The organism is Streptomyces sp. NRRL B-24484 (assembly GCF_000717715.1).
GTDB lineage: Bacteria > Actinomycetota > Actinomycetes > Streptomycetales > Streptomycetaceae > Kitasatospora.
The window spans coordinates 1-57,671 of sequence record NZ_JOAI01000038.1; the positions used below are offsets into that span (position 1 = coordinate 1).

46 protein-coding genes and 1 pseudogene are annotated in these 57,671 nt (G+C 75.2%); 30 read left to right on the forward strand and 17 right to left on the reverse strand.

Annotated features, from left to right (window positions below; all coding sequences use genetic code 11):
* Positions 1 to 46: 46 nt before the first annotated feature.
* A pseudogene (locus IE98_RS43260) lies at positions 47 to 1,505 on the reverse strand (APC family permease).
* Positions 1,506 to 1,677: 172 nt separating this feature from the next.
* On the opposite strand from IE98_RS43260, the gene IE98_RS0129005 reads away from it, so the two are divergent.
* Entirely contained in the window at positions 1,678 to 2,391 is a 714-nt protein-coding gene (locus IE98_RS0129005; protein WP_030273990.1) for a TetR/AcrR family transcriptional regulator, read from the forward strand.
* Positions 2,392 to 2,422: 31 nt separating this feature from the next.
* Here IE98_RS0129005 and IE98_RS0129010 read toward each other — a convergent pair whose 3' ends face one another.
* Genes IE98_RS0129010 through IE98_RS0129020 form a run of 3 tightly spaced genes read right to left on the reverse strand, consistent with a single transcriptional unit; the run spans position 2,423 to position 4,828 of the window.
* Positions 2,423 to 3,190 (reverse strand): alpha/beta fold hydrolase, encoded by a 768-nt coding sequence (locus IE98_RS0129010; RefSeq protein WP_030273992.1) that lies wholly within the window; start codon positions 3,188 to 3,190, stop codon positions 2,423 to 2,425.
* Positions 3,191 to 3,246: 56 nt separating this feature from the next.
* Positions 3,247 to 4,224: a hypothetical protein gene (locus tag IE98_RS0129015; RefSeq protein ID WP_234443721.1), complete on the reverse strand. Its 978-nt coding sequence runs from the start codon at positions 4,222 to 4,224 to the stop codon at positions 3,247 to 3,249.
* Positions 4,217 to 4,828 (reverse strand): PadR family transcriptional regulator, encoded by a 612-nt coding sequence (locus tag IE98_RS0129020; RefSeq protein WP_030273996.1) that lies wholly within the window; start codon positions 4,826 to 4,828, stop codon positions 4,217 to 4,219. Before IE98_RS0129020 ends, IE98_RS0129015 begins: the two co-directional genes overlap by 8 nt.
* Before the next feature lie 123 nt (positions 4,829 to 4,951).
* Here IE98_RS0129020 and ligA point away from each other — a divergent pair, with 123 nt between their 5' ends.
* The 3 genes from ligA (at position 4,952) to IE98_RS0129040 (ending at position 8,571) form a co-directional block, all read left to right on the forward strand.
* A complete protein-coding gene (gene ligA, locus IE98_RS0129025; RefSeq protein ID WP_030273998.1) occupies positions 4,952 to 6,988 on the forward strand; it encodes an NAD-dependent DNA ligase LigA in 2,037 nt (678 codons plus the stop codon).
* Between the two features lie 555 nt (positions 6,989 to 7,543).
* Positions 7,544 to 8,209: a LuxR C-terminal-related transcriptional regulator gene (locus IE98_RS0129035; RefSeq protein ID WP_043175404.1), complete on the forward strand. Its 666-nt coding sequence runs from the start codon at positions 7,544 to 7,546 to the stop codon at positions 8,207 to 8,209.
* Positions 8,206 to 8,571: a VOC family protein gene (locus IE98_RS0129040; RefSeq protein WP_030274001.1), complete on the forward strand. Its 366-nt coding sequence runs from the start codon at positions 8,206 to 8,208 to the stop codon at positions 8,569 to 8,571. The genes IE98_RS0129035 and IE98_RS0129040 overlap by 4 nt, the downstream gene beginning before the upstream one ends.
* A 7-nt stretch (positions 8,572 to 8,578) precedes the next feature.
* Here IE98_RS0129040 and IE98_RS0129045 read toward each other — a convergent pair whose 3' ends face one another.
* The 6 genes from IE98_RS0129045 to IE98_RS0129070 form a co-directional block, all read right to left on the reverse strand.
* A complete protein-coding gene (locus tag IE98_RS0129045; RefSeq protein ID WP_030274003.1) occupies positions 8,579 to 9,868 on the reverse strand; it encodes an MFS transporter in 1,290 nt (429 codons plus the stop codon).
* Between the two features lie 82 nt (positions 9,869 to 9,950).
* Complete coding sequence (locus IE98_RS0129050) at positions 9,951 to 13,250, reverse strand: non-ribosomal peptide synthetase (protein WP_052391105.1); 3,300 nt, start codon at positions 13,248 to 13,250, stop codon at positions 9,951 to 9,953.
* A 37-nt stretch (positions 13,251 to 13,287) separates the two neighbouring features.
* On the reverse strand, positions 13,288 to 14,091 hold the full coding sequence (locus IE98_RS0129055; protein WP_030274007.1) for a class I SAM-dependent methyltransferase: 804 nt from the start codon (positions 14,089 to 14,091) through the stop codon (positions 13,288 to 13,290).
* Entirely contained in the window at positions 14,088 to 17,618 is a 3,531-nt protein-coding gene (locus tag IE98_RS0129060; protein WP_052391106.1) for a non-ribosomal peptide synthetase, read from the reverse strand. Before IE98_RS0129060 ends, IE98_RS0129055 begins: the two co-directional genes overlap by 4 nt.
* Positions 17,619 to 17,859: 241 nt before the next feature.
* Positions 17,860 to 18,801 (reverse strand): alpha/beta fold hydrolase, encoded by a 942-nt coding sequence (locus IE98_RS0129065; RefSeq protein ID WP_159401108.1) that lies wholly within the window; start codon positions 18,799 to 18,801, stop codon positions 17,860 to 17,862.
* Between the two features lie 53 nt (positions 18,802 to 18,854).
* Positions 18,855 to 19,610 (reverse strand): sulfotransferase family protein, encoded by a 756-nt coding sequence (locus IE98_RS0129070; protein WP_030274013.1) that lies wholly within the window; start codon positions 19,608 to 19,610, stop codon positions 18,855 to 18,857.
* Positions 19,611 to 19,940: 330 nt separating this feature from the next.
* Between IE98_RS0129070 and IE98_RS0129075 the strand changes: the two genes are divergently transcribed.
* From IE98_RS0129075 to IE98_RS45775, 12 genes are all read left to right on the forward strand, one after another.
* A complete protein-coding gene (locus IE98_RS0129075; RefSeq protein WP_234443722.1) occupies positions 19,941 to 20,594 on the forward strand; it encodes a hypothetical protein in 654 nt (217 codons plus the stop codon).
* Entirely contained in the window at positions 20,584 to 21,648 is a 1,065-nt protein-coding gene (locus IE98_RS0129080; RefSeq protein ID WP_078661387.1) for a BtrH N-terminal domain-containing protein, read from the forward strand. Before IE98_RS0129075 ends, IE98_RS0129080 begins: the two co-directional genes overlap by 11 nt.
* Positions 21,649 to 21,678: 30 nt before the next feature.
* On the forward strand, positions 21,679 to 23,019 hold the full coding sequence (locus tag IE98_RS0129085; RefSeq protein WP_234443723.1) for a DegT/DnrJ/EryC1/StrS family aminotransferase: 1,341 nt from the start codon (positions 21,679 to 21,681) through the stop codon (positions 23,017 to 23,019).
* Between the two features lie 80 nt (positions 23,020 to 23,099).
* Positions 23,100 to 23,963, forward strand: a complete 864-nt coding sequence (locus IE98_RS0129090; RefSeq protein ID WP_267882372.1) for a transketolase — start codon at positions 23,100 to 23,102, stop codon at positions 23,961 to 23,963.
* Positions 23,960 to 25,012: a transketolase family protein gene (locus IE98_RS0129095; RefSeq protein WP_078661389.1), complete on the forward strand. Its 1,053-nt coding sequence runs from the start codon at positions 23,960 to 23,962 to the stop codon at positions 25,010 to 25,012. Before IE98_RS0129090 ends, IE98_RS0129095 begins: the two co-directional genes overlap by 4 nt.
* A 48-nt stretch (positions 25,013 to 25,060) precedes the next feature.
* A complete protein-coding gene (locus IE98_RS0129100) occupies positions 25,061 to 25,240 on the forward strand; it encodes a lysine biosynthesis protein LysW (RefSeq protein ID WP_030274026.1) in 180 nt (59 codons plus the stop codon).
* On the forward strand, positions 25,237 to 26,106 hold the full coding sequence (gene lysX, locus IE98_RS0129105; RefSeq protein ID WP_030274028.1) for a lysine biosynthesis protein LysX: 870 nt from the start codon (positions 25,237 to 25,239) through the stop codon (positions 26,104 to 26,106). The genes IE98_RS0129100 and lysX overlap by 4 nt, the downstream gene beginning before the upstream one ends.
* A complete protein-coding gene (argC, locus tag IE98_RS0129110; RefSeq protein ID WP_030274030.1) occupies positions 26,103 to 27,134 on the forward strand; it encodes an N-acetyl-gamma-glutamyl-phosphate reductase in 1,032 nt (343 codons plus the stop codon). Before lysX ends, argC begins: the two co-directional genes overlap by 4 nt.
* Before the next feature lie 32 nt (positions 27,135 to 27,166).
* A complete protein-coding gene (locus tag IE98_RS0129115; protein ID WP_030274032.1) occupies positions 27,167 to 28,012 on the forward strand; it encodes a [LysW]-aminoadipate kinase in 846 nt (281 codons plus the stop codon).
* Positions 28,009 to 29,169: a M20/M25/M40 family metallo-hydrolase gene (locus IE98_RS0129120; RefSeq protein WP_078661391.1), complete on the forward strand. Its 1,161-nt coding sequence runs from the start codon at positions 28,009 to 28,011 to the stop codon at positions 29,167 to 29,169. Before IE98_RS0129115 ends, IE98_RS0129120 begins: the two co-directional genes overlap by 4 nt.
* Positions 29,166 to 32,498, forward strand: a complete 3,333-nt coding sequence (locus IE98_RS0129125) for a non-ribosomal peptide synthetase (RefSeq protein WP_052391108.1) — start codon at positions 29,166 to 29,168, stop codon at positions 32,496 to 32,498. Before IE98_RS0129120 ends, IE98_RS0129125 begins: the two co-directional genes overlap by 4 nt.
* Positions 32,499 to 32,545: 47 nt before the next feature.
* Positions 32,546 to 34,567, forward strand: a complete 2,022-nt coding sequence (locus IE98_RS45775) for an acyl-CoA dehydrogenase family protein (protein WP_063749023.1) — start codon at positions 32,546 to 32,548, stop codon at positions 34,565 to 34,567.
* Positions 34,568 to 34,604: 37 nt separating this feature from the next.
* Here the strand turns inward: IE98_RS45775 and IE98_RS0129135 are convergent, their stop codons facing one another.
* Positions 34,605 to 35,240 (reverse strand): hypothetical protein, encoded by a 636-nt coding sequence (locus IE98_RS0129135; protein ID WP_030274039.1) that lies wholly within the window; start codon positions 35,238 to 35,240, stop codon positions 34,605 to 34,607.
* A 310-nt stretch (positions 35,241 to 35,550) separates the two neighbouring features.
* Between IE98_RS0129135 and IE98_RS0129140 the strand changes: the two genes are divergently transcribed.
* A complete protein-coding gene (locus IE98_RS0129140) occupies positions 35,551 to 35,847 on the forward strand; it encodes a hypothetical protein (RefSeq protein ID WP_030274040.1) in 297 nt (98 codons plus the stop codon).
* A gap of 62 nt (positions 35,848 to 35,909) precedes the next feature.
* Here the strand turns inward: IE98_RS0129140 and IE98_RS0129145 are convergent, their stop codons facing one another.
* The gene (locus IE98_RS0129145) at positions 35,910 to 36,788 is read right to left on the reverse strand and encodes a hypothetical protein (RefSeq protein WP_030274041.1); all 879 of its coding nucleotides are present in this window, start codon (positions 36,786 to 36,788) and stop codon (positions 35,910 to 35,912) included.
* Positions 36,789 to 36,994: 206 nt separating this feature from the next.
* Here IE98_RS0129145 and IE98_RS0129150 point away from each other — a divergent pair, with 206 nt between their 5' ends.
* Together IE98_RS0129150 and IE98_RS0129155 are read left to right on the forward strand one after the other, a co-directional pair.
* The gene (locus IE98_RS0129150) at positions 36,995 to 38,209 is read left to right on the forward strand and encodes a serine hydrolase domain-containing protein (RefSeq protein ID WP_030274042.1); all 1,215 of its coding nucleotides are present in this window, start codon (positions 36,995 to 36,997) and stop codon (positions 38,207 to 38,209) included.
* 135 nt (positions 38,210 to 38,344) lie between these two features.
* A complete protein-coding gene (locus IE98_RS0129155) occupies positions 38,345 to 40,270 on the forward strand; it encodes a glycoside hydrolase family 5 protein (RefSeq protein ID WP_030274044.1) in 1,926 nt (641 codons plus the stop codon).
* A 698-nt stretch (positions 40,271 to 40,968) separates the two neighbouring features.
* On the opposite strand, the gene IE98_RS0129160 is transcribed toward IE98_RS0129155, so the two are convergent.
* Positions 40,969 to 41,988: a hypothetical protein gene (locus IE98_RS0129160; RefSeq protein ID WP_030274046.1), complete on the reverse strand. Its 1,020-nt coding sequence runs from the start codon at positions 41,986 to 41,988 to the stop codon at positions 40,969 to 40,971.
* A gap of 99 nt (positions 41,989 to 42,087) precedes the next feature.
* Here IE98_RS0129160 and IE98_RS0129165 point away from each other — a divergent pair, with 99 nt between their 5' ends.
* Positions 42,088 to 42,660: a chloramphenicol phosphotransferase CPT family protein gene (locus IE98_RS0129165; RefSeq protein ID WP_030274047.1), complete on the forward strand. Its 573-nt coding sequence runs from the start codon at positions 42,088 to 42,090 to the stop codon at positions 42,658 to 42,660.
* Positions 42,661 to 42,691: 31 nt separating this feature from the next.
* On the opposite strand, the gene IE98_RS0129170 is transcribed toward IE98_RS0129165, so the two are convergent.
* Positions 42,692 to 44,248, reverse strand: a complete 1,557-nt coding sequence (locus IE98_RS0129170) for a glycoside hydrolase family 10 protein (protein WP_052391109.1) — start codon at positions 44,246 to 44,248, stop codon at positions 42,692 to 42,694.
* A 193-nt stretch (positions 44,249 to 44,441) separates the two neighbouring features.
* On the opposite strand from IE98_RS0129170, the gene dacB reads away from it, so the two are divergent.
* From dacB to IE98_RS0129205, 7 genes are all read left to right on the forward strand, one after another.
* On the forward strand, positions 44,442 to 46,019 hold the full coding sequence (dacB, locus tag IE98_RS0129175; RefSeq protein WP_052391110.1) for a D-alanyl-D-alanine carboxypeptidase/D-alanyl-D-alanine-endopeptidase: 1,578 nt from the start codon (positions 44,442 to 44,444) through the stop codon (positions 46,017 to 46,019).
* Complete coding sequence (locus IE98_RS0129180) at positions 46,013 to 47,644, forward strand: peptide ABC transporter substrate-binding protein (protein ID WP_052391111.1); 1,632 nt, start codon at positions 46,013 to 46,015, stop codon at positions 47,642 to 47,644. Before dacB ends, IE98_RS0129180 begins: the two co-directional genes overlap by 7 nt.
* A 45-nt stretch (positions 47,645 to 47,689) precedes the next feature.
* Complete coding sequence (locus IE98_RS0129185) at positions 47,690 to 48,619, forward strand: ABC transporter permease (protein ID WP_030274056.1); 930 nt, start codon at positions 47,690 to 47,692, stop codon at positions 48,617 to 48,619.
* A complete protein-coding gene (locus tag IE98_RS0129190; RefSeq protein WP_052391112.1) occupies positions 48,609 to 49,565 on the forward strand; it encodes an ABC transporter permease in 957 nt (318 codons plus the stop codon). The genes IE98_RS0129185 and IE98_RS0129190 overlap by 11 nt, the downstream gene beginning before the upstream one ends.
* Before the next feature lie 7 nt (positions 49,566 to 49,572).
* Positions 49,573 to 50,547, forward strand: a complete 975-nt coding sequence (locus IE98_RS0129195) for a S66 peptidase family protein (RefSeq protein ID WP_052391113.1) — start codon at positions 49,573 to 49,575, stop codon at positions 50,545 to 50,547.
* Positions 50,535 to 51,368 carry a M55 family metallopeptidase gene (locus IE98_RS0129200; protein ID WP_030274062.1) on the forward strand — a complete coding sequence of 278 codons (834 nt, stop codon included), beginning with the start codon at positions 50,535 to 50,537 and terminating at the stop codon, positions 51,366 to 51,368. The genes IE98_RS0129195 and IE98_RS0129200 overlap by 13 nt, the downstream gene beginning before the upstream one ends.
* Before the next feature lie 166 nt (positions 51,369 to 51,534).
* On the forward strand, positions 51,535 to 52,866 hold the full coding sequence (locus tag IE98_RS0129205) for a M20/M25/M40 family metallo-hydrolase (RefSeq protein WP_030274064.1): 1,332 nt from the start codon (positions 51,535 to 51,537) through the stop codon (positions 52,864 to 52,866).
* On the opposite strand, the gene IE98_RS0129210 is transcribed toward IE98_RS0129205, so the two are convergent.
* The gene (locus IE98_RS0129210) at positions 52,863 to 54,320 is read right to left on the reverse strand and encodes a DHA2 family efflux MFS transporter permease subunit (protein WP_043175406.1); all 1,458 of its coding nucleotides are present in this window, start codon (positions 54,318 to 54,320) and stop codon (positions 52,863 to 52,865) included. The two genes, IE98_RS0129205 and IE98_RS0129210, sit on opposite strands and share 4 nt — an antisense overlap.
* A 20-nt stretch (positions 54,321 to 54,340) precedes the next feature.
* Between IE98_RS0129210 and IE98_RS0129215 the strand changes: the two genes are divergently transcribed.
* Together IE98_RS0129215 and IE98_RS49540 are read left to right on the forward strand one after the other, a co-directional pair.
* A complete protein-coding gene (locus IE98_RS0129215) occupies positions 54,341 to 54,865 on the forward strand; it encodes a MarR family winged helix-turn-helix transcriptional regulator (protein ID WP_324605811.1) in 525 nt (174 codons plus the stop codon).
* Positions 54,866 to 54,965: 100 nt separating this feature from the next.
* Positions 54,966 to 55,124, forward strand: coding sequence for a hypothetical protein (locus tag IE98_RS49540; protein WP_159401109.1), 159 nt, complete (start codon positions 54,966 to 54,968; stop codon positions 55,122 to 55,124).
* 110 nt (positions 55,125 to 55,234) lie between these two features.
* Here the strand turns inward: IE98_RS49540 and IE98_RS0129225 are convergent, their stop codons facing one another.
* Complete coding sequence (locus IE98_RS0129225) at positions 55,235 to 55,990, reverse strand: helix-turn-helix domain-containing protein (protein ID WP_030274070.1); 756 nt, start codon at positions 55,988 to 55,990, stop codon at positions 55,235 to 55,237.
* Between the two features lie 94 nt (positions 55,991 to 56,084).
* Between IE98_RS0129225 and IE98_RS0129230 the strand changes: the two genes are divergently transcribed.
* Entirely contained in the window at positions 56,085 to 57,374 is a 1,290-nt protein-coding gene (locus IE98_RS0129230) for an MFS transporter (protein WP_052391114.1), read from the forward strand.
* Here IE98_RS0129230 and IE98_RS0129235 read toward each other — a convergent pair.
* Positions 57,352 to 57,615: a hypothetical protein gene (locus tag IE98_RS0129235; protein ID WP_030274074.1), complete on the reverse strand. Its 264-nt coding sequence runs from the start codon at positions 57,613 to 57,615 to the stop codon at positions 57,352 to 57,354. The genes IE98_RS0129230 and IE98_RS0129235 overlap by 23 nt on opposite strands.
* Positions 57,616 to 57,671 lie beyond the last annotated feature (56 nt).

The window sequence follows — 57,671 nt, forward strand, 5'->3', positions numbered from 1 at the left end:
GGGCCGGTGGGCGCGTCGGCCCACCGGCGGGGGCGTGCGGGGCGGGTCAGGCCGCGTCGTCCATGGGCAGGGCGATGGCGTCGGCGTCGGTGCCGCGGCCGGTGGCGAAGTACGGGGAGCGGCGGTACCACTTGGCGACCGCGGCGGCGACCAGGCCGGTGGCGATGAACAGGGCGGGGATCAGCAGCATGAACCAGCCGTTGTCGGGCCGTGCCCCGAAGTGGTCGCTCATGGTCGCGTACTGGTAGGCCAGGTAGGCGCCGAGGCCGAACAGGACCAGTGCGCTCACGGCGGGGACGATCACCGAGTGCAGGGCCTCCAGCGGGCCCTCGCGCAGCGCGCCGCGGAACCGTACGGCGCAGGCCGCCGCGGTGAGGCCGTAGTAGAAGGCCACGATCAGGCCGATCGAGTTGACGGCGGTGAGGATCATCGTGTTGATCCGCGGGATGCCCATGGCCAGCACGGCGACGCCGGCGGCCACCGCCATGATGACCACCGTGCCGACGGCGGGGGAGCCGTAGCGGGGGTGGACCTTCGTCCAGGCCCGTCCGAGCGTGCCGTCCCGGCCCATCGCCAGTGCGCCGCGCGCGGTGGGGATCACGCTGGACTGGAGCGAGGCGAAGGCGGAACACATCAGGGCGGCCAGCGGCAGTGAGGCCCAGGGTTCGGAGGAGAGCGAGGAGCCGAGGAAGGTCAGGGCCTGCGGACCCTGCTCGACCAGCGTCGCGGTGTCCATGACCCGCTGGAAGGAGATCGCCGCGAACACCAGCAGGCCGAGCATCGCGACCAGGGCGATCAGGCCGCCCCGGGACGCGTCGGAGGCGCTGCGGGTCTCCTCGTTGACGGTGAAGGCCGTGTCCCACCCCCAGAAGACGAACACCGCCAGCACCAGGCCCTGGGCCAGGGAGTGGAGGGAGTCGATCGCGAACGGGTCGAGCCAGCCGAACGAGAACCGCTGCGTGCCGGAGACCATGGCCCAGCCGCAGAACAGCAGCAGGACGGCGTACTCGAAGGCCAGCAGCACCCACTGGAAGCGGGTCGCCGACCGGACCCCGGTCACCGCGGTCACCGTCACGGCGACCAGGGCCACCAGGCCGACCACCGTGGTGACGGCCGTGGAGGTGGGGTCCAGGGCGATCCCGAGGAAGGAGTGCAGCCCGGCCTTGCTGGCGAACTTGAGGACCACCATGCCGGCCACGGCGCTGGTGTAGGCCATGAAGACCACGTTGGCGACCAGGATCACCCAGCCGGTCAGGAAGCCCAGCCAGGGGTGAGGGCCCGGCCGACCCAGGTGTAGCCGTTGCCGCAGTTGGGCTCCGTCCGGTTGAGGCGCGAGTATGACAGCGCGATGCCCAGGATCGGCAGGAACCCACCAGGAGCAGTGCGGGGGTCTGCCGGCCGGCGTAGACGGCCAGGGCGCCGATGCCGATGCCGATGCTCGTGGTCGCCGCGGTGCTGGAGGCGGCGATGGCGATCCCGTCCCGCACGCCCAGCGTGCGGCGCATCGCGGCCGACGGGGGTCTGTCCTCGACGGTGAGGTTCATGCCACTCCTAGGGGGGCGCGACGGGCGGCGGGCGACGAACGAACGGTGTGCGCCGATGAAACAAGGCTGCCATACTTAAGTCAATAAGTTGTCGTAAGCTCACGCCACCTCGCCGACCCCCTGGAGCCCACCGATGGCCACACCCGAGCGCATCCCGGCCGAACGCCGCCGACGCCGTCCCACCCGCAGCGGATCCCTGCTGAGCGCCGAGGCGATCACCGAGGCCGCGCTCACGCTGATCGAGGCGCCGGGAGGGAACGCGCTCACCGTGCGGCGGCTCGGTGCGGCCCTCGGCTGCGACCCGAGCGCCGTCTACCGGTACTTCCCGGACGCCGACGCCGTGCTGCTGGCGGTCGCCGACCGCCTGATCCAGGACTCGCTGGAGGGCTTCGCCCCCGGCGGCGACTGGCGGGACGAGCTGCGCGACTTCGCGCACCGCCTGCACCGGTCGATGCTGACGCACCCCAGACTGGCCGCCGTCCGTGCCTCCCGCGTCACCACCGGCCCGGCCGAGGCGCGCGCCGTCGACATCGGCATCGGCATCCTGCTCCGGGCCGGCTTCCCGCCGGACCGGGCGGTGCGCAACTACCGGCTGTTCGTGGACACGGTGCTCGCCCAGGCCGCGGTCGACGCGGCCGTGCTCGACCTGGACGAGGAGCGGCGCGAGCAGCAGGGCGCCGCCTGGACCACCCACCACGCCGGCCTGCCGGCCGAGGAGTACCCGAACCTGCACGCGGTCCGCGACCACCTGGCCCTGATGGCGGGCGCGCTGTTCCCCGACCTCCTGGAGATGGTGATCGACCGGTTCGCCGGCGAGCTGGACGCCGGGGGCGGGCCGCTCGGCTGAGCCGGGCCCGGGATACGGCCCGGGGAGGCGGTCAGCCGGCCGGCAGGAAGCCCTCCAGCAGCGCGGAGAGCAGCGTGGTGCGCCGCATCACGCCCATGTGGGTGGTGCGCGGCAGCACGGCGAGGCGGGCGTCCGGGATCAGTTCGTACATCTCGACGGCGTGGTCGAGGCGGACGAAGTCGTGGTCGCCGACGACGATCAGGGTGGGGGTGCGCAGCGCGTGGAGCCGTTCGGCCGGCCAGCCCCCGAAGGCGGCCACCGCGTCGGAGACCTTGGCGTGGAAGGCGTCGAAGTGCTCCGGCTCGGGGGAGACGGCGAGATGGGCGGCGCGCATCTCGGCGAAGTCCTCCGGGGTGGGCAACCGGGTGGAGCCGGACGGGAGTTCGGAGGCGTGGATCTCCTCGTGGCAGCCGTCCGGGTGGTAGTTGACGGAGGCGAGCACGAGGTGGTCGACCCGCTCCGGGTGGTCCAGCGCGAGCTGCAGGGCGGCGTAGCCGCCGAGGCTGAAGCCGAGGACGTCGGCGCGTTCGACGCCGAGGCGGTCGAGCAGGGCGAGCACGTCCGCGGCGAGCAGGTCGATCCGGTACGGGCGGTCGGTGTCGCGGGTGTGCCCGTGGCCCTGGAGCTCGGGGGCGATCACCCGGCGGCCGCGGGTCAGCGCGGGCAGCAGCGTGCCGAAGCACAGCCCGACGGTCAGCAGGCCGCCGTGCAGCACGACCAGCGGCCGGCCGGTCGTGCTGCCGTGCTCCTCGTAGTACAGGTCGAGCCCGTTGACGTGCGCGTAGCTGCCCGTGGTCACGCTGGTCTCCCGTCGGCGGCGGCCGGTCCGGTTACCAGTCTGGCCCGTGCGGGCCCTCAGACCGTGTACCGCTCGACGAGGGCGCACAGGGTGTCGAAGGCGGGCTTCGGCGTGTGGTCGTCCGCCGTCAGCCCGAAGCGGTGGAAGATCCCGGGGCCGGCGCTGTCGGCGTCGCGCAGCGAGAAGTGGGTGTACCCGCTCAGCCCGAGGCGGGCCGCCTGCTCGGCGACCGTGCGGACCACCGTCTCGACGACCTCGGCCTGCCGCTGCGGCGTCCGGCCCGGGCCGGTGGGCCAGCCGTGCTCGGTGACGTGCAGCGGCAGGTGGCCGAGGCCGGCGGGGGCGAGCACGTTCTCGCGGTGGTGGCGCAGCAACCCGGCGACCGTGTCGGCGAACTCGGCCGGCGCCACCGGGCGGAACACGTCGGGGAAGAAGTCCAGCCCCACGTAGTCGAGTTCGCCGCGGAACCGGTCGCCGCCGAGCTCGGCCAGCTCGGTGGCGAAGGACGTCGCCGGGCCGAACAGCGGGGTGGTGTTGAAGCCGATCCGCAGGTGGTGGTGGCCGAGTTCGCGGGCCCGGGCGCGGGCCGCGCGCACGCCGTGCACGATCGCCTCCCGGACGGCCGGGTAGTCGCCGTCCAGCAGGGGGTTGCCGGTGACGTTCGGCTCCTCCGCCACCTGCAGGGAGTGTGTCACCGCGCCGTACTGGCCGACGAGTTCGCGCAGGAAGGCGCAGTAGCCGGGGACGTCGCCGGCGGCCGAGCGGTACTGGGCGACCAGGTCGAGCCGGCGGCCGCGGACGGCGTACCGCTCGGCGCCGTGCGGGGCCGCCGTCGGGTGCGGGCCGCCGGGCGCGGTGGTGTCGTCGAAGGCGGTGTAGGCGCGGACCAGGAAGGGCCGGCCGGGACGGCCCTGCAGCCGGTCGAGCAGCGTGGTGATGCGGTCGGGGTCGTCGGGCGGCCCGGCGGCGAGGCCGCCGCTGTCGTCGCCGGAGACGCCACCGGGGTAGATCCCGAAGAGCAGGCGCTCAGTCACGGCCGGCTCCGTCCTGCTCGCGGGGCGGGGTGGGGCCGGTGGGCCAGGCGAGCGTGCCGGTGCGGATCTCCTCGGCGGTCGACTCCACCCAGGCGGTCTCGGCGCGGGCCAGGGCGAGTGCGTACTCGGCCTCGATCACGAACAGCCTGGGCACGCCGGTGGCCAGGGCCTCGGCGAGGCGCCGCTCGTCCTCGGCGGTGCGTTCGCGCAGGCGGCGGGCGCGTTCCGCGAGGGCGTCGCGGGCCCGCTCCGGACCGAGCGCGCCGAGGTGGCCGACCGCGCCCAGGAAGGGCGAGAACTCCCGTTCCGGGGTGCGGATCCGATGGTCCAGCCGGCGGACGAGCTCCTCGCGGCCGGCGTCGGTGATGCCGTAGACCGTCCGCTCGGGGCGGTTCCCGGCGCGTTCCTGGCCGCGGGCAGCCACCCAGCCGGCCTCCTCCAGGGCGGCGACGGTGTTGTAGAGGGTGCCGCGGTTGACCGCCGCGGCGTGGTGGGCGCTGCGTTCCCGCAGCTCGGCGAGGATCCGGTGCGGGTGGGCGTCGCCTTCGAGGAGCAGCCCGAGCAGGGCCGGGACGATCGGATGGTCGAGAGCGCGTCGTGGCATGGTCGAAATCTATCAGTCGAAATAGACCGTATGGCAACCCGGAAGGGTGCGCTCCGGTCGTGCCGGGTCGGCCGTCCGGCGACCCGGAACCGGGTGCTCCGAATGTCAGTGGCGGTCGAGATGATGTTCGACATGAAGGACGCAGCCGCCCTGGCCACCCACGCCGCCTATGCCGATGCCGTCGCCACCGCGGTGCAGGCGGCCGCGGCCTACTACGCCGACGGCTCCACGCCGCTGGGCGACGACGAGTACGACGCGCTGCTGCGCTCGATCGAGGCCTGGGAGCAGGCCCACCCCGGCGAGGCGCTGCCCGACTCGCCCACCGGCAAGGTGGCCGGCGGTACCGCCCTCGGCGACGTCCCGCACAGCGTGCCGATGCTCAGCCTCGACAACGTCTTCTCCGCCGAGGACCTCACCGCCTGGGCCGCCGGGCTGGAGCGCCGCCTCGGCCGCCCGGTGGACGGCTGGTGCGTCGAGCCCAAGCTGGACGGCCTCGCCGTCGCGGCCCGCTACCGCGAGGGCCGGCTGGTTCAGCTGATCACCCGCGGCGACGGGCTCGCCGGCGAGGACATCGGCCACGCCGCCGACGCCGTCCTCGGCCTGCCGCAGACCCTCGCCGAGCCGATCGACGTCGAGCTGCGCGGCGAAGTCCTGCTCACCCAGAGCCAGTTCGAGCACGCCAACGAGGTGCGCACCGCGCACGGCGCCACCCCGTTCGCCAACCCCCGCAACGGCGCCGCCGGCACCCTGCGCGCCAAGGACCGCCCCTACCGCATCGAGCTGACCTTCTTCGCCTACGGCGCCGTCGGCCTCGGCGGCCTCGGCCACAGTGCCCTGCTCGACCGGCTCGCCGCGCTCGGCGCCAACACCGCCGCGAGCACCGCCGCCCGGCCCGGCCGCTGCGAGGGCGTCGAGGAGGTGCAGCAGCGGATCGAGGAGATCGCCGCGCTCCGTGCCGACCTGCCGTTCGGCATCGACGGCATCGTGGTGAAGGCCGACGCAGAGGCCGACCAGGAGCAGGCCGGCGCCGGCTCGCGTGCCCCGCGCTGGGCCGTCGCCTACAAGCTGCCCGCGGTGCACAAGGTCACCCGGCTGCTCGGCGTCGAGTGGAACGTCGGCCGGACGGGCGTGATCGCGCCGCGCGCCGTCCTGGAGCCGGTCGAGGTCGACGGCGTCACCATCACCTACGCCACCCTGCACAACCCGGCCGACATCACCCGCCGCGGCCTGCTGATCGGCGACCAGGTCTTCGTCCACCGGGCCGGCGACGTCATCCCCCGGGTCGAGGCGCCGCTGGTCGACCAGCGCACCGGCGAGGAGCAGCCGATCGTCTTCCCCGCCGTCTGCCCGCGCTGCGGCGACGCCATCGACACCTCGCAGCAGCGCTGGCGCTGCGTGCGCGGCCGCGGCTGCCAGGCCGTCGCCTCGATCCGCTACGCCGTCGGCCGCGACCAGCTCGACGTCGAGGGGCTCGGCGGCACCCGCGCCGTCCAGCTCGTCGAGGCGGGCCTGGTCGCCGACCTCGCCGACCTCTTCGCGCTCACCCGCGAGCAGCTGCTCACCCTCGACCGGATGGGCGACACCAGCGCCGACAACCTGCTCGCGGCGATCGCCGAGGCCCGGACACGGCCGCTGAACCGGGTGTTCTGCGCGCTGGGCGTGCTCGGCACCGGCCGCTCGATGTCCCGCCGGATCGCCGCCCACTTCGGCAGCATGGCGGCCGTCCGCGCCGCGGACGCCGAGGCGCTCGCCGAGGTCGACGGCATCGGCCCGGACAAGGCCGCCGTGATCGTCGCCGAACTCGTCGAGCTCGCACCGGTGCTGGACAAGCTGGCGGCGCACGGCGTCGGCACGGCCGTCACCGCGCCCGCCGCGGCCTCGGCCGCCGCCGAGGACGGCCCGGCGGGCCCGCTGGCCGGCGAGGCCGTGGTGGTGACCGGCAGCATGACCGGCCCGCTGGCCGAGCTGAGCCGCAACCAGATGAACGAGCTGATCGAGCGCGCCGGCGGCAAGGCGTCGTCCTCGGTCTCCAGGCGGACCACCCTGCTGGTCGCCGGTGAGAAGGCCGGCTCCAAGCGGGCCAAGGCCGAGGAGCTGGGCATCCGGGTCATCTCCCCGGAGGACCTGGCGGAGCTGGTGGCCGGACTGCTGGTGGCGTGAGCCCCGGGAGGCCTGTCGCGGCGGCCTGGGTGCCGGAACTGCTCCTCGTTCCGGCACCCGGGCCGACTGCGTTCCGGGTGTTCGCCGTACCGCCCCGTGCCGCCGGAATGCTCCGGTCGGGCGCGCCCCGGCGGTGTTCGGCCCCGAACGGATGATCGCCGGATCGGACCGGCCGGTCTGCACGATGGCCGTCCCGTGCCTCGAAGTGATCGATTCGGTAAGGGAATTGATCGCCGGCCTGAGAGTCGCCGAGCAGCGGGCGGTGTGCGCCGGGGCGGCGGCCGTGGCTGTCGGCTCGGCATTCCGCTGATTGCCCGTTAACCGGTTAGCGGTGTTTTGGCGGTGATGGCCGGAAATCGTTGACCGAACATTCCTTCGCGATAGTATGTTAATTACCGATACACGCGTGCCACCTGTCGCGGGCGCTTGTCTCCGTCACCACGGATCACACGGGAAACGGTGCCGACCACGAGTTGCGAGGTAGTGATGCCAGGGCCAGCCGTCGCACCCCGGAGCAGCAACCCCGCCGGTGCGCCCCCGCAGTCCGTTCGAGTCATGATCGTCGACGAGTCCTCCGTCATCCGGGACGGGCTGTGCACACTGCTCGCCCCCGCCGCCGACATCGACGTGGTCGCCGCCACCGACAGCGGTGCCCGCGCCGTCCACCTGGCCGCCGTGCACGGCCCGCACGTCCTGGTCACCGGCCTGCACCTGCGCGGCATGTCCTGCCTGGACCTGCTGCGCAGGCTGGACGCCGAACGGCTGCCCGTCCGGCCGCGCCTGGTGGTCTTCGCCCAGCACGACAACGAGGACATGGTGAAGGACGTGCTGCAGGCGCCCACCCACGGCCTGCTGGTCAAGGACACCAGCCGCGAGGAGCTGGCCGGTGCCGTCCGGGCCGCCGCCCGCGGCGAGGCCGTCTTCTCGCCCAGCGTCTCCCACCGGCTGGTGGAGTGGTACCGGACGGCCGGCAGCCGCCGCGTCCGGCCGGCCACCCGCACCGCGCTGCAGTCGCTGACCATCCGCGAGCGCGAGGTGCTCGGGCTGATCGCCGAGGGCCTCTCCCCGCTGGAGATGGCCGACCGGCTCTGCATCGGCGAGGCGACCGTGCGCACCCACGTCTACCGGCTGCGCACCAAGCTGGAGTTGAAGGACCGTGCGCAGCTGGTGGCGTTCGCCTACCGGGCCGGGGTGGCCGCCGAGGAGGGGTTCGCGGCATGAGCGTGCGGCTCCACCGGGTGGCCGTGGACGCCCTCGACCCGGCCGCGCCGGCCCGCTTCCGGGCGGCCGCGCCGGGCCACCGGATCCTGCTGGAGAGCGCCGACGAGGTGGTCGTCGGTGCGGACGAACACGCCTACCGGGGGCTGGTGTTCGTGCCCGTCCCGGAGCTCCGGACGGGCAGGAACCGGCTGCACCTCGACCTCGTCCCGGACGACCGCGAGGCCGAGGTGGCCCGGCTGCTCGCCCTCGGCGCCACCCCGGCCGGCGTCGGCCAACCCGCCGGCGCCGGCCGGACGGTGCTCGCCGACCCCGAGGGCAACGAGTTCTGCGTGCTCAACCCGAAGCGCAGCCTGCTCGGCTGATCGGACGTCAGACCGGCTCGCCCGCCGGCACCGGAGCCGCGTCCTCGACGGCGGCACCGGGAGCCTCGTCCACGGCGCGCAGGTCCCGCGCCGAGCGGATCAGGTACAGCACCACCGGGGAGACCAGCATCCAGCCGCCGGCCACCAGCAGCACCCCCGGCACCGAGGTCGCCGCGGCGACCGGGCCCACCAGCGCCTGGCCGACCGGCAGCAGGGCGATGCTGCCCAGCCACTCGTAGGACGCCACCCGGGACATCACCGGCAGCGGGATGTGCTGCTGCAGCGCGGTGTAGAAGTACACGTTGAACATCGCGACGCCGACCCCGCCGACCAGTGCCGCGGCGGCCACCACGGCCGTCCGGGCGGGCAGCGCCAGGGCCACCAGCTGGAGGCCGTACAGCCCGAGCGGGACGAAGGTTGCGCGCAGCAGGTACCGCGGCCGGTACCGGAGGGCGATCACCCCGCCGACCACCGCGCCGAGCCCCGAACAGGCGGCGATCGCCGCCCAGGCGGAGGCGCCGCCCAGGTCGGACTTGGCCACCGCCGGGCCGAGCACCAGCACCGAGGGCAGCGCCAGCAGGTGGAAGGTCGCCGCCCACAGCACCATCGACCAGAGCCAGGTGCGGGAACGGAACTCCTGCCAGCCCTCGGCGAGTCCGCGCAGCACCGGGGCCGACGCCTCGGCCGCCGTCGCCGCCGTCCGGACCGCCGGACGGGCGAGCGAGAGGGCGACGGCGCTGGCGGCGAAGGTGAGCGCGTCGGCGAGCAGCGCCGCCCCGGGACTGAAGACCGCGATCAGCACGCCGGCGACGGCCGGGCCCACCGTGTAGGCGAGGTTGTCGCTCAGCCCGACCAGCCCGTTGGCCTGCTGCAGCCGGTCGGATTCGACCCACTCGGCGACCAGGCCGGTGGAGGCCGGGCGGAAGAACGCCGCCGCGGTGCCCCAGACCAGTTGGAGCAGCACCAGGGAGAGCAGGGTGGCGTGGCCCGTCCAGAGCAGCACGCCCTGGGCGGCCTGCGAGCCGAACCGCACCAGGTCGCAGGCGACCATCAGCCGGCGCCGTTCGATCCGGTCCGCGACCACCCCGCCGACCAGCACCAGCAGCACGCCCGGCGCGATGCCGGCCGCGAGCACCAGGCCCAGCGCGCCGGCCCCGCGGCCGAGATCCAGCACGGCGAAGGCGAGGGCGACCGGCACGATCGCGTCGCCGAGGATGGAGAGGCTCTGCCCCGTGTAGTACAGCGCGAAGTTGCGGTTGTGCAGCACCTCGGGGATCCGTGCCGGTCGCCTGCCCATCCTGCTGCCCTCTCGTTCCGGTCGGTGGCGTTCTGCCCGGTGGCGTTCTGGTCGATCGTGGCGGTGCCGGAGCCGGTGGCGGTCAGGTGCCCGGCGTCCGGTCGGTGTCCGCGGAGAGCACGGCGTCCAACTGGTCCTCGTCGAGGCCGCCGAGCACCGCCTCGACGACCCGGACGGCCAGCGCCTCCACGGTCGGCGCGTCGAAGAGGTCCCGCAGCGGGAGGTCGACGCCGAAGTCGCGGCGGATCCGGGCGGCCAGCCGGGTGGCCAGCAGCGAGTGGCCGCCGAGATCGAAGAAGTCGTCGCGGATGCCGACCCGTTCGCGGCCCAGCAGTTCGCCGTAGAGGCCGGCGAGGGTCTGCTCGACCTCGTCGCGCGGCGCCTCGTAGCCGGCGGTGCGGACCGCCGGGGCGGGGGCGGCGGCGAGGGCCCTGCGGTCGGTCTTGCCGTTGGCGGAGAGCGGTACGGCGGCCAGGGCGGCGAACACCGCGGGCACCATGTAGCCGGGCAGCAACCGGGCGGTATGCGCGCGCACCTCGTCCTCCGCGGCCTCGCCGGGGCCGTCCGCCGCCGGCACCCAGTAGGCCACCAGCCGGGGCTCGCCCGGGGTGTCCTCGCGCAGCAGCACCGCCGCCTCCGCGACCGCGGGGTGCCCCGTCAGCACGGCCTCGATCTCGCCGAGTTCGATCCGCAGGCCGCGCAGCTTCACCTGGTGGTCGAGCCGGCCGAGGTGCTCCAGGGCGCCGTCGGGGCGGCGTCGGACGAGGTCGCCGGTGCGGTAGAGCCGGGCCGCCGGGTCGGCCGAGAACGGGTCCGGCAGGAACCGCTCCTCGGTCAGGTCGGGGCGGCCCCAGTAGCCGGCCGCGACCTGCACCCCGCCGAGGTACAGCTCGCCGGGGCGGCCGACCGGTACGGGCGAGCCGTGGGCGTCCAGCACGTGCAGCTGGGTGTTGGCGACGGGGTGGCCGATCGGTACGCCCGCGGTGTCCTCGGGCGTGCACGTCCACCGGGTGACGTGCACGGCCGCCTCGGTCGGCCCGTAGAGGTTGTCGATCGGGGCGGTGATGCCGGCGGCCCGGCAGCGGCGCACCAGTTCGCCGGGCAGCGTCTCGCCGCTGCACAGGACCTGGCGCACGCCGCGCAGCGCACCCGGCTCGGCGCCGTCCAGGAAGACCTGCAGCATCGAGGGCACGAAGTGCACCACGGTGATCCGCTCCCGCTCGATCACCTCGGCCAGGTAGCGCGGGTCGCGGTGGCCGTCCGGCTCGGCCAGCACCAGGGCGGCGCCCGCGGTCAGCGGTACCAGCAGCTCCCAGAGGGACACGTCGAAGCCGATCGGGGTCTTCTGCAGCACCCGGTCGCGGCCGTCGACGACGAAGGCGTCGCGCAGCCAGACGGTGTGGTTGAGCAGCCCCGCATGGGTGTTGACGACGCCCTTGGGCCGCCCGGTGGAGCCGGAGGTGTAGAGCACGTACGCCGGGTCGGCGCCGTCGCGAGCGACCTCCGGTGCGGTGTCCGGGAATCCGGCGTCCTCGCCGGGCTCGACCAGGGCGGGCAGCGGGCCCTCCAGCCGGCCGGCGAGCTCCGCGGTGCCGATCAGCACGGACACCTCGGCGTCGGCCAGGACGTAGCCGAGCCGGTCGGCGGGGTAGGACGGGTCCAGCGGCACGTAGGCGGCGCCCGCACGGAGCACCGCGACCAGGGCGGTCACCAGGGCGGGGGAGCGCTCCAGCAGGACGCCGACCCGGTCGCCCGGCCCCACCCCGAGCCCGACCAGCCGGTGCGCCAGGCGGTTGGCCCGGCGGTCGAGTTCGCGGTAGCCGACCTGCTCGCCGCCGAGGACCAGCGCGACGGCGTCCGGGGTGCGCTCGGCCTGCTGCGCGACCAGGTCGGCGACGGTGGCGACGGCCGGCAGCTCCAGCCCGGTGGCGTTCCAGCCGGCGAGCTGCCGCTCCTCCTCCCCGGTCAGCAGCGGCAGCCGCGAGACCGGCAGCGCCGGGTCGGCGGCGGCCCCGGCGAGCAGCCGGGTCAGGTGTCCGTGCAGCCGCTCCACGGTGGCCTGCTCGAACAGGTCGCGGTCGTACTCGTAGGCGATCCGCAGCCCGCCGGCCGTGCCCGCCTCCAGCACGACGCACAGTTCGGCCCGTGCGCCGGAGGTGTCGACCTCGGTGGTGCGGGCCCGCAGCGGGCCGGGCTCGTCGCCCGCCGGGTGCGCGTTGAAGGCGAACAGCACCGGAGTGAGCGGGCTGCGGCCGCCGCGGCCTGGGGCGAGTTCCTCCACCAGCCTTTCGAACGGCGCCTCCTGGTGCTCGAAGGCGCCGAGCACCCGGTCGCGGACCTGCCCGAGCAGATCGGTGAAGGCCGGGTCGGCGGAGAGGTCGGCCTGCAGCGGCAGCGTGTTGAGGAAGAACCCGGCGGCGGACTCGAACTCGGGCCGGCTGCGCCCGCTGACCGGCACGGCGACCGGGATCCGCGGGCTGCCCGTCCAGCGGTGCAGCAGCGCCTGGAAGCCGGCCAGGGCGGTCATGAAGAGCGTGCCGCCCGCCGACCGGCCGAGGGCCTCCAGCGCGGCGGTGAGGTCCGCGGGCAGGGTGCGGCGCAGCACGGCGCCGCGGCCCCGCCCGGCGGCGCGCGGCCGGTCCGCGGGAAGCTCCAGCGGCTCTACCCCGTCCGCGAGTTCGGACCGCCACCAGGCGAGGTCGGCTGCCACCGCGCCGAACTCCGCCCGCTCCTGCTGCCAGGCCGCGAACTCCCGGTACTGGCCCGGTTGCCCGGCGAACCGCGGTGCGCGGCCGGCGGAACGGGCCCGGTAGGCCTGCCAGAGCTCGTCGAGCAGCACGTCCACCGACCAGCCGTCGCTGTTGATGTGGTGCTGGGCGAGGACGATCCGGGCGGCGCCGCCGGGCAGCAGGACGGCGGTGGCCCGCAGCACCGGGCCGTTCTCCAGGTCGAACGGCAGATCGGCCTCGGCCCGTGCGGTGGCGGCGAGTTCGCGCTCCGCCTCGGCGGCGGGCAGGGCGGTCAGGTCGACGGTCCGCACCGGGACGGCAGCAGGCGGGTCGACCACCGGGCGGAGGTCCTCGCCCTCGGCGGTGTAGCGGGTGCGCAGTGCCTCGTGCCGCTCGGCGAGGTCGCCGAGGGCGGTCGCCAGCGCGCTGGTGTCCAACTCGCCGGGCCAGTCCACCTGGTGGCAGATGTGGTAGGCCGGGTTGCCGGGCTCCAGCCGGTGCAGGAACCAGAGCCGCCGCTGCCCGGGGGAGAGCGGCGCCGGTCCGCCCGCCGGACCGGGCCCGGGCGGGGCGTCCGCGGCCTCCAACTGGTCGAGCAGGGCCTGGCGCTGCTGCGGGTCCAGGCCCGCGAGCAGTTCCTCGATGCCGTCCATCGCCGTCTCCTCCTCGGGCGGGCCGGGTGCTGGCTGGTCAGCGGGCCGTGGCGACCCAGACGTAGTGCTCGGAGTTCGGGCCGTAGGGCGACTCGTCGTAGCCGCCGTACTCGCGCTCGATGGTGAAGCCGGCCTGCTGCAGGGTGCGGCGGACCTCGTTCGGGTAGCGGTAGTAGTTCTTCCGGAAGGTGTGCCGGCGCTCGGTCACCAGTCCGTCCTCGGCCAGCAGTTCGCTGACCCGGCGGCGGGTGATGGACTGCTCCTGGAGGTCGTAGGTGTTGTAGTCCCACATGGCGATCCGCTGCCCGGTGCCGGGGTGGCGGATCTCGCCCGCGAGGTAGAGCCGCTCGCTGTACTTCGCCATCTCGTCGAAGCGGAAGTACGGGATGCCGGAGACGAACCGGCCGCCGGGGGTGAGGTGTTCGCGGACGGTGGCGAGGGCCTCGGCCCAGTCCTCGTCGTTCGCGCAGTGGAAGAGCGGCTGCCCGGCGGCCAGGATCAACGGGAAGCGCTCGCCGAGGCGGACCGTCCGCAGGTCGCCCTCGACGAAGCGCACCGCGGACTCGTCCAGGCCCTCGGCGGCGGCATTGCGGCGGCCCTGCTCCAGCATCGAGACGGACAGGTCGACGCCGACGCCGCTGCCGGCGATCCGCACCGCGGGCAGCAGCACCCGGCCGGTGCCGGCCGCGAGTTCGAGCACCGGACCGCCGAACTCCTTCACGGTGGACAGGAAGAACGGCAGGTCGAGCTTGTTCAGCCCGGCCCACAGCGTGTCGTACAGGTCGGCCTCGAAGAAGTAGTCGTCGTCGGCGGAGGGCTGGGGCGTCGTCCCGGTGGTCATCGGGTCTCCTCGGTCGTGGCGGTGGCGGCTTTAACGGTGGTGGCGGCTTTAACGGTGGTGGCGGTGCGGGCGATCAGGGCCCGGATCTGCTCCTCGGAGAGGGCGGCCATCCGGGCGCGCAGGCGGCGGTCGGTCTCCTCCTGCGCGGCGGCCAGCGCGGGGTCGACGGCGCCCGTGGCGAGCCGGGCGACTGTCGGGAAGCGGAACAGCGCGTGCAGCGGCACCTCGACGGCGAAGGCGCGGCGCACCCGGCCGAGCAGCCGGGTCGCCAGCAGCGAGTGGCCGCCGAGCGCGAAGAAGTCGTCGTCGGCGCCGACCTCGGACAGGCCGAAGACCTCCGCCCACAGCGCGGCGAGCCGGGCCTCGGTGCCGGGCCGCGGCGCCCGGAACGGCGGGCGCAGCGCACCCGGGTCGGGCAGCGCCGCCCGGTCGACCTTGCCGGCGGGGGTCAGCGGCAGCGCGTCCAGCACGACGAAACCGGCCGGCAGCATCGGCTCCGGCAGCCGCTCGGCGAGCCACTCCCGCAGCCCCTCGGGTGCGGCGGTGCCCCGGCCGGGCACGGTCAGGTAGCCGACCAGTGCGGCGTCGCCGCCGGCGGGGGAGTGCAGCACGACCACGGCCTCGGTGATGCCAGGGTGCTCCACCAGGCGGGCCTCGATCTCGCCCGGCTCGATCCGGTGGCCGCGGAGCTTGACCTGCCGGTCGGCGCGGCCGAGGAAGTCCAGTCGGCCGTCGGTGCGCCAGCGGACCAGGTCGCCGGTCCGGTAGAGCCGGGCACCCGGCGGGCCCTGCGGGTCCGGGACGAAGCGCTGCCGGGTGAGCTCCTCGGCGCCCAGGTAGCCGCGGGCCAGGCCGGCGCCGCCCAGGTACAGCTCGCCGACGGCGCCGCGCGGCACGGGGGTGCCGTCCGCGGCCAGCACCCGGGCGAGGACGTTGTCGATCGGCCGGCCGATGTCCGCCGGACCTTCGCCGACGCCCTCCGGGGCGACCTCGCCCGCGGTGGCGACCACCGCGTTCTCGGTCGGCCCGTAGTGGTTGACCACGGTGAACGGCAGACCGGGCCGCGGCCGGCGGCGCAGCAGCTCGCCGCCGGTGAGGAGTGAACGCAGCGGCAGCGCCGTGCAGCCCTCCTCGGCGAGCACCGCCTCGGCCAGCGGCGTCGGCAGGAAGGCGACGGTAGCCCCCGAGTCGGCGAGCCAGGCGGTCAGCCCGGCCGGGTCGGTGCGCACGGCGGCGTCGACGACGGCGACCGAGGCCCCGGCGGCCAGGTAGGGCCACAACTCCCAGACGGCGGCGTCGAATCCCTGCGCGGCGAGCATGGTGCCGCGGTCCTCCGGGGTGATCCGGTGACGGCGGTTGTGCCAGTGGCAGAGGTTGAGCAGGGCGCGGTGCTCGACCAGGACGCCCTTGGGCCGACCGGTGGAGCCGGAGGTGTAGATGGCGTACGCGAGGTCGTCCGCGGCGGCGGGTCGGTGGTCGGTGTTCGAGGTCTCGGTGCCGGCGGTCTCGGTGGAGGTGGGCTCGCCGGCGGGCGCGGCGTTCGGTTGCCCGGCGTCCGGGTGCTCGTGGTCGGTGAGCAGCAGGACGGCGGTGGAGGACGGCAGCCGTTCGGCGCAGCGGGTGTCGGTGACGACCAGCGGGGTGCCGCTGTCGGCGAGCATGTGGGCGAGCCGGTCGGCCGGGTACTCCGGGTCCAGCGGCAGATAGGCACCGCCGGCCTTCAGCACGGCGAGCAGGGCGCCGACCAGCTCCGGCGAGCGCTCCAGGCAGACCCCGACCAGGGTGCCGGGGCCGACCCCGCGGCGGACCAGCTGTGCGGCCAACCGGTCGGCGTAACCGTCGAGTTCGCCGTAGCCGACGGAGCGGTCGCCGTGCACCACGGCCGGCCGGCCCGGGTGGTCGGCGGCATGCCGGGCGACCAGCTCGTGCACCAGCGGTGCGGTGGGGTGCGGAACGGGGCTGCTGCCGAGCGCAGCGAGTTCGGCGGTGTCGGAGGCGCCGGGGGCCGTCAGGGCGGCGAGTGCGCTGCCCGGGTCGGTGGCGGCGGCGGTGAGCAGGGCGGTGATCCCGGCGAGCAGCCGCTCGGCCGTGCCGCGGTCGAACAGGTCGGTGCGGTGGTCGAGTTCGAGGCCGAGGGCGCCGTCGGGGAGCTCCCGGGCGAACAGGTCGAGGTCGAAGCGGGCCGCACCCGGGTCGAAGGGGAACTCGGTCGCCCCGGCCGGTCCGAGGTCCAGCCGCGGGGGCGGGGTGGACAGGTACGAGAGGGCGACGGACACCAGCGGGGGGCGGCTGAGGTCGCGGGCGGGCGCCACCGCCTCCACCAGCCGGTCGAAGGGCACGTCCCGGTGGTCGGCGGCGGCGAGCACCGACTCCCTTGTCCGGTAGAGGAGTTCGGTGAAGGGCGGATCGCCGGAGAGGTCGCCGCGCAGCGGCAGCAGGTCGACGAAGAAGCCGGCGAGCCGCTCCAGTTCGGGCCGGTCGCGGCCGGCCACGGCTCCGCCGACGACGATGTCCGTGCTGCCCGTCCAGCGGGCCAGTACGGCCTGCAGGCCCGCGAGGACGGCCATGAAGAGGGTGGCGCCCTCGTCCTTGGCGGCCGTGCGCAGCGCGGTCGTGGCGTCGGCGGGCAGGACGGCGGACACCCGGGCACCGGCGAAGGCCTGGACGGCCGGCCGCGGCCGGTCGGTGGGCAGCTCCAGCGGGGCGAGCCCGGCGAGCCGCTCCGTCCACCAGTCGAGCGAGGCACCGCTGCCGGTGGTGTCGCGCTGTGCCTCCCAGGCGGCGAAGTCGGCGTACTGGAGCGGGGGTTCGGGCAGTGGCGGGGGCTCGCCGCGGAGCAGCGCCGGGTAGATCGCGGACAGCTCCTCGCAGAGCACCGCGAGCGTCCAGTGGTCGGCGACCAGGTGGTGCACGGTGAGGGCGAGGACGTGGTCCTCCTCCGCCAGCCGCAGCAGGCCGGCCCGCAGCAGTGGCCCCTGCGCCAGGTCGAAGGGGACGGCGCAGTCGTCGGAGAGCAGGCTGCGCGCGGAGTCCAGGGTCTCCTGCTCGGAGCGGCCGGGGGCGAGATCGGCGACGGGCAGGGCCAGCCCGGCGGCGGGTTGCGGGCACTGCACGGGCGCGCCGTCGGCGGTGGTGCGGAAGGCGGTGCGCAGCGACTCGTGCCGGTCGAGCAGGATGCCGAGGGACCGGCGGAGCGCGGCGGTGTCCAGCGGCCCGCGCAGCCGGAACGCGGTCGACACGTTGTAGGCCGCGGTGCCCGGGTACAGCTGCTCGACGAACCACAGCCGGCGCTGGGCGGCGGAGAGCGGTGCAGGCTCGTCCCGGTCGGGCCGGGGCGGGATCCGGTCCTCGGCCGCGGAGCCGCCGGCCGACCCGCGCAGCCGCCGGGCGAGCAGCGAGCGGACGCCGGCCGCACGGGCATCGGGCACAGCGGCATCGGGCGCGGCGGCGTCGGGCGCGGCGGCGTCGGCCGTCCTGGCGTCTACCGTTCCGGCGTCGGGCGGGGCTTCGGCTGGGTCGTGGACCATCGGGCAACACCTCTTCGGCTGGGGCGGGCCCTTCGGGCCGGGGTGGGTGCGGGGTGCAGTGGCCGTGCTCGGACCGGCCGCGGACGGCGGCACGGCGGACGGACGCGTGGCCTCGGGTGGGCCGGTCGGCCGCATGGCTCCAGGGCGCGGTGCAGGTCGGAACGCGGTACAGGTCAGGGCGCGGTGCAGGTCGGAACGCGGTACAGGTCAGGGCGCGGTGCAGGTCGGAACGCGGTACAGCTCAGGGCGCGGCGGCGCGGATCAGTTCGGCGGCCGTCCGGACGGCCGGCTCACGGACGACGTCGTAGTGGCCGCCCGGCACCGGCCGGAGGTGCAGTGGGCCGCTCACCCGCGCGCGCCACTCGGCGGGGTCGACGGCGGAGTCCTCGGCGTGCAGCAGGGTGACCGGTCCCGCGTACGGGCCGGGCACGTGGGCCTGCATGGCGCGGGTGGCGACCCGGTACCCGGCATGACGGATCGTCAGATCAATGCCGTCCAGCCCGAGGTCGATGCCGTGCGTGCGCAGGGCGGCGACCGCGGCGTCCAGTGCTTCGTCCGGCGGCAGCCGCCACACGGCGGGGTCGACCGGCAGCCGGTCGCCGCCGCCGGGCAGGGCGTCGGCCGGGCCCGCGGAGTCCACCAGGTCGGCGACGAAGCGCTGCAGGGTGGCCGGGCCGTCCCAGGCGGGCACGGAGTCGGGCCAGCTCATGGTGTCCAGCAGGACGACCGGCGCCGCCGCCCCGGCGGATGCGAGCCGGCGGGCCGCCTCGTAGGCGACGAGGCCGCCGAAGGACCAGCCGGCGAGCACCGCCGGACGGGCTCCGGCGGCGGCCAGCAGTGCGAAGTAGCCCTCGGCCATCGACTCCACCGTGGCGGTCTCCTCGGGCCGTTCCTCGGCGGCGACCGCCAGCACCGGCCGGCGTCCCGCCAGCAGCCGGGCGAGCCCGGTGTAGCAGAACACCCCGCCGCCGATCGGCGGGCAGAGCACCACGGCTTCCGCCCCGCGGTCGGTGCCGGGGTGCAGTTCGACCAGGGTGCCGCGCGCGGCCGGTGGTGCGGCGGTGCGGCCGCGGCCGGCCCGCAGGGCGTCCAGCAGGGCCTGCTTCTGCGGCGAGAGTGCCGCCACCCGGCGGTCGGCGGGCGGCGCGGCGGGTGCGGACGGTACGGCAGATCCGAATGGCACGGCAGCTCCGGACGGCACGGTCTCCTCCTGCGCGGTCGACGGGCAGCGGACGGTCACGGCCGGGGCGCCCCGGCCGGCACCAGGCGGTGCCGGTACAGCGCCTCGTAGTGCGGGAGTTGGGCCCGGTGGTAGTCGGCGAGCAGCGGGGTGTTCGCCACCGTGTGCGGGTAGCTGCGCTCGGAGCGGACGAAGCCGGTGCTGCGCTCGGCGTCCACGTGCCAGCGCTGCGCCCTGACCCAGCCGTCGTGCGCGCCGGCCCGCCAACTGAGGTCCTGTGGGCGGTGGTCGAGCCCGGTGCGCTCGCAGTACGCCCGGACGGTGCCCTCGGGCTCGTCCAGCAGCGCGTCGGAGTCGACCACGGCCGGCACTGAGCCGGTCGCCACGGCGACCGCGTCGAAGAGTTCGCGCAGCCGGCCGAAGCCGATCTCGGGTTCGGTGAGCGCGGGGTTGAGCGCGTAGTGCGAGGCGATCACCTCGTCGGGGCGCCGGATGATGAAGGTGTGCCGCACCTCGGAGAGGAAGCGGCGGTCCGCCAGGACGCCGGGGTAGTGGAAGTCGGTGGTGTCCTTGAAGAACACCAGGCGCTCGCGGGAGAGCCGCAGGATCGCGGCGATGAGCTCGGCCTCGCTGTGCACGGCCGTGCCGTCGACCTCAGTGCTGCCGAAGTCCGCCAGGTGCGAGAACGGTTCGTGCAGGGTGACCACGTCGGGGCGCTGCATCATCATCCGCAGGAATGCGGTCGACCGGGAGCGGGGTGCGCTCCACAGTGCTATCGCCCCGGTGGTGGTCGGCGGTTCCTCCGCACTCATGGCGCATTCCTTTCCCGGGTGGTTCGGTGCGGCGAGGCTAGCAACGCCCGGGGCCGGCCCGGAACCCCGGAATTGCGTGCGACCGTACGTCGTTCCGGCCCGTCAACGCCATGATTACGGCCGCGACCTGCGCGGCCCCCGCCCGTCCGGCCGGGGGCGGTGGAATTCCGTTGACCCGCGGCCGGGGAATTGAACGATTCGGGTACGCCCGCGGAGCGGACCGAAGCATTCCGTTGACCGGGAAATCACTGCGGGAGCGGAGGCCGGACGCGGCCCTTTCCGGCTAGCTTTCGATGCAGCAGTGCGGCCGAGTCCACGTGAAGAGGGAATGTGACCGACACATCCACACCCCCCGGCACAGCAACACCGCCGGCCAGTGCACCGCGCTACCGCGTGGTGGAGCTGGCCGCCCACCGCAACAACCGGGCCGCCACCCGGGTGCACACCACCGGGGCGGGCGGCTTCAACGTCTGGCGCAACTCCTTCCCCGTCGAGCACCTGCCCCCGGGCGGGTCCGAGGTGGAGGTCGGCGGGGTGCCGTTCCGCTTCCCGCCGGTCGGCGAGGGCGACGACAACGTGCGCTGCGACGGCCAGTTCGTCGAGGTGCCGGCCGGACGCTACGACTGGATCCACCTGCTCGCCGCTGCCGAGCGCCGCACCGAGGACACCGTCGAACTGCACTACGCCGACGGCTCGGTGGACAGCGAGTGGCTGCGCGTCTCGGACTTCTGGTCGGCGCCCGCCTGGTTCGGCGAACTGCCCGCCCTCCGGACGCCCGTCATGCACTACCCGTACCACGTGCAGCCCGGGCTGAGCGCCCACCTGTGGGCGCAGCGCGTTCCGGTGCCGCGGCGTACTGCGCTGGCCGGGCTGCGGCTGCCGCGCAACATCGCGGTGCACCTCTTCGCCGCGACCGTGCAGGAACCGCCCGGCGCCGCCGGGCTGCCCGCCACCCGCCGGGAGGAGGACGGCCGTGACCACTGACCACCCGCCCCGGGTGCACCACATCACCGGTGCCCCGCCCGAGTTCTGGTACCGCGACCTGGCCAGCTGCCTGCAGGCGGCCTTCGGCTCCGTGCTGCTGCGGGCCGGCCACGATCCGCTGGAAGTCCTCGGCACCGCCTGGCAGTTCCTCTACCGCCCGGGCGAGGTCCGCTCCGAGGAGTTCTACTTCCCGACCCGCTACGAGGGCGACCTCGGTCGCGGCATCGCCCCGCACCACCCGCTGACCTCCGCCTGGCGTACCCCGGACGACCCGGCGGACCCGCTGGCCGGCCTGCGCGCCGCACTGGACGCCGACCGGCTGGTGATCGCCGCCGTCGACAACCACCACCTGCCGTTCCGGCCCGCGTACCACGACGTCCACGCGGCCCACCTGGTCACGGTGTTCGGCCTGGACGAGCACCGCGGGCTGGTGCACGTCGCCGACGCCACCCCGCCCGCCTTCCGGGGTGCCGTCCCGCTGGAGGCCTTCCTGGCGGCCTGGGGCTCGGCCAACCCCTCCGACGTCCAGGACGCCTTCTTCAGCGACTCCCGGATCGGCCGGCGCTGGCTGGACGTCCGGGTCGGCGGCCCGTACCCGGAGACGACGCCCGCCCGGCTCGCCGCGGTGCTGCGCGCCGACGCCGAGCTCTTCACCACCGGCAAGGCCGACGGGCCGGACGGCGCCGCGGGCCTCGCCGGTCTCGCCCGGTTCACCGAGGAGCTCGTCGACCGTTCGCGGGCCGGCGATCCGGCGGCGATCCGCGACCTCTACCCGTTCGGCTGGGGCATGCAGGCGCAGGCCTCGCTCCACGGCGAACTGCTCCGACGGCTCGGCGCCGCCTGGCGGCTGCCCGTCCTCGCCGGTGCGGGCCGTGCCGTGGAGACGGTCGCGCACGCCTGGACAGGCGTGCGGATGACCGGCGCGCACGGCCGCGACGACCCGGCGGCCGCCGCGGCCGGCCTCGCCCGGCACACCGCCGTGCTGCGCCGCCGCTACGCCGAGGCCGTGGAGGCCGTCCACGAGGCGCTCGACGCGCTGCCCGCACCCGCCTGAGCCGCCCGCCCGGGCGCCGCCCTCCGACCGATGCGCTCCGAGCGCCGCACCCCCACCGCGATCCCCGAGGAGTTCCGCATGAACAGGCTCGCCGTGCTCGGCGGCCCCCCGGCCGTCCCGCGAGAGCAGCGCGACGTCGAATGGCCGGTCATCGACGACGAGGACCGCAAGGCCGTGCTCGCCGCCCTGGACGGCGGCCGGCTGGTCTCCAACACCGACGGCGAGACCCCGGTCAGCGCCCTGGAGCGGCGGTGGAGCGAGCGGTTCGGCTTCGCCCACACCATCGCCGTCTCCAACGGCACCGCCGCGCTGTCGCTGGCACTGTCCGCGCTCGGCGTCGGGCCGGGCGACGAGGTGATCGTTCCCGCACTGAGCTTCATCGCGACCGGCCTCGCGCCCGTCCACCAGATGGCCGTCCCGGTCTTCGCCGACATCGACCCCGTCACCTTCAACCTCGACCCGGACGACGTGGAGCGCCGGATCACCCCGCGCACCCGGGCGATCCTGCCCGTCCACCTGCACGGCGCCCCCGCCGACCTGGACCGCCTCGGCGACATCGCCCGCCGGCACGGCCTCGCCGTGGTCGAGGACGCCGCCCAGGCGCCCGGCGCCCTGCACCACGGCCGGACGGTCGGCGGGATCGGCGCGTTCGGCGCGTTCAGCCTCCAGGTCACCAAGAACATCCCCACCTGCGGCGAGGGCGGCCTGCTGGTCACCGCCGACGACGCGCTCGCCGAGACCGCCCGCAAGGGACGGCAGTTCGGCGAGGTCATCGAGCCCGGCCGGGACCGCGACTACATCTCCTACCGGCTCGGCTGGAACCACAAGATCAACGGGATCCAGGCCGCCTTCGCCTCCTCCCAGCTCGCCCGCTTCGACGGCTACGAGCAGGCCCGGCAGGAGAACATCACCCGCTTCCTCGCCCGGCTCGACGGCCTGCCCGGCCTCACCGTGCCGACCGCGCTGCCCGACACGGTGCACGTCTGGCACATCCTCAGGTTCCGCTTCGACCCCGCCGCGGCCGGCCTGGGCGGCATCGCCCCGGGCCGCTTCCGCACCGTGCTGCGCCGACTGCTGCGCGCCGAGGGCGTCCCCGTCTCGCAGTACCAACTCGTCCCGCTGCCCGAGCAGATGGTCTTCCGCGACCGTGAGGGCTTCGGCAAGGGCTACCCGTGGACGGTGCTCGGCGGCGACGCCCCGGAGCCCGGCGACCACCCCGTCACCCGGGCCGTCATCGAGGACTCGCTGACCATCCAGAAGCGCCACCTCAACCCCGCCTCCGGCCCGCTGCTGCAGCACTACGCCGACGCCTTCGAGAAGGTGTGGGCCAACCTCGACACGGTGGCCCGGCTCGCGGCGGCCGCCCGATGACCGCGCCCGCCGCCGCGCCCGTCCGGCCGCACCGCACAGAGCGGCCGACGGTGCCCGTACCGCCGTACAGTGCGGCGGAGTTGGCCGACACCGCCCGCCGGGTCCGGGAGCACGTCGTCGACATGTGCGCCGGTCCCGAGGGCGGCCACCTCGGCGGTGCCTTCTCCAGCGCCGACATCCTCACCGCGCTGTACTTCGCGGTGCTGAACACCGACCCGGACGATCCGGAGGACCCGGACCGCGACCGCTTCGTGCTCAGCAAGGGCCACGCCGCCGTCGGCCTCTACGCGGTGCTCGCCGAGCGGGGCTTCCTGCCCACCGCCGAACTCGCCGACTACGGACGCCCCGGCACCCGCCTGATGGGCCACCCCGTCCGGGCCGTCCCCGGGGTCGAGATGCCCACCGGCTCGCTCGGTCACGGGCTCGCGCTCGCCTGCGGGTTCGCCCTCGGCCAGCGCCTCGACGGGCGGGCCGCCCGCAGCTTCGTACTGATGGGCGACGGCGAACTCCAGGAGGGTTCGGTCTGGGAGTCGGCGATCGCCGCCGCCTCGCTGCGGCTGGACAACCTGGTCGCCGTGATCGACCGCAACGGCCTCCAACTCACCGGCCCCACCGAGGGGAAGGCCCCGATGGCGCAGCTCGCCGAGCGCTGGCGCAGCTTCGGCTGGGCCGTCCGCGAGACCGACGGCCACGACCCGGCGGCCCTGGTCGAGCACCTGGGCTCCGCCCCCTGGGAGCCCGGCCGCCCCGGTCTGCTGATCTGTCGCACCGTCAAGGGGCGCGGCGTGCCCTTCCTGGAGGGCCGGCCCGCCGCCCACTACGTCACCCTCTCCGCCCGCAACCACGCCCGCGCCCGTGCCGCGCTGCGCGCAGCCGCCCGAGCCGTCACCACAGCCACTGCCACTGCCACGGAACGCACCGTCACCGCAGGGAGGCCGGCATGAGCTGGTCCGCGCTCGCCACCGCGCCGCAGCCGACGCCGTCGCAGCAGGTCCCGCCCCCGGAGGCCCCGGCACTGCGGGCGCCGTCCGCCGAGCCGGCGCCGCCGGAGGCCACCCGCACCGCGTACCGGGACCGCCTGCTGGCGCTGCTGCCCACCGACCCCCGGCTGATCTGCCTCGACACCGACACCGGCCTGTTCGGCCCGGAGCAGGTCGCCGCCGCCGGACGGCAGTACCTGGACCTCGGCATCGCCGAGCACAACCTGATGGGCATCGCCGCCGGCCTCGCCGCGAGCGGGCGGATGCCGTTCGTCAACACCATGGCCGCCTTCGCCGCCACCCGGGCGCTGGAGGCCGTGAAGATCGACATCGCCTACACCGGCCTGCCCGTCCGCATCATGGCCACCCACGGCGGACTCGCCGCCGGCCACCTCGGCCCGACCCACCAGGCCCTGGAGGACCTCGCGGTGATGCGGGCACTGCCCGGCATGACCGTGGTGGTGCCCGCCGACGCCGCGCAGGCCGCCGCCTTCGTCGACCGCAGCCTCGACCTGCCCGGCCCGCTGTACGTCCGGCTCGGCCGCAAGGCCACCCCGGCGCTGCCGGCCGGCACCCCGCCGCCCGTCCCCGGCCGGGCCCAGACGCTGCGCCGCGGCCGGGACGCGGTGCTCGCCGCCTGCGGCCCGTACCCGGTGCAGGCCTGCCTGGCCGCCGCCGCCGAACTCGCCGCCGAGGGGGTCGAGTGCACCGTGCTCAACGTGCACACGCTGCGCCCCTTCGACACCGCCGCGCTGGTCGAGGCCGCCGACCACAGCGGGCTGGTGGTCACCGTCGAGGAGCACTGGCGCAGCGGCGGCCTCGGCGGCGCGGTCGCCGAGGCGATGGCCGAGGCCGCGCCCGCCCGGGTGCTGCGGATCGGCATGCCTGACACGTTCACCGACACCGTCGGCGGCCACGAGCACCTGCTCGCCCACTACGGCATCACCCCCGCCCGGGTGGCCGACACCGTCCGCGGCGCGCTGGGCCTCGGCCCGGCCCCGACCACCGACTGACGCACCGTCAGAAACGCCCGTCCGGACCAGCTCACGAGAGGAAGCCCGATGCCCGCGACCGACGTCCTCGCCTGTCCCAGCTGCGAGGCCGAGGTGGCCTTCGCCGCCCCGCCGATGCTCGCCGAGATCACCGAATGCGCCGAGTGCCGCACCGAGTTGGAGGTCGTCGCGACCGACCCGGTGCTGCTCGCCCTCGCGCCCGAGGTCGAGGAGGACTGGGGCGAGTGAGCGGGGCCTCCCCGAGGCCCCGGATCGCCCTGCTGGCCTCCAGGATCGGCTTCGAGGAGAAGCGGATCCTGGAGGCCCTGGCCCGGCACGGCCTCAGCTGCACCCACCTGGACACCCGCTCCCTGCACCGGGAACTGGACGCCGCCCCCGCGCCGTGGGACGCCGTCCTCAACCGGGAGATCTCCGCCACCCGGGCGCTCTACGCCGCACTCGCCCTGGAGGCCGCGGACGTCCGGGTGCTCAACAGCGCCGCCGCGACCGAGACCTGCGGCGACAAGTGGCGCACCTCGGTGGCGCTGCGCCGGGCCGGCGTGCCCACCCCGCGCACCGCCCTCGCGCTCACCCCGGAGGCCGCCGAGGCCGCCGCCGAGGAGATGGGGTACCCGGTCGTCCTCAAGCCGCTCACCGGCTCCTGGGGCCGGCGGGTCGCCCTGCTGCGCGACCGCGACACCGCCCGCAGCCTGTTCGAGTACTGCGAGGCGATGTCCTCGCCGGCCGGCCGGCTGGTGTACCTGCAGGCGTACGTCGACAAGCCGGACCGCGACATCCGGGTCGCCGTGATCGGCGGCCGCGCGGTCGCCGCGGTCTACCGCCGCTCCGCGGACTGGCGCACCAACGTCGCCCGGGGCGCCACCACCGAACCCTGCCCGCTCACCGACGACCTCTCCGAGCTCGCCGTCGCCGCCGCGGACGGCGTCGGCGCCGGCATCGCCGGGGTCGACCTGGTCGAGGACGCCCGAGGAGGCCTGTACGTGATCGAGGTCAACCACCGCGTGGAGTTCGCCGGCCTGCAGGCCGCCGCGGGCGACCGCGTCGACATCGGCGCCGCGATTGCCGCGCACCTGATCGAGGAGGCCGCCCGATGACCCGGGTCGCCGTGCTCGGCGCCGCCGGCTACATCGGCGGCGAACTGCTGCGGCTGCTGCTCGGCCACCCCGAGGTGGAGGTCGCCGCCGCGGTCTCCTCCCGCTTCCCCGGCCGCCGCGTCGACACCGTCCACCCCAACCTGCGGGCCGTCACCGACCTGGTCTTCACCGACCCGGAGGAGGCCGCCCGGCACGAGTACGACGCCGTGCTGCTCGCCACCCCGCACCGGAAGACCGCCGAGCTCGTCCGCGACTGGTCAGGCCGGGCGAAGACGGTGATCGACCTGTCCGGGGACTTCCGGCTGCGCGACGCCGAGGTCTTCGAGCGGTACTACGGCGCCGAGCACCCGGTGCGCGAACTGCTCGGCACCTTCACCCCCGGCATCCCCGAGCTGTACCGCGAGGAACTGCGCACCGCGGACCGGATCAGCGTCCCCGGCTGCATGGCCGCCGCCGGACTGCTGGCGATCGCCCCGCTCGCCGCGCGCGGCCTGCTCACCGGCCGGGTCGAGCTCGACGCCCGGACGGGCTCCAGCGGCTCCGGGGTGACCGCCGGCGAGGCCAACCTGCACGCCGAACGCAGCGGCGCCATGCGGGTGTTCGCCCCCGTCGGCCACCGGCACGAGGCGGAGATCGCCCAACTCACCGGCCTGGACGTGCGGATGACGGCCACCGGTGTGGAGGCGGTGCGCGGCGTCCAGGTGGTCGCCCGGGTCGAGGCCGCCGAGGGCGTCGACGACCTGGCGATCCGCCGCGCCTACCGGGAGGCCTACCGCGACGAGCCCTTCGTCCGGATCGTCGCCCAGCGCCGCGGCACCTACCGCTACCCGGAGCCCAAGATCCTGCTCGGCTCCAACTTCTGCGACGTCGGCCACGTGTACGACGAGAAGAGCGGGCGGCTGGTACTGATCGCGGCCCTGGACAACCTCGTCAAGGGCGGCGCCGGCAACGCCGTGCAGTGCCTCAACATCCGCACCGGCCGCCCGGAGGGCCTCGGCCTCTCCTTCCCCGGCCTGCACCCGATCTGACGCCACATCGGACAACGAGCGAAAGGACGCCGATGGCACCCCTCACCGTCGTCAAGTGCGGCGGCAACCGCGAGGTCGACGCCGCGGGCATCTGTGCGGACGTCGCCGCCCTCGCCCGGGCCGGGCGGCAGGTCGTGCTCGTGCACGGCGGCTCCGCCGAGATCGACCGGCTCGGCGACCGCCTCGGCGTCCCGCACCGCCGCCTCACCGCGCCCGACGGCGTCTCCGCCCGGCACACCGACACCGCCACCCTGGAGGTGGTCACCCTCGCCCTGGCCGGCGCCGTCAAACCCCGGCTGGTCGCCGGACTGCAGGACCACGGCGTCCCCGCGGTCGGCCTCACCGGCCTGGACGGCGGCCTGCTGCGGGCCCGCCGCAAGCGCGCCCACCGGTCCGTCGTCGACGGCCGCACCGTGCTCGTCCGGGACGACCACAGCGGCCGGATCGCCGAGGTGCGCACCGGCGTCCTCACCGCCCTGCTCGACGCCGGGTTCGTCCCCGTCGTCTCCCCGCCGGCCGCCGCCGAGGACGGCCGTCCGGTGAACGTCGACGCCGACCGCGCCGCCGCGGCCGTCGCCGGGGCACTCGGCGCCGACCGGCTGCTGCTGCTCACCGGCGCCCCCGGGGTGCTCGCCGACCCCGCCGACCCGGACTCCCTGCTGGACCGCTGCGAGGTGCCCGCCGAGGGCGCCCCGGGGGAGTTCGCCCGCGGCGGGATGGCGCTCAAACTGGTCGCCGCCCGCGAGGCCCTGCTCGGCGGCGTCGGACGGGTCACCGTCGCCGACGGCCGCACCCCCGGCGCGCTCGCCCGTGCCCTCGACGGTGCCGGCACCGAGATCGCACTCACCGTCCACGCGGCCCCGGCAGGTGGCGCATGACCCCCGCCGAGACCGACGCCGCCGTGGACCTGCTGGAGTCCGCCCTCGCCATCCCCTCGCCCTCCGGCGAGGAGCACCCGCTCGCCCGCCACCTCGCCGCCCGGATGCGCGCGGCCGGTCTCACCGCGAGCATCGACGCCGCCGGGAACGTCATCGGCGAGACCGAGCCGCGACCCGGCCCGACCGTGATGCTGGTCGGTCACCTCGACACCGTCCCCGGCGACCTGCCCGTGCGCCGCACCGGCGGGGTGATCACCGGACGCGGCGCCGTCGATGCCAAGGGCCCGCTCGCCGCGATGATCAGCGCCGTCGCCGCGGAAGCCGACTTCCCCGGCCGGCTGGTCGTCGCCGCGGTCGTCGAGGAGGAGACCCCGCGCTCGCGCGGCGCCGTCCACCTCGGCCGCACCCGCCCCGCCCCCGACGCGCTGATCGTCGGCGAACCCGGCGGCTGGCAGGGCGTCGTCCTCGGCTACAAGGGCAAGCTCGACCTGCGCTACCGGGTCACCCGCGCCGCCACCCACCCCAGCAACCCCGAACCCAAGGCCACCGAGGTCGCCACCGCCTTCTGGCAGCACCTGCTCGACCTGCTCGGCCCGGACGCCGGCCACGCCTCCTTCGGCACCCCCGGCGCCACCCTGGTCGCCATGCACGGCGACGCCGCCGCCGCGGAACTCGAGATCGGCGTCCGCACCCCCGTCGGCTTCGACATCCCGGCCTTCACCGCAGCCCTGCGCGAACGCGCCGACGGCGGCACCCTCGACGTCCTCAACGCCGTCGGCGCCGTGCTCTCCCCGCGCACCGACCCGGTCGTCCGCGCCCTCACCGCCGGCGTCCGCGCGGCCGGCGGCACCCCCCGGCCCACCCGCAAGACCGGCACCTCCGACATGAACACCCTCGCCGAGGTCTGGGACGTCCCGATGGCCACCTACGGCCCCGGCGACAGCGCCCTCGACCACTCCGACGACGAGCACATCGCCGTCGACGACTACCTGCGCGGCATCACCGTCCTGCGCACCGCGCTGCGCCACCTCGCCGCCCTGCCGCCGCGGACGGCCGCACCCGCCACCGGGCCCGCAGCGACCGACACCCGCCCCGACCGACCCGACACCCCCCCCGCCGCCCCCGCGGCCCGCCAGCCGGAAGGCGTCCTGCGATGAGTGAGCTGATCAACCGCCTCGCCAAGCTCCCCGGTGAGCGGCGCGCCGCCTTCCTCGCCCAACTGCGCGGCGCCGGCGCCCGCCCCCAGACCGAACTGCGGCCCCGCGAGGACCGCGAGCGCCCGGTGCCGCTCTCCTTCGCCCAGGCCCCGCTCTGGTTCCTCGACCGGCTCGCCCCCGGCCTCGCCACCTACAACGTCACCACCGCCTACCGCCTCGATGGGCCGCTCGACACCGACGCCCTCGCCCGCGCCCTGGCCGGCGTGGTCGACCGCCACGAGGCGCTGCGGACCCGCGTCCGCGAGACGCCCGACGGGCCCGTCCAGGAGATCGCCGGGCACCAGTTCGTCGACCTCGCGCCGCTGCCCGCCGAGGGCGCCTCCCCGGACGAACGCGAGTCCTGGGCCGAGCGGTTCGCCGAGGAGTTCGCCCGCCGCCCCTTCGACCTGGAGACCGGACCGCTCTGGCGCGCCGCCCTCCTCCGGTCGGAGCCCGAACGCCACCTGCTCGTCCTCGCCGTGCACCACATCGTCTGCGACGGCTGGTCGCTCGGCGTCGTCGCCCGCGAACTCGCCGCCGGCTACGCGGGCGAGGCCGTCGCACCCCCGCCCGTCCAGTACGCCGACCACACCCTCTGGCAGCGCGCCCGCCTCACCGGCCCCGAACTCGCCCGGCTCACCGGCTTCTGGCGCGAACGGCTCGCCGGACTGCCCACCGTCGACCTGCCCACCGACCGCCCGCGCCCGCCCGAGGTCCGCTACGAGGGCGCCCATCGCAGCCGCCTGCTGCCCGCCGAACTCGCCCCCCGGGTACGCGAACTCGCCCGCAGCGAGGGCACCACCCCGTACACCGTGCTGCTCACCGCCTTCCTGCTGCTGCTCCGGCGCTACAGCGGCCAGCACGACCTGGTGGTCGGCTCGCCCACCGCCAACCGCGACCGGGTCGAGATCGAGGACCTGGTCGGCTTCTTCGTCAACACCCTGCCGATCCGCGTCGACCTCGACGGCGAGCCCACCGGCCGCGAGGCCCTCGCCCGGGTGAGCGCCGCCGTCCGGGACTCCTTCGCCCACGGCGAGCTGCCCTTCGAGCAGATCGTGGACGCCGCCCGGCCGCCCCGCGACCCCTCCCGCTCGCCGCTCGTCCAGCTCGCCTTCACCTACCAGAACGCCGACCGGCCACTGCAGCTGACCGGCCTGACGGTCGACCAGTACGCCGTCGGCCCCGGCACCTCGCGCTTCGACATGAGCTGGAACGCCACCGAACGCGCCGACGGCCTCGACCTCTACGTCGAGTACGCCACCGCCTTGTTCGACCCGGCGACCGTCGACCGGATGACCACCCACTACGGCACCCTGCTCGACGCCCTGCTCGCCGACCCCGGCGCCGAGGCCGGCCGACTGCCGCTGCTCTCCGCCGAGGAGCAGGCCGAACTCACCGGCGGCACCTTCGACGGCGCCCGCCGGCCCGTCCCCGCCGGCACCCTCGCCACCGCCTTCGCCGAGCAGGCCGCCCGCACCCCCGACGCCGTCGCCCTCGCCGTCTCCGGACGCGACACCAGCTACGCCGAACTCGACTCCGCCGCAGCCGAGTTGGCCGACCTCCTGCGGGCCGCCGGGGCCCGACCGGGCGAGCGCGTCGCGCTGCTGCTGCCCCGCAGCGAGGAGCTCCTCACCGCCGTCCTCGCCGTGCTGTGCACCGGCGCCGCCTACGTGCCGCTGGACGCCGCCAACCCGCCCGCCCGGATCGCCGCCGTCCTCGCCGACGCCACCCCCGTCGCCGTCCTCGCCACCGACACGACGGAACACGGTCTGCCGACCGGCTCCCCGGCCCGCCGGATCGTCCACCGCGACGGCCGCTGGCACCCCGAGGGCGGCGCCCTGGTCGCCCTGTCGGAATCCGGCGGCGAGGCCGGCCCCGACGACACCGCGTACGTCATCTACACCTCCGGCACCACCGGCACCCCCAAGGGCGTGCCCATCACGCACCGCAGCGCCGTCGCCTTCGCCGACTCCGTCCGCCGGCTCTTCGAGCTCACCGCGGACGACCGGGTGCTGGGCTTCGCCTCCGCCGCCTTCGACGTCTCCGTCTTCGAGACCTTCGCCGCCCTGCTCACCGGCGCCCGGCTCTGCCTCGCCACCGACGAGGAACGCCTCGACCCCGCCCGCCTCCAGGAACTGATGGAACGTCAGTCCGTGACGGTGGTCGACCTGCCGCCCAGCGTGATGGCGCTGCTGGAGCCCGAGCGGCTGCCCGCCCTGCGGATCGTCTTCGTCGGCGGCGAGGCCTTCTCCGGCGAACTCGTCAACCGGTGGAACCCCGGCCGCCGCTTCTTCAACGGCTACGGCCCCACCGAGTGCACCGTCACCATGATCGTCCAGGAGTGCGCCGGCCACTGGACGGCGAGCCCGCCGATCGGCCTGCCGATGGACAACCACGTCGCCCACGTCCTCGACGGGCACCTCCAGCCCGTCCCGTACGGCGTGCCCGGCGAACTCGTCATCGGCGGTGCCGGGCTGACCCCCGGCTACCTCAACACCCCCGACCTCACCGCGGAGAAGATCGTCGCCGACCCGTTCGGTACCGCCCCCGGCGGCCGCCTCTACCGCACCGGCGACCTCGTCCGCCGTGAACCCGGCGGCGCCATCACCTTCCTCGGCCGGATCGACCAGCAGGTCAAACTCCGCGGCCTGCGGATCGAACTCGGCGAGGTCGAAGCCGCGTTGGCCGCCGTCCCCGGCATCGGGCAGACCGCCGCCGCCGTCTGGACGGACCCGCTCGGCGAACGCCACCTGGTCGTCTACACCGCCCCCGCCGACGGCGCCGAACCCGCCGAACCGGCCGCCCTGCGCGCCGCCCTCGCCGAACGCCTCCCGGGCTGGATGCTCCCCGCCCACTACGTCGCCCTGCCCGTCCTGCCGCTCACCACCAGCGGCAAGGTCGACCGGCGCGCCCTGCCCGAACCCGACCCCGCCGCCCGGCCGCGCGGCGGACCGGCCACCGCGCCCCGCACCGAGACCGAACGCATCCTCGCCGAGGAGGTGTTCGCCGAAGTCCTGGGCACCGACGGCGTCTGCGTGCACGACAGCTTCTTCGACCTCGGCGGCACCAGCCTGCGCAGCACCCGGCTGCTCGCCCGGATCCGCGAACGCTTCGGCGTCGAGGTGCCGCTCGCCGAGTTCTTCCGCGGCCCCACCGTCGAACACCTCGCCGCCCTGGTCGACCGGGCCCGCGCCACCGCACTCGACGACGACGCCCTGATCGGCCTGATCGAGCGGATGTCCGAGGACGAGGCGGCCCGGCTGCTCGCCGGCGGCGGCCCCGCCTCCTGACCCTCGCTTCACCTCGCCAGTCGTCCGAGCCCCCGGAGGAGCACCAGATGGACCACTTGACGGGCCACCCGTCCACCGCCGACGGGCTCGACGCCTTCCGCCGCGACGTCCGCGAGCGGCTCGCCGGCCCCGCCGTGCGGGCCGCCCTCGACGCCTGGCGCGCCGCCCCCGGGCCGGACGCCGACGAGCGGCCGCTCTACCGCGAACTCGGCCGCCAAGGGCTGCTCGCCCCCGACTGGCCCGTGGAGTACGGCGGCCGCGGCCTCGGTCGCGCCGAGGCCGCCGCCCTCTACGAGGAACTCGTCCGGGCCGGCATCCCCGACACCCTGCACGTCAACACCGTCCAGATCGTCGGCCTGTTCCTGCTGATGGCCGGGACGGCCGAACAGAAAGCCGCCCACCTGCCCGCCATCGCCGCCGGCGAGCGCTTCGCCAGCGTGCTCTACACCGAGCCCGAGACCGGCTCCGACCTGGCCGCCCTGCGCACCACCGCCGTCCGGGACACCGCGTCGGAGCCCTCGGAGCCCTCGGAGCCCTCGGAGCCCTCGGACGGCTGGCGGCTGGCCGGCACCAAGGTGTTCAGCCTGAAGAGCGACCGCACCCACCTCGGCCTGTGCGCAGCCCGCACCGGCCCCGCCGACGGCCGCTACCACGGCATCAGCCTCTTCCTGGTCGACCTCGCCGCCGAGGGGGTGCACCGCAGCGTGATCCCCGGCCTCGCCGACGAGCAGTTCCACCGGATCGACCTGCGCGGCGTCCGCGTCGGCGCCGACGCGCTGGTCGGCACCGAGCACGAGGGCTGGCCGCTGCTCACCCAGGCCCTTGCCGTCGAACGCACCGGCCTGGACTACGCGTTGAAGGCCGAGCGCTGGTACCGGGCCGTCCTGTCGCAGGGCCTCGACCGGCCCGAGGAGGTCGCCCGGTACGGCGCCGCCGTCGATGCCGCCGCCCTCTTCTCCGCCCGCCTCACCGCCGGGGTCCTCGCCCCCGCGGACGGCGGGGGCCACACCGCCGAGGTGGACGAGCCGCTCTCGGCCGCCGCCAAGTACTACACCAGCGAACTCGCCCAGGACGTCGCGGGGTGGGCAGCCGTCCACGGCCTGTCGACGCCCGGCACCGACCCGGGCCTGGAGGCCGGCTACCGGGAGGCACCCGGACTCACCCTCTCGGCCGGCACCTCCGAAGTGATGCTCCAGGTCGTCGCCGGGGCCGGTGCCCTCGACCCGGGCGACGACCTGCTGCAACAGCAACTCCGGCAGGCCGTCCGGAAACTGCTCGACCGGGCGGTCGCCGAGAAGCCCCGGCCCGGGGTCCACGACGCACCCGCCGAGGACGGCCCGGACTGCCCCTCCTGGGCCGCCCTCACCGAACTCGGCGCCCCGCTCTTCGAGGTGCCCGCCGAGGCGGGCGGACTCGACCTCGGCCTCGCCGCCGCCACCGTCGTCGCCGAAGAGCTCGGACGGGCCGCTCTCCGCGGCCCCTACCTGGACACCGCCACCGCCCTCGACCTGCTCGACCCGGACGCCGTCGGCCCCGCCGCGGAGGCCGCCTGCACCGGAACACCACGTGTGATGCCGACAGCCCTGCCGACCGGGCCCGCCGCCGCCCGACAGCGGATCCGGCAGGCCTCCTACCTGATCGGCCTGGCCGCCGGCGCCACCGGTGCGGCGACCGGACTCAGCCACCGCCGCGAACAGTTCGGCCGTCCACTGGCCCAGTGGCAGGGCGTCTCCCTGCCCCTGGCCCGCCAGCTCGTCCGGATCGAGGCGGGCCGCCTGCTCGTCCGCCGCGCCGCCGCCCTGGCCGACTCCGGCGCCCCCGAGACCCTGCTCACCCGGTCCGCCGCCGAGGCCCTGGCCACCGCCGCCGAAACCGCCCTGGAAGCCGTCCGCACCGCCGTCCACACCGCGGGCGTCCGCGGCCTCACCGCCGCCACCCCCCTGCACCTCCACTACCGCCTCGTCCGCACCGAAGCCGTCCGCCTCGCCACCCCCGCCGCCCTCTGGCACACCGCCGGCTCGGCCCGCCTCGCCGAGCAGGCCGGCCCGTCCTCCGGCTGCGGCTCGTGAGCCTGCCGGCAGGGGGCACCGCGTCCATGAGCTCCCGTCAGTACCACAGGGTGAGCCCGGCCGCACCGACTCCTGTGCACGCCGCGTGACGCAGCACCCGAAGCGGGCCGTCGATCAGTTCGTCGACATCGCGGTTCGGGTCGTCCGCCATCTCGTCCAGCCACAGCCGTATCCGGGCGGCCACCCGGGCCCGACGCAGCGGGTGAAGGTCGAGCGCCTGCTCGGCCGCGGGAAGCGCGGCACGTACCTGGGCAGCATCGAACAGGAACTGCCCGCAGCAGCCGGGGAGTCGGAGCGTCGCATCGAGGCCGAGCCCCCACGTGAGCGCGGCCGCGCCGTCGCCCCTGGGCACCCCGGCGCAGAACAGGCCTTCGCCCTCCTGCTGCGGGACCACGTGCAGCAGATGCTCCTGGAACTCGTCCACCTCGCTCCCGTCGTTACGGACCCTGTCGACCGCATCGGCGAAGCGCACGATCTCGTCGGTGCACCACGGCCGCCCGCCCGCCCCTTCGAACGTCCCCGCGGGCTCGAACCGCTCCCGCCACCGACTCGTCTCGGCCGACGGCTCCGGCCACACGCCGTGCGCGCCGGCAGCGTCGGGGAACCGGCGGCGCGCTTCCTCGACGGCGGTGTCATCCAGGACGCCGACCACCCAGACCCCCATCACGCTCATCCGCGCTCCTTCACCTCGACGTCGCTCAGACCGATCGTCCAGCACCTCTTCCGCGGCAGATCCACGAGCGGGCCCGGGATGTGATTATCGCCCGTCCACACATGCATTGGTCGGAATCACTCGCTGAATAGTCCACCGGTTCGACGAGTGTTCGGTGATGTAACGTCCGACGCATTCCCGGTGCGCGGCGCCGTCCGAGAGCCGCACGTCGGACGCGCGGGTTGACGATCGGGATTTCCTGCCGTGTGCACTAGGATCCGGCTCTGGCATCACGTGATCGACCGCGTTCAAACAATCGAGGAGAAGCCCGATGATCGGCGTGCTCGTGACCTTCACGCAGACCGAGAAGTTCGACCGTTCCACTGTCGCGAAGATTGCCGGCGAACTCCGAGGACCGTTCGAAGGCATGGCCGGCCTGCGCTTCAAGAGCTTCATGCTCGACGACGACGGATTCCATGCACGGAACTTCTACGTGTGGGACGACGAGGACAAGGCCCGTTCCTTCTTCACGCAGGAGCTCGTCGACATGGTGGCGGGGATCTACGGCGTCCCGCCCACGATCGAATACCTCGACGTCGTGGGGTTCGTGGACAACTCCGGCACCTGATTCCGGAGGGAACTCCCGCCCCGGCCGTTGTGGGCCATCGGGGCGATGTCGGGCACCGGGCGCTACGGGGCGTTCGGCCGGAAGTGCCTGACCACTGCGCCCGTCACCGCGCCCGCGACCATGGGAAGGCCGGTGATCAGTCCGGCGACGAGGACGAGCTCGAGGAGGACCTCGCCCGCTCCGGGCCCCTGGTCGCCCGCTGCGGCGCCCACGTATCTCGACATCAGGCTGAGGGGCATCGCCACCGTTCCTCCGGCGAGTGCCACCAGCGGGAGCCACTCGCCGTGGCGGGCGACGGACCACCCGAGGAGCGCAGCGGGGACGGCGAGCAGGAGCAGCGTCAGCATGATGCAGCCGCCCGCCATGTCCTCCATGCCGAAGAACCAGGGCAGCCACATGGCTGCGGCCGAACCGACCGTCCAGAGCGCCGGGCGCGTCCACCTGTGGCGCGGCCCGGGACCCGGTCCGGCGATGCGGGTGGCTGGTTGCCGGCCGGCGGTCGGGCGCTGCCACCGGGCCTCGCAAGAGTGGCGCAGGGCCTGGCCGAGCACCACGCCGACGAACAGCGGGACTTCGGCGCATCCCGCGAATACCGGCCAGACGACCGCGCCGACGAACAGCCCGTGGGGTGCCGGGCCTCCGGTCGGCGCGTCGAGCCAGAGGACCTGCACCAGGAAGAGGGCGGCGCAGAGTCCGGCCGCGAGGCCGAGGAGTGTCCAGGCCCCAAGGTAGCCGAGGAGGATGCCGAGCAGCAGGCCCGAGCCGCCGCCCAGGAGGAGCACCCCGGGCAGAACCGCACTGCCCGACCGGGTCCCGGCGACCGCCGGGAGGAAGAGGGTCAGCGGCGCGAAGACGGCCCAGGCCGCGGACCAGTACGTGCTGTACGGCGGAGGGCGGAGCCTCGTACTGCCGCGCACCGGGCGACCGCTGTACTCGGGCACCGGACCCTCCCTGCCGTTCCCGGGCAGGTGGGACCCCTGCCGTGCTCGGTGCCGGTCATCCTTCCAGCTCTTTTGAACGCGTTCAAGTCAACTCTCGCGGATGGTGCCGTGGCCCGCCCACTCTCCCGGGGGACGGGGTCCGGCCGTCCGGCGGAGCCGTCGGGGTGTCGGCCGGCGGCAGCGCGGGCGTGCTCGCACGCTGGGGCATGACACGTACTCAGACCGCGCTGCTCTGCGCGGCCACGCTGTTCGCCGCCACGCTGCAGTCCACCGCGGGGGTGGCCGTCGCCGCCGGGGGCGGCGGGCGCGACGGGCAGGCCTGCGTCAGCACCCCGGAGCCGCTCCGCGGGAAGGCCCGGCAGGTCGACCGGATCGTCGGCCAGGTGAAGGACGAACTCGGCTTGAAGGCCGTCCTGTTCAAGGTGACCCAGGGCGGCCGGGAGATCGTCACCGGGGCGCAGGGCGAGTCCATGACCGGGGTGCCCGCCGGGCCGGGCATGCACTTCCGGGCCGGTTCGGTGGCGATCGCCTTCATGGGGACGGTGCTGCTGCAGCTGGTCGAGGAGGGCGAGGTCGGCCTGGACGACCCGGTCTCCCGCTGGCTGCCCGGCCTGCCGCACGGCGACGAGATCACCCTGCGGATGCTCGGCAGCTCCACCTCCGGCCTGGTGGACTACGTCCGCGACCCGGGTTTCCTGGCCGCGCTCGCCGCCGAGCCGTTCCGCCAGTGGACTCCGGAGGAGCTGGTGGGCATCTCCACCGCGCAGGACCTCTGGTACGAGCCGGGCACCAGCTGGAGCTACTCGCACGCCAACTTCGTCCTGCTCGGCGAGGCCCTGGAGCGGATCACCGGCACCCGGCTGGACCGGCTGCTGGAGGAGCGGGTGATGGGCCCGCTCGGGCTGCGGAACACCCGCAACGGCTTCACCCCGGAGATCGAGTCCCCGGTGCTGCACGCCTTCACCGCCGAGCGCGGCACCTACGAGGAGTCCACCTTCTGGAACCCCTCCTGGACGACCGCACCGGGTGCCGTCCTCACCACCCACATCTGCGACCTGGAGCGCTCCGCCCGGGCGATCGGCGGCGGCGAGCTGCTCGACCGCCGCTCCTTCCGGGTGCAGCTCGACCCCGGCACGGTCGGCCTCGGCGGGGCCACCGAGACCTGCCCGGCGGACGTCTGCCTGCTCAACACCGAGGCCCGGCACTTCGGGCTGGGCATCCTGGTGGTGAACGACTGGGTGGTGCAGAACCCGTCGTTCTCCGGCTACGCCGCCCTCCAGGCGTACCTGCCGCAGAGCCGGCTCTCCATCGCCGTCTCCGCCACCAAGGGGCCCGACACCCCGGACGGGAACGCCGCCCAGGTCATCGCCGAGCGCATCTCCCAACTGCTCGCCCCGCAGAACCCGCTGGGCCTCCGCTGACCCGGCCGTCCGCCGGCCGACACCCGCGACGCGGTGTCGGCCGGCGGCGGTTCAACCGCTCTACCGCCGGGTAACTCGGCTCTGCCGACGCCACGTTGGCATGAATCCGACACTCTCGACACCCGGGCAGGCCCGATGATCCGGCACCTCCTCCGCACCGCACTGACGCTGGCCCTGCCGGCCGCGCTGCTCGCCGCCCCCGCCGCCTCGGCAGCCCCGCCGACCGCCCCGGCATCCGCCGCCGGCGCGACGGCCTCCGGCCTCGCCGCCGACTGGACGGCGCCGCTCTCCACCCGCGGCCGCTACATCGTCGACGCCACCGGCGCCCGTTTCAAGCTCCGGGCCGGCAACTGGGACGGCGCCCAGGGCTCGTGGACCGGGTCCGGCAGCGCCGCCGACCCGGCCAACCACCACAGCGGCCAGGACTCCCACGGCATCCCGCTCGGTCTCGACCGTGCCCGACTCCCGGCCCTGATGGCGGACTTCCATCGCCTCGGGCTCAACAGCATCCGGCTGCCCTTCTCCAACGAGATGATCCGCACCACCGCGCCGGTGTCCGACGCCGCCGTCGCGGCCAACCCGCAACTGCGCGGCCTCACCCCGCTGCAGGTCTACGACGCCGTCGTACGGGCGCTCACCGCGGACGGCTTCGCGGTGATCCTCAACAACCACACCAACACCACCCGGTGGTGCTGCGGCCTGGACGGCAACGAGCGCTGGAACAGCAGCCAGTCCACCGCGCAGTGGGAGGACGACTGGGTGTTCATGGCCCGGCGCTACCGCGACAACAAGCGGGTGGTCGGCGCCGACCTGTACAACGAGGTCCGCCGCGACTACCTCGACGACCCCAACTGGGGCCTCGGAGACGCCCACGACTGGTACGCCGCCGCCCAGCACGCCGGGGACCGCATCCTCGCCGAGGCCGGCCCCGACCTGCTGATCGTGGTCGAGGGCATCAACTGGACGGGCATCCCCGCCGACGGCCTGCCGCACGGCCGCCCCACCCTCACCCCCGTCCGCACCCTCTCGCACACCCTGGTCGCCTCCCACAAACTGGTCTACTCGGCGCACTTCTACGGCTACACCGGCCCGAACCACAGCGGCGCCACCGGCCTCGGCGAGACCCACGACGCCCGCTACCAGGACCTGGGCCGCGACGAGCTCTACCGCGTCCTCGACCAGCAGGCCTTCTACGTCGCCACCGAGAGCGGGCAGCACTTCACCGCCCCCGTCTGGGTCAGCGAGTTCGGCATCGGCGCGGACGAGGGCGCCGCCGCCCCGCGGACCTGGTTCGGCAACTTCACCGACCGCCTGGCCGCCCTCGACACCGACTTCGCCTACTGGCCGCTGGTCGGCTGGAACGACCCCGGCCGCGGCGACAGTTGGGCCCTCCTCCGGTACACCGCCACCGGCGGCCGCTCGGGCGTGCTGGACGGCACGGACTGGCGCGCCGACGCCTGGAACCGCCTCGCCGCCGCGCCCGGCCTCACCGGGCAGGTGCCGGCCGCCGACTCCTGGCACATGCTGACCACCGACCACGCCGATGCCGTACAGTCCCTGCGGGTGCGCGCCGCCGGAGACTGGGACGGCGGAGCCCGCAAGGCCGTCTGCCCCGACGGCGAACGCCTCGCCGGCCTCTCCCGCACCGGCGGCCGCGGACTGTGCACGGACACCGCGACCGGCGGCGACCTGCGGGCCGCCACCGGCGAGGCCGTCGTCGTCCGCGACGAACGCAACGTCCCGGCCGGCGGCGACTGGGCGTCCGGCTACACCAAGTACCAGTGCGCACAGGGCCAGTACCTGATCGGCTACAGCCTGCGCGGCTCCCGCGTCTCGGCCGCCCTCTGCGCAACGGCCCGCCGCCCGCTCGGCACCGGCACCCGCACGGTCTGGTTCGACCGCGGCGACAACCGCCCGTCCGCCGACCCCGGCGGCGAATTCGCGTACGGCGCCTACAAGGGCCAGTGCGCACCCACCGAGTACGCGGCCGGCATCGCCTTCACCACCCGCATCGGCTCCTCCGGCACCCCGGACGCCCTGCTCTGCCGCCCGCTCTCCTGACCGCCGATCGGGACGGTCTCCCGGCCGAACTTCGTGGGCATTCCTTCGTCGGCGCACCGCCCGACCGAGGCTTGATCCGTATTGCGTCGCGGCTCGGTCGCCGGTCGATGCGCGCGTGCGGGCGCGTCGGCCGGGCGGCCTCCGCGATGCGCAGGCGGCCTCGCGCAGGACGTCCATGGCCGCCCACTGTCAGGACGCCCGGTTCTCGGCGCGGCCGAGCCGCAGCAGCGCGCCGTGTACGTCGACTCCGGCGACGGCTTCGATCGGCGAGTTCGGCCACAGGGTGTCAGCCCCCGTGGGGCCTCGCTGCCGGGCCGGTGCCGCCGACGTGCATCGCTCGTCCGGTGCGGCGGTGTGGGTCGCGTTCAGCGGGGGACGCCGGCGGTCGGCAGGCCGACAGTCGGTGGACTGCGGCGACGTGCGGCCGGGCGGGCGGTGCGTGTGCGTGCAGGCCGTGGCGAGGCCACGTCCAGTGCGGGGCGCCGGTCGTGGTCGTCGACCGTATTCGCGCCACCATGATTCCCGTGACCTCGTGAACGTGTGCCTTCGGGGGAACCGCGCCGGTCGCGGTATTTCGATTTTGCTGGAACGTTGGAATGAATGCACCTTTCGCGTTTTCGGATACGCGCATCGGTGGTGTCTGCCGGAGGCTCGGATTCGGTGTTGACGAGCAGGTGAAGTGAGCGCGCGCCCGGGCGTCAGCTGCGGAAGCCGACGTGGACGTGGTCGTGGTGGGCGTCGTCGGTGAAGAACTGGCTGGGGGTGGTGCCGCCGGAGAGTTGGCGGGGGCCGCCGACGTTGTAGGAGCCGCTCGCCGCCGCGGCCCGCATGAAGCCGTCGACCAGGTCGTGCGGGGTCGCCGGGTCGACCACCTCGTGGCCGTCGATCCGCCAGACGTCGAAGGCCCGCCCCGGCGGATGGTCACTCGGCCGGGAGGTGCCGAACACGTCGATGGGGTGCCCGGAGCGCAGCACGGTCACCGCGTACGAGTACCGTCCGGCCAGTGCCAGCATCGAGGCGAGGACGCTCTCGTGCACCCCGCCCCCGCGGACGTCCGCGACCGCGGCCGGCGGCAGCTGGATCCGCGGCTCGGCCAGCACCCGCTGCGCCGCGTCGGAGAGCGTGGCGGCGGGCGGCGCCGGTTCGGCCGGGTGCAGGGCGGTGACGTTCCAGCGGGGCTGCGCCCGGACCAGCCGTACGTCCACGGTGGTGCCCCCCGAACCCTCGGTGGTCCACTGCCGGCAGGGGACCATCACGCTGGCGGAGTCGGTGAGGTGCCCGCCCCACTGGGCGTTGATCACCTGCAGGACGGCCTGCGGGGCCGACCCGAGCAGCGGTCCGGCCTGGTCGGCGAGCGAGGGGTCGAGGCCGAGCGCCCGGACCCGTTCGCGGGCGGCCGCCAGGCCCTGTCCGCCGGGCGGCCAGGCGCCGAGTGCCTCGACCAGCTGGGTCGCCCGCAGCTTCACGTCCGGATCGATCTCGCCGGGGCCGGGCTGCCACGGGCTGGTGGCCGGGAGCGCCGCCGAGGACGTCTGCGAGGGGGTCGGCGAAGAGGCGTGCGGGGTGGCCCCGGATGAGGCGGCGGAGGAGGCGGCGGGTGCGGCCGGGCCCGTGCGGCTGGTGCAGGCCCCCAGCACCACCCCCGCCAGGCCGAGCAGCAGCGCCCGCCGGGGCACCTGGAACGCCTGCGGCGAGGGCCGGGGGTTCTCGGCGCTCACCGCCCCACCGTACGACGGCCGGGCCCGGGCGGCCCGGTCACCGGGCGCAGCGTCCCGGAACCGCGTAATCCGGCGCCCACCCCATGTGATCATGTCGGCATGGCAACCGGTCGGATCATCTTCCTCAACGGCACGTCCAGCTCCGGCAAGTCCAGCATCGCGCGGGAACTCCTGGACATCCTGGACGACGGCGTCTTCTTCCATCTGGCGGTCGACGGCTTCAACGCCATGCGCACCAAGCGGGAACTCGGCGAGGCCGAACTCGTAGCCGCGCTGCGCCGCACCAGGGAGGGCTTCCACCGTTCGATCGCGGCCATGGCGAGCGCGGGCAACGACGTCGTCGTCGACCACGTGCTGAGCGAGGAGTGGCGGCTGCTCGACTGCCTCGCCGTGCTGCCGCCGGAGGACGTGCTGTTCGTGGGTGTGCACTGCCCGCCGGACGAACTGGCCCGCCGCGAACGGGACCGGGGCGACCGGCCGCCGGGCCTCGCGGTGCACCAGTACGGGCTGGTGCACCGGCACGGCGACTACGACCTGGAGTGCGACACCGCCGCGGCGAGCCCCCGGGCGTGCGCGGAGCGGATCAAGGAGTTCCTGCCGCGGCGTCCCACGCCGACGGCGTTCAGTCGGCTCCGCGAGAAGTACCTGACGGACGGTCGGCACACGGGCTGAGCCGTGACCCTACGGCGCTCAGATGATCACTTCAGTGGCGCCGGGAGGCGCCCCCACGCGCCCCTGGCGGCTCGCCGCCTGCCTGCACCTGGACCGGTGCCGCCGGGCGGCTCTCGCGGCCCGGGCGGTCGAGGGCCGTGGCGGTGTACCGGCCGGCGGGGAGGGGCAGGGGGCGGGCGCAGTCGGCGGCGGGCAGGCAGGCGGCCAGGGTGTCCGCGGTGAGCCGGGGGCGGTCGCCGGGTGTCGGGGGGAGGCGGTGCAGGGCGTAGCGGAACGGGGGCGGGCCGCCGGGGGTGATGCGCAGGGTGCCGTCCGCGGCGGTCAGGACGGGTGCGGCCGGGGGAGGGCCGTCGGCGAGCCGGGGCAGCAGCGGGGGCAGGGCGGGGCGGTGCCAGTGGTCGGCGGCGAGGCGGGCGACGGCGCCGATCGGGTCGGTGCGGACGTTGCGGGCGCTGAACAGGATCTGGCCGCCGATCTGCGGCAGCGCGGCGTCCAGGTCGAGGTGGCGGGAGAGTTCGGCCGGATCCTGCCACGCGGGGGCCTCGCCCGCTGCGCCGGCGCGGTAGGCGGCCTGGCCGGTCCAGAGCAGGGTGCCCCGGCCGGCGGTCTGTGCGGCCCACCAGCGGGCGAGGGCCGCGTAGTCGGCCTGCGGGTGGCCGAGGTGCCAGTACAGCTGCGGGGCGACGTAGTCGAGCAGGCCGTCCTGCACCCAGCCCAGTGAGTCGGCGTACAGCCCGTCGTAGGACTGGAAGGCGGCGGTGGCCGATCCGCGCGGGTCGGTCGCGGCGTTCCGCCAGATGCCGAACGGGCTGACGCCGAAGGCCGCCTCGGGCCGAACCGCCCGTACCAGGTCCCGCAGTTCGCGGATCAGCAGGTCGACGTTGCGCCGCCGCCAGGCCGCCCGGTCGGTGGTGCCCCCGCCGTACACGGCGAAGGAGGCGTCGTCGGGGAAGGGCCGGCCGGCGACGGGGTAGGGGTAGAAGTAGTCGTCGAGGTGGACGCCGTCGACGGCGTACCGGGCCACCGCGTCCAGGATCGCCTGTTCGACGAAGGCGCGGGCGGCGGGGACGCCGGGGTCGTAGTAGAGGCGTCCGCCGTAGGAGACCGTCCACTCGGGATGGCGGCGGGCCGGGTGGTCGGCGGCGAGCCGTGCGGGGTCGTCGTGCTGGGCGATCCGGTAGGGGTTGAACCAGGCGTGGAAGGCGAGGCCGCGGGCGTGTGCGGCGTCGGCCAGGAAGCGCATCGGGTCCCAGCCCGGGTCCTGCCCCTGGACGCCGGTGAGCCACTGCGACCAGGGCTCGTACCGGGAGGGCCAGAAGGCGTCCGCGGTCGGCCGGACCTGCACGAACACCGCGTTGGCGCCGGACGCAGCCGCGGCGTCCAGCAGGTCGTCGTACGCGGCGCGCAGCCGTGCCTCGGGGAGGCCGGGTGCGGGGGGCCAGTCGATGTGGTCGACGGTGGCGATCCAGACGCCGCGCAGCCGGCGCGGCGGCGGTCCGGCGGCGGCGGTGGCCGGCCGTGCCGCGGCGGTCAGCGTGAGGGCACCGAGGCCGCCCAGGAAGAGCCGGCGGGACGGACGCGGCGGCATGGCGGCTCCCGGGGGTGAGGGTGGCGCCACTCTCGCCGCCCGGGACGGGTGGTGTCGCGGCACCGCGCCGTCGGCGTCCTCCGCACGGGGGAATTGCGGGGTGAATTGTCGCCGATCCCCGTGCCATCGGCCACTCCTGACGTCCGATCGGGGAGATGGTGGTGACCGGCTCCACTCCTCGGGAGGCAACACCGTGCTCACCCTGCCCGTCCGGCTGCTGGCGGTGCCGCTCGCCGTCGTGCTCGCCGCGCTGCTGCCCGCGGGGGCGGCCCCCGGCAGCGGCACGGGGACGTCCGCCGCCGCCCGGAGCCTCGGCTCCGACCTGGACGCGCTGTTCGCCGACCGGGCGCTGACCGGCGCCCAGGTGTCCGCGCTGGTCACCGACGCGGCCACCGGCGAGGTGCTGTACCGGCGGTCGCCCGGTGCGCTGCTGCTGCCCGCCTCGACCCAGAAGACGGTGACGGCGGCGGCCGCCCTCGAACTGCTCGGCCCGGACCACCGCTTCACCACCGAGGTGCTCGCCGCCGGGCCGCGCACCGGCGGCCGGATCGACGGCGACCTGGTGCTGCGCGGCGGCGGCGACCCGACGCTGCTGCCGGCCGACCTCGACGCACTGGCCGCCGCGGTGGCCGCCGCCGGGGTGACGGAGGTCGGTGGCGCCCTGCTGGCCGACGCGAGCCGCTGGGACGACGTGCCGCTCGGCCCCAGCTGGTCCTGGGACGACCAGGCGGCGTACTACAGCCCGCAGATCTCCGCGCTCACCCTCACCACCGACACCGACTACGACCCGGGCACGGTGCGGGTCGTCCTGACCCCCGGGGAGGCGTCCGGGCAGCCCGCCGCGGTGCGGGTCGTGCCCGCCGAGGCACCCGTCCGGTTCACCGGCGGGGTGGCGACCGGCGCGGCCGGCAGCGCCCGCACCGCCGTGGTCGACCGCCGGCCCGGCGGCAACGAGCTGCTGCTCTCCGGCAGCGTCCCGGCGGGCGGCGGACCAAGCGAGGAGTGGATCGCCGTGGACTCCCCGGCGCTGGTGGCCGCCGGGGTGTTCGCCGCCGCCCTGGCCCGGCACGGGGTCGCGGTGCAGGGCGCCCCGCGCGAGGGCCGGGCGCCGGCCGGAGCGGCCGTCCTCGCCGCCCACGACTCGGCACCGGTCTCGGCGCTGATGGCGCCCTTCCTGAAGCTCAGCAACAACGGCATCGCCGAGCACCTGGTCAAGGAGATCGGCCGGGTGCGGGCCGGCAGCGGCAGCTGGGCCTCCGGCACCGACCAGGTGAACGGCTTCCTGCACCGGGCGGGCCTGGAGCCCACCGAGGCCCGGCAGGTGGACGGCTCCGGGCTGTCCCGGCACAACCTGCTCACCGCCTCCCGGCTCACCGCACTCCTGGCGTACGCCCGCACCCGGCCCTGGTTCGCCACCTGGTACCAGGCGCTGCCGGTGGCCGGGGACGCCCGGCGCGCCGTCGGCGGCACCCTCACCAACCGGATGCGCGGCACCGCCGCCGAGGGCCGGGTGCACGCCAAGACCGGCTCGATGACCGGCGTGGACGCCCTGACGGGCTACGCCGAGCGGGCCGACGGGCGCACCCTCGCCTTCGCCGTCCTGGTCAACAACTTCGCGGGCAGCAGCCCCCGTTCGGTGATCGACGCGTTCGCCGTCCGGCTGGCCGGGGGCACCGCCGCGACCGTCCGCACCGCTCCGTCGGCCGAGGTGCCGACCGGGACGCCGGACCGGGACTGGGAGACCGCCTGCCTGGTGGAGGCCACGTGCTGACGGGCCGCGCCGGCCGGCTGCCGGCAGCGCTGCTCGCCCTCGCCCTGCTCGCCGTCACCGGGACGGCGGCCGCGGGCTGCGTCCGCCGCTCGGACGAGGACCTCGGGCCCGTCCCGGACGTGCCCGGCGGGACGTTCACCGTCGCCCTCACCGAACCGGACCACCTCACCCCCGGCCGCACGACCAGCAGTTACTCGCTGCAGGTGCTGGAGGGCCTGTTCGACACCCCGCTCGCGCTGGACCCTTCGGACGGCCACGCGGTGCCGCTCGCCGCCGAGTCGATCAGCACCGACGACCAGCGGGTCTGGACACTGCGCTTCCGGTCCGGCGCCCGCTTCCACAACGGCGAGCCGGTCACCGCGGCCAGCTACGCCGACGCCTGGAACGCGGCCGCGTACGGGCCCAACGGCTGGGAGGCCAACGGGTACTTCAGCCAGATCGACGGCTACGCCGCGCTCAACCCGGCCGACGGCGCCAGGCCGCCGACCGACCGGCTGGCCGGCCTGGAGGTGGTCGACGACACCACCCTGAAGGTCACCCTGGCGGCGCCGTTCAGCCAGTTCCCGATGCTGCTCGCCTTCCCGGCGTTCGCACCGCTGCCGAAGGCGGCCTTCGCCGACCCGGCCGGGTACGACCTGCACCCGGTCGGCAACGGCCCGTTCGCGATGGACGGCGACTGGCGGCACCAGCAGCGGATCGACCTGCGCCGCGCCGAGGGCTACAGCGGCCCGCGCCCGGCCACCGCCGACGGCGTGCACTTCCGGATCTTCACCAGCAAGGACACCGCCTTCACCGAACTGCGGGCCGGGCACGTCGACTTCATGGCCAGCGTGCCGCCCGCCCGGGCGTACGAGGCGAAGCGCACCTTCGGCGCGCGGTACTCGGTACGGCCCAGCGGCACCATGGACTACCTCGGCCTGCCGCTCTGGGACGCCCGCTACGCCAAGCCCGAGCTGCGGCAGGCCATCTCGATGGCGATCGACCGCCGGGGCATCACCCGGGCCATCTTCAACGAGGTGTTCGCGCCCGCCGACTCACTGGTCGCCGCGATGATCCCCGGCCATCGGGCCGGCACCTGCGGCGAGACCTGCGAGTACCGGCCGGAGCGCGCCAAGGAGCTGTTCGACCGGGCCGGCGGCTTCACCGGCACGCTGGAGCTGTACTTCGCCAACTCCGACCCCACGTACGAGCAGTGGATGACCGCGGTGGCCAACGAGCTCAAGCAGAACCTCGGCATCCGCTCCATCGCCTTCCGCAAGATGTCCGGCGCCGACCTCGGCCCGATCCTCAACGGCCGCAAGGCGACCGGGCCGTACCGGCAGAACTGGGTGGTCGACTACCCGAGCGTGCAGAACTACCTCGCCGGGCTGCTCGGCCCCAACAACCGCTCCGGCTGGTCAGACCCGGCCTTCGACCGGGCGCTCGCGCTCGGCAACGCGGCGCCGGACGCCGCCGAGTCCGAGCAGCACTACCACGAGGCCGAGTCGATCGCGCTCCGGGCGCTGCCGCTGATCCCGCTCTGGAACTGGCAGGACCAGACCGCCTGGAGCACCCGGATCGGCAACGTCCTGGTCGACCCGTACGTCGCCGGACTGCACCTGGAGAAGGTGACCGTGCGGCACTGAGCCACCGACCACCGTCGCGACCACACGAACCGGGGGAGCCCGCCGATGGGCCGATACATCGCCCGCCGCCTGCTGTACGCCGTTCCGGTACTGCTGGCGACCACCTTCCTCATCCACGCCATGGTGTTCGTGCTGCCCGGCGACCCGATCCAGGGACTCGCCGGGGACCGGCCGGTGCCGGCGGCCGTCCTCGCCGAACTGCACCGCCGCTACCACCTCGACGACCCGCTCGTCGTCCAGTACGCCAAGTACCTGGGCGGCCTGCTCACCGGCGACCTCGGCCGGACCTTCACCGGCGAGCCGGTCGCCGACACCCTGGCCGGACGCTGGCAGGTCACCCTGCGGCTCGGCCTCACCGCCTGGTTCCTGGAGACCGTCCTCGGCGTCGCGCTCGGCGTCTGGGCGGCACTGCGCAAGGGCCGCTGGGCGGACAACGCGGTGCTCGCCGGCACCACCCTGGTGATCGCCGTGCCGGTGTACATCGTCGGCTACCTCGCCCAGCTGCTGCTCGGCGTGAAGCTCGGCTGGTTCCCGGTGGCCGGCGCCGAGGACGGCTGGCCGACCGCCTACCTGCTGCCCGGTCTCGTCCTCGCCTCCTTCGGCGTCGCCTACGTCGCCCGGCTGACCCGCGCCTCCCTGCTGGAGAACCTGCGTGCCGACCACGTGCGCACCGCCGGAGCGAAGGGCCTGCCCCGCCGGCGGGTGGTCGTCCGGCACACCCTGCGCAACTCGCTGATCCCGGTGGTGACCTTCCTCGGCATCGAACTCGGCTCGCTGATGGCCGGCGCCGTCGTCACCGAGTACGTCTTCAACCTGCCCGGCGTCGGCCAACAGGTCTTCCAGGCAATCCAGTTGCGCGAGGGGCCGACCGTGGTCGGCATCACCACCGCCCTGGTGCTGGTCTACTGCCTGGCCAACCTGGTCGTCGACGTCCTGTACGGCCTGCTCGACCCGAGGATCCGCCATGACCAGTAGCCCGCAGGCCCCCGCGCCGCCGCCCGCCCCCGCCCCGGCACCGCCCGCGCCCGTCCGGGACCTCACGCTGCCGCCGAAGCGGCGCCCCCGCCGCGGCGAGTCCCCCTCCGCCGGTGCCTGGCGGGACCTGCGCAGGCGGCCCCTCGTCCTCGCCTGCGCCGGCGTGCTGCTGCTGATGGCGCTGATGGCCGCCCTCCCCGAGCCGTTCGTCGCGCTGCTCACCGACGACAGCGGCCGCTGCGAACTCGCCGACTCCCGGGTCGGCCCCAGCCTCCACCACCCGTTCGGATTCGACCTGCAGGGCTGCGACTACCTCGGCCAGGTCGTCCGCGGCAGCCGCCCCTCCCTGGTCATCGGCCTCGCGGTGACCGCCGGGGCACTGCTGCTCTCGCTGCTCCTCGGCATGCTGGCCGGCTTCTTCGGCGGCTGGGTGGACACCCTGCTCTCCGGCCTGACCGACGTCTTCTTCGGCCTGCCGTTCGTGCTCGGCGCCACCGTCGTCCTGGTCGCCTTCCCCGACCACGGCCTCGGCGCGATGACCCTCGTCCTCGTCGCGCTCGGCTGGACGACCATGACCCGGGTGATGCGCGCCCAGGTCGTCGGCCTCAAACAGGCCGACTACGTGCAGGCCGCCCGCTCCACCGGCGCCGGACCGCTGCGGCTGATGGCCCGCCACCTGCTGCCCAACGCCGCCACCCCCGTGGTGGTGGTCGCCATGCTGAACGTCGGCAACGTCATCTCCGGCGAGGCCACGTTGGACTTCCTCGGCGTCGGCCTGCAGTACCCTGCGGTCTCCTGGGGACTGCAACTCAACGCGGCCCAGCCCTACGTCCTCGACTTCCCGCACCTGCTCGCCTTCCCCGCGCTGTTCCTGTCGGCGACCGTGCTGAGCTTCATCCTGCTCGGCGACGCCGTCCGCGACGCGTACGACCCGAAGCTGAGATGAGGCCCGCATGCCGACCCACGACCGGCCCCGAACGGTGCCGCAGGCCCTGCGCCCCGGCGACCGGGTCGCCGTCGCCGCCCCCGCCGGCCCGCCCGACCCCGCCCTGCTGGAGCGCGGCACCGCCCTGCTGGCCTCCTGGGGCCTGGAGGTGACGGTGCTGCCGCACGTCCGCGACAGCCACCTCGGCCACCTCGCCGGCCGCGACGAGGACCGGGCCGCCGACCTCGCCGAGGCCTGCGCCGACCCCGGCGTCCGGGCCGTCCTCTGCGCCCGCGGCGGCTACGGAACCCAGCGGATGGTCGACCTGGTCGACTGGAAGGCGATCGACGCCGCCGCCGAACCGGCCCTGCTGATCGGCTCCAGCGACATCACCGCCCTGCACGAGGCCTTCGCCGTCCGGCTCGGCACCAGCACCCTGCACGCCCCGATGCCCGCCACCGGCGCCCTGGTCGACAACCCGGCCAGCGCGGACCACCTGCGCACCGTGCTCTTCCACCCCGAGCGGGTCACCGAACTGCCGCTCACCGGCGGCGCGCTCGTCCCCGGCACCGCCCGCGGCCGGCTCGCCGGCGGCAACGCCAGCCTGCTCGCCGCCTCCGTCGGCACCCCCACCGCCCTGCCGCCGGACGGCTGCCTGCTGCTGCTGGAGGAGACCGGCGAGGAGCCGTACCGGCTGGACCGCATCCTCACCCAGCTGGCCCGCGCGGGCGTGCTCGGCCGGGCCGCCGGGATCGTGCTCGGCGACTTCACCGACTGCGGGCCCGAGGAGGAGGTCCGCGCCGTCCTCGCCGACCGGCTCGGCGGCCTCGGCATCCCCGTCGCGGCCGGCCTGCCCGCCGGGCACGGACCGCTGCAGCTCACCGTCCCGCTCGGCACCGCCGCCGAACTCGGCGACGGCGTGCTCACCCTGCTCGAACCCCCGCTCGCCCCGCGCCCCGCCCCGGGCCGGCCGGCCGCCGAGGAGACCGCGTGCGCGTCCTGATCTCCGCCGACATGGAGGGCGCCACCGGCACCACCTGGCCGGAGGACGTCGAACCCGGCGCGCCCGCCTGGCAGCGGATGCGCCGGCTGCTCACCGGCGACGTCAACGCCTGCATCGCCGGCCTGTTCGCCGGCGGCGCCGAAGAGGTCCTGGTCAACGAGGCGCACGAGACCCAGCGGAACGTCCTGCTGGAGGAACTCGACCCGCGGGCGCGGCTGCTGATCGGCCGGCACAAGCCGCTCGGCATGATGCAGGGCGTCCAGGAGGCCGACGCCGTGGTCTTCCTCGGCTACCACACCGGCGCCGGGGCACGTGGCGTCCTCGCCCACACCTACCTGGGCGCCGGACTCACCGGATTCCGGATCGACGGCACGGACGCCGACGAGGGCCGGATGAACGCGCTGACCGCCGCCGAGCACGGCGTCCCCGTCATCCTCGTCACCGGCGACGACCTCACCTGCACCGCCGCCGCGGCCTGGGCGCCGGAGGCCCGCACCGCCGCCGTCAAGGAGTGCGTCAGCCGGTACGCCGCCGTCTGCCTGCCGCCGTCCGTCGGTGCCGCACTGATCCGCGACCGGGCGGAGCTCGCCGTGCGGGACCACCTGATGCTCGGCCGCCCCGAACCGGTCACCGGCCCGCACCGCTTCGAGATCGACTTCCACGCCACCCACCAGGCCGAGGCGGTCGCAGCGGTGCCCACCGTCGAACTCCTCGGCCCGTGCACCGTCGGCTACACCGCCCCCGGCGCCACCCGGGCCGCCCGTACCTTCAAGGTCTGCACCGTGGTCGCCCGCGCGGCCACCGAGCAGCAGTACGGCTAGGACTTCAGAGGGGGTGGTCCACCCCCGGGGGCGCGGGGAACTGCGCAATTCGGATGCGGGCCCCGCACGGACCGAGGCGGATCCGCATCCGCCAGGAGCACCACCCTCGGACCGTGCAGTTGCGTCCCCGGCGTCCCCGAGGTGGCCACCGAGAGAGGGAGACCCCGTGACCGTCAGCCCGCAGGCCCTCGACACCGACGCGGCCGTCCTCTGCCACGACCTGTTGCGCCTCGACACCGTGAACCCCGGTGACGGCAGCGGGCCGGGCGAGCGGGCTGCCGCCGAGTACGTCGCGGGCCGGCTCTCCGAGGCCGGACTCGACCCGCTGCTCACCGAGTCCGCACCGCGCCGGGCGAACGTCCTCGCCCGGGTGGCCGGCACCGACCGGACGCTGCCGCCGCTGCTCGTCCACGGCCACCTGGACACCGTGCCCTTCGACGCCGCCGACTGGACGCACCACCCGCTCTCCGGCGACCTCGCCGACGGCTGCCTGTGGGGCCGCGGCGCGGTCGACATGAAGGGCACCCTGGCGATGACGCTGGCCCTCGTCCGCGACTGGGCCCGTACGGGGCGGCGGCCGCGCCGGGACCTGGTGCTCGCCTTCCTCGCCGACGAGGAGTCGACCGGTGAGTTCGGCGCGCGCTTCGCGGCCGAGCGGCACCGCGAGTGGTTCGAGGGCTGCACCGAGGCGATCGGCGAGTCCGGCGGGTACTCGGTGCCCGCGGGGGACGGAGGGGACGGACCGGGGCAGCGGCGGCTCTACCCGGTGGCGGTCGGCGAGCGCTGCACCGCCTGGATGCGGCTGACCGCCACCGGCACCGCGGGGCACGGTTCCCGGGCCGGTGCGGACAACGCCGTCGCCACCCTGGTGCACGCGCTCTCCCGGCTTGCCGCGCACCCCTGGCCGGTCCGCCTCACCCCGCCGGTGGAGGCGCTGATCGCCGAACTGGAGGGCGTCCTCGGGACCCGGATCGACCGGGAGCGGCTGGAGGCGGAGGCCGCCCGACTCGGCCGGGCGGGCGCGCTGTTCGCCCACACCGTGCGGAACTCGGCGGTGCCGACGGTGCTGCAGGCCGGGCAGAAGGTGAACGTGGTGCCCGGCCGCGCCCACGCCCAGGTCGACGGACGCTTCCTGCCCGGCACCCGGGACGAGTACCTGGAGACCGTCGAACGACTCCTCGGACCGGGCGTCACCCGCGAGTTCATCAACCTGCAGGAGGCCGTCGCGGCCGACCACACGGGACCGGCGTTCGCCGCGATGGCCACCGCCCTGCGCGCCGAGGACCCGGCCGGACACCCGGTGCCGTACCTGATGTCCGGCGGCACCGACGCCAAGACCTTCAACGGCCTGGGCATCACCTGCTACGGCTTCGCACCCCTGCTGCTCGACCCGGAACTCGACTACCCGACGATGTTCCACGGCGTCGACGAACGCGTTCCGGTCGACGGACTCGCCTTCGGCGTCCGCGTCCTGGACCGCTTCCTCGCCGCGTACTAGCGGATTCGGCCCTCGGTGACGGCGGCGGGCTCCCGGGCGGGGGCAGGTGCGCCGCCCGCCCGCGGGGCGGCCGCGGCGCGGCGGGCCTGGGCGTCGGGCACGGTGAAGGCGAACAGGCCGGTGGCCACCGCGATCACGGCGAGGACGAGGTAGGCCGTCCGGTAGGCCGCCAGCGGCGGGTGGGCCTGTTCGGGGCCGCCCGCGCCGAGCACGAGGACGGTGGTCACCACGGCGGGGGCGAGGGCGTTGCCGGTCTGCCGGACGACGGTGTTGAGGGTGGCCGCGTGGGCGACGTCGGCCTTGGAGACGGTGCTGAAGGAGGCGATGGTGGTGGGCATGAAGACGCCGCCCATCGCCAGGCCGAGCAGGAACATGTAGCCGCGGAAGGCCCACAGGCCGGTGTGCTCGTCCGCGGCGGCGAACAGCAGCAGTACTCCCGCCACGCCCAGCATCCCGGTGCCGATGATCACCCGCGGTCCGATCCGGGCGTACACCGCGCCGACCACCTGCATGGTCAGCAGCACCCCGAAGGCCTCGGTGAAGGTGGTGCTGCCGCTGTCCAGCGCACTGCCGCCGCGGGCCTCCTGGATGTAGATCGGGCCGAGGAACATCGCGCCCATGATGGGCACGTAGCCGACCAGGCAGATCAGGTTGGTGTCGCGGAAGAGCCGGTCGCCGAGGAGCCGCAGCCGCAGGATCGGCTCCGCGGTGCGGAGTTCGACCGCGACCGCCGCCGTCAGCAGCACGGCGCCGGCCACCAGCGGGCCGAGCACCTGCGGTCCGGTCCAGCCCGCCTCCGGCCCGGTGCAGACGCCGTACATCAGGGCGGCGGTGCCCGCGGCGCTCAGCAGCAGGCCGGGCAGGTCGAGCCGGCCGGCGGTGTGGTCGCGGTGCTCGGCGAGGAAGAACAGCCCGAAGAGCACCGCGGCCGTGCCGACCGGGACGTTGACCCAGAACACCCAGCGCCAGGAGAGCCCGGTGACGAGGGCGCCGCCGAGCAGCGGGGCGATCGCCGGGGCGATCTGCTGGGGGATGATCAGCAGCCGGGCGAGGCGGACCTGTTCGGCCTGGGTGAAGGTGCGGAAGAGCAGCGCCTGCGAGGTCGGCATCAGCAGGCCGGCCGCCAGCCCCTGCAGCGCCCGGGCGCCGACCAGCGAGCCCAGACCCGGTGCGGCCCCGCACAGGGCGGAGGCGCCGGTGAAGGCGGCGAGCGAGAGCAGCAGCATCCGGCGGCCGCCGAAGCGTTCGACCAGCCAGGCCGAGGCCGGGACCATCATCGCCAGGCAGACCGGGTAGACCACGACGACGCCGGTCAGGGCGGCCGGGGTCAGGGCGAACTGCCGGGCGATGCCGGGCAGCGCGACGGTGGTGATCGCACCGTCGACGATGCAGATGAAGGTGGTCAGGACCGTCATGATGGGCACGACACGGCGCTGGCTCAGGCGGGTGCTCATAGAAACTGAGCATACTCACTATGATGGTGCTCAGAAAGACCAGGGACGGGGACGGACACGGCATGGCACAGCGGCAGGCGGACAAGCGCGACTTCGGCAGCAGCGACGTCCTGGTGGACGAACTCTTCGCCACCACGCAGCGGCTCCGCGCCTTCGTGGACGGTCGGCTGCGCGAGCACGGGGCCTCCGTCTCGCGGCTGCGCACCCTGCGGGTGCTGGCGCGGGCCGGCGGGCCGCTGCGGATGCGCGACCTCGCCGAACTGGTCGGCAACGCCCCCCGCACCACCACCACGATCGTCGACAGCCTGGAGAAGGACGGCCTGGTCGAGCGGGTCCGGCACCCCGAGGACCGCCGCGCCTTCCTGCTCACCCTCACCGAGGAGGGCGTCCGCCGGCACCGCGAGGCCGAGGAGCTCGACCGCGCGGCCCTGGCCACCGCCACCGGCGCCCTCGCGCCCGCCGAACGCGAGCAGTTGCGCTCCCTGCTCTCCCGCATCCGCACCACCGTCGGCGAGCAGGCGGCCGATGCCGACGCCGGCACCTGACCCCCGGCGCCTGCGCCCGAAGCCCCCGCACCCGACGCCTTGGCAAGGCGGCGCCCCGCCCCGGTATCGGTCGGGTGAAACCGGCGGTTCGGCCGTCAGGGTGACGTATCGTCCTGCCGAAGGTGATCCTGACCCGAAGGAGGAGATCACCTCGCGTTACGTCCTGCTGGGCCTCGGCCTCGCCTGCCCCGTCCTCGCCCTCGCCGTCTTCCTCGCCGCCGCCCGGGCCGGCTCCCGCAGTGAGGGGGAGGACGACTAGGACGCTGTCCTTCCCCGGCGCACGGATGCCGCACGGGGGTGCCCCCCGGATCGACCTCCCGAGCACCCGGTGAAGCGAGGCCCGGGCCCGGACCCCTGCGGTGGGCGGCCTCACCGCAGGGGTCCGCCCTCCCGCTGGTGGCGGCCGGGCGTGGTGCCGAAGGCCTTCCGGAAGGACTCCACGAAGGCGCTCGGCGACGACCAGCCGCAGGCCGCCGCCACCGAGGTCACCGACCGGCCCGCGGCCAGCAGCGTCAGTGCGTGGTGCAGTCGCAGCTGCGCCCGCCACTGCGGGAAGCTCATCCCGGTCTCCCGCCGGAACAGCCGGCTCAGCGTGCGCTCGGACGCGCCCACGGCGGCGCCGAGCCGGGCCAGCGTCCGGTCGTCGGCCGGGTTCGCGGCCAGCAGGTCGGCGAGGTCCCGCAGCCGCGGGTCCGAGGGCGTCGGCAGTTCCAGGCCGAGGTCGGGCGCCCGGCACAGCTGGTCCAGCGCCACCCGCTCCAGCGCGTCGAACTGTTCGCCCTGCGGCGGCTCGGGGCCGCTCAGCACCTCGACCACCTCCCACAGCAGCCGGCTCACCGCCAGCACCGCCGGGCGGGTCAGCCCCAGCGGATTGACCTCCGCGGGGAAGCTCAGGCTGCGCAACTCGCTGGGCCCGTGGGCCCGGTGGGCGTGCGGCACGCCGGCCGGCAGCCAGACCCCGCGGTGCGCGGGCACCGCCCAGCTGCCCTGCGGGGTGGACACCTCCAGCACGCCGCGCCCCGGGCAGATCAGCTGGTTGACGGTGTGGAAGTGCCAGTCGATCCGTTCGCGGTGGGCCAGCGGCTGCCGGGTCGGACCGGTCAGCTCCTGGCGGGTTGGCGACATGGATCGGCAGAGTATCGGAAGTCCGCACCCGGCGCCGCGGGCCAGGCTGGTCACCGCCGGCGAACCCCCGCCGGCGAGCCACCGAGGAGGCGGGATGACCCCGGACGACACCGCGCGCCGGACGGACACCGGCGCGGCGCACGCCCCACCCGAACCACCCCCGGGGTCGGTCCCGGGGTCGGCCCCGGCGCAGGACGGGGTCTGGCGGCGGATGGGCCTGTGGGGAGCCGCGCACGCCGTCGACGACTTCTACCAGGGGCTCGTCCCCGCCGTGGTGCCGTACTTCGCGCTCGACCGCGGCTACGACTACGTCGCGGTCGGCGGGCTCGCGATGGCGGCCACCGTCGGCAGCGCCGTGCCGCAGCCCTTCGTCGGACTGGCCGTGGACCGCTGGCGGCTCGGCGGCACGGCCGCCCTTGGCGTGGCCCTGGCCGGGGTCGGCCTCGGTGCGGCGGGGCTGGTCTCCTCGTACGCCGCGGTCTGGCTGCTGGTGCTGCTGTCCGGGCTCGGGGTGGCGATGTTCCACCCGGCGGCCGGGCGGTCCGCGCGGGAGGCGGCGGGCGGCAGCACGACGGGGATGAGCGTGTTCGCGGCGGGCGGCAGCGTCGGCTTCTTCCTGGCTCCGGTGCTGGCCACGCCGGTGCTGGCGGCCTGGGGCGTGCGGTCCACGGTGCTGTTCGTGCCGCCCGCGCTGATCGCCGGCTGGGTGCTGCTGCGCCACCGGCAGCGGGCCGCGGCCGCGGGGAGGGCCCACGCCGCGGCGGCCCTCCCCGCGGGGCCCGACCGGTGGCCGCCCTTCCTGGTGCTGACCGGGGTCGAGGTGGCGCGGTCGGTGGTGTTCTTCGGGGTCAGCACCTTCCTGGAGCTGCACTGGCTGCGCGACCTGCACGCCTCGCACGCCCTGGCCGGCGCGGCACTGGCGGGCTTCCTCGGCGGCGGCGTCGCCGGGACGCTGCTCGGCGGCCGGCTCGCGGACCGGATCGGTGCGGTGGCGGCCGTGCGGCTGGGCACCGCGCTCACCCTGCCCGCGCTGGCGGGCCTCTGCCTCGCACCGGGCAGCCTGGTGCCGCTGCTGTTCGCGGTGCTGACCGGCGCCGCGCTCAACGTGCCGTTCGCGGTGATGGTCAAGCTGGGCCAGGACTACCTGCCCGGACGGCCCGGCACCGCGGCCGGGGTCACCCTGGGGCTCGGCGTCAGCGCCGGCGGGCTGTGCGGGCCGCTGCTCGGAGTGCTCGCCCGGGCGCACGGGCCGCAGGGCGTGCTGGCCGCGCTGTGCGCGGTGCCGCTGCTCGGCCTGCTGCTGGCGTACGCCCTGGTGGAGCCGGGCGCGGCCGGGCGGCCGGGGCCGCCCGTCGGACGGTTCAGGCCACGTGGCAGAGCTTGACCACGGAGACCCGGTGCAGGTCCACCGCGAGCGGGGTGTGGCGGCGGTGCCGGCGGGCGTCCTCGGACTCCGCCCGGGCCAGTGCCTGCTCCACGGCGTGGTCGGCCTCGGAGGCGTCGACGATGAAGAGGTGGACACCGGTGTCGGGCGTGCCGTCCGGCCCGGTGTCACCGGACTGGTGCGGAATCTCGACCCGCCAGCGGAAAAGGTGCGGCGATGCCGCTCTGGACCTCTTGGTCATCGGACGTGCTTCCTCTCCCGTGCGGACGTGACGGGCGTTGGAGCTCCGTGGCGTTC

Bases quoted from the DNA above. Each gene is read 5' to 3' on its own strand.
- IE98_RS0129170 (WP_052391109.1), bottom strand. From the start codon at position 44,248: ATGCCGCCGCGTCCGTCCCGCCGGCTCTTCCTGGGCGGCCTCGGTGCC.
- IE98_RS0129120 (WP_078661391.1), top strand. From the start codon at position 28,009: ATGACCCCCGCCGAGACCGACGCCGCCGTGGACCTGCTGGAGTCCGCC.
- IE98_RS0129155 (WP_030274044.1), top strand. From the start codon at position 38,345: ATGATCCGGCACCTCCTCCGCACCGCACTGACGCTGGCCCTGCCGGCC.
- IE98_RS0129050 (WP_052391105.1), bottom strand. From the start codon at position 13,250: ATGGACGGCATCGAGGAACTGCTCGCGGGCCTGGACCCGCAGCAGCGC.
- IE98_RS0129035 (WP_043175404.1), top strand. From the start codon at position 7,544: ATGATCGTCGACGAGTCCTCCGTCATCCGGGACGGGCTGTGCACACTG.
- IE98_RS0129165 (WP_030274047.1), top strand. From the start codon at position 42,088: ATGGCAACCGGTCGGATCATCTTCCTCAACGGCACGTCCAGCTCCGGC.
- IE98_RS0129150 (WP_030274042.1), top strand. From the start codon at position 36,995: ATGACACGTACTCAGACCGCGCTGCTCTGCGCGGCCACGCTGTTCGCC.
- ligA (WP_030273998.1), top strand. From the start codon at position 4,952: ATGTTCGACATGAAGGACGCAGCCGCCCTGGCCACCCACGCCGCCTAT.
- IE98_RS0129190 (WP_052391112.1), top strand. From the start codon at position 48,609: ATGACCAGTAGCCCGCAGGCCCCCGCGCCGCCGCCCGCCCCCGCCCCG.
- IE98_RS0129100 (WP_030274026.1), top strand. From the start codon at position 25,061: ATGCCCGCGACCGACGTCCTCGCCTGTCCCAGCTGCGAGGCCGAGGTG.
- IE98_RS0129115 (WP_030274032.1), top strand. From the start codon at position 27,167: ATGGCACCCCTCACCGTCGTCAAGTGCGGCGGCAACCGCGAGGTCGAC.
- argC (WP_030274030.1), top strand. From the start codon at position 26,103: ATGACCCGGGTCGCCGTGCTCGGCGCCGCCGGCTACATCGGCGGCGAA.
- IE98_RS0129005 (WP_030273990.1), top strand. From the start codon at position 1,678: ATGGCCACACCCGAGCGCATCCCGGCCGAACGCCGCCGACGCCGTCCC.
- IE98_RS0129070 (WP_030274013.1), bottom strand. From the start codon at position 19,610: ATGAGTGCGGAGGAACCGCCGACCACCACCGGGGCGATAGCACTGTGG.
- IE98_RS0129210 (WP_043175406.1), bottom strand. From the start codon at position 54,320: ATGAGCACCCGCCTGAGCCAGCGCCGTGTCGTGCCCATCATGACGGTC.
- IE98_RS0129055 (WP_030274007.1), bottom strand. From the start codon at position 14,091: ATGACCACCGGGACGACGCCCCAGCCCTCCGCCGACGACGACTACTTC.
- IE98_RS0129185 (WP_030274056.1), top strand. From the start codon at position 47,690: ATGGGCCGATACATCGCCCGCCGCCTGCTGTACGCCGTTCCGGTACTG.
- IE98_RS0129095 (WP_078661389.1), top strand. From the start codon at position 23,960: ATGAGCTGGTCCGCGCTCGCCACCGCGCCGCAGCCGACGCCGTCGCAG.
- IE98_RS0129135 (WP_030274039.1), bottom strand. From the start codon at position 35,240: ATGAGCGTGATGGGGGTCTGGGTGGTCGGCGTCCTGGATGACACCGCC.
- IE98_RS0129195 (WP_052391113.1), top strand. From the start codon at position 49,573: ATGCCGACCCACGACCGGCCCCGAACGGTGCCGCAGGCCCTGCGCCCC.
- IE98_RS0129225 (WP_030274070.1), bottom strand. From the start codon at position 55,990: ATGTCGCCAACCCGCCAGGAGCTGACCGGTCCGACCCGGCAGCCGCTG.
- IE98_RS45775 (WP_063749023.1), top strand. From the start codon at position 32,546: ATGGACCACTTGACGGGCCACCCGTCCACCGCCGACGGGCTCGACGCC.
- IE98_RS0129235 (WP_030274074.1), bottom strand. From the start codon at position 57,615: ATGACCAAGAGGTCCAGAGCGGCATCGCCGCACCTTTTCCGCTGGCGG.
- IE98_RS0129125 (WP_052391108.1), top strand. From the start codon at position 29,166: ATGAGTGAGCTGATCAACCGCCTCGCCAAGCTCCCCGGTGAGCGGCGC.
- IE98_RS0129060 (WP_052391106.1), bottom strand. From the start codon at position 17,618: ATGGTCCACGACCCAGCCGAAGCCCCGCCCGACGCCGGAACGGTAGAC.
- IE98_RS0129085 (WP_234443723.1), top strand. From the start codon at position 21,679: ATGCGCTCCGAGCGCCGCACCCCCACCGCGATCCCCGAGGAGTTCCGC.
- IE98_RS0129045 (WP_030274003.1), bottom strand. From the start codon at position 9,868: ATGGGCAGGCGACCGGCACGGATCCCCGAGGTGCTGCACAACCGCAAC.
- IE98_RS0129215 (WP_324605811.1), top strand. From the start codon at position 54,341: ATGATGGTGCTCAGAAAGACCAGGGACGGGGACGGACACGGCATGGCA.
- IE98_RS0129020 (WP_030273996.1), bottom strand. From the start codon at position 4,828: ATGCCACGACGCGCTCTCGACCATCCGATCGTCCCGGCCCTGCTCGGG.
- IE98_RS0129230 (WP_052391114.1), top strand. From the start codon at position 56,085: ATGACCCCGGACGACACCGCGCGCCGGACGGACACCGGCGCGGCGCAC.
- IE98_RS0129040 (WP_030274001.1), top strand. From the start codon at position 8,206: ATGAGCGTGCGGCTCCACCGGGTGGCCGTGGACGCCCTCGACCCGGCC.
- IE98_RS0129140 (WP_030274040.1), top strand. From the start codon at position 35,551: ATGATCGGCGTGCTCGTGACCTTCACGCAGACCGAGAAGTTCGACCGT.